Consider the following 56,504-nt stretch of genomic DNA (forward strand, 5'->3'; position numbering starts at 1 on the left):
CCCCGTGATTGTCGATCAAAACTCCCGATGAACCGATCAGATTTCCGAGCGCGAAACCGCCCGCGCCATCGCCGATCAAGAGTTGTCCGCTGGTCGCGACCGAACCGTCGAGGCCGGTGCCGCCACGCTCAACACCCAAAGTTCCGCTCACGATTTTTGCGGCATCCAGATCGGGGATGCGCAAGACGTCGAAAATTCCGGCGGTGATGTCCGAGGCGATGAGCGAACGGAACTCCGGGAGACCCGAAGCGCCGGTGGGCGCGGCAAAGACATGCGCAAGACCTTGAGTGCCGAGGTTCAAAGAGATCGTACCGGCGCCAGTCAAGGGCGAGCCGATGACCGAGAAGAGTCCCGTGGGGGCCTCGAAACCCACGTGGGTGACGGCGCCGCTCGCCAAAGGATCGAGCGAGATGCCGATGGAACCGCCATAGTTGTCGATCAGAACGCCCGACGAACCGACGAGATTGCCCAGCGCGAAACCGCCCGTGCCGTCACCGATCAAGAGTTGTCCCGTGGTCGCGACCGAACCGTCGAGGCCCGTACCGCCACGCTCAACACCCAAAGTGCCGCTCACGATTTTCGCGGCATCCAGATCGGGAATGCGCAAGACATCGAAAATGCCCGCCGTGATATCGGAGGCGATCAAAGAACGGAACTCCGGAACGCCCGCCGCGCCGGTCGGGGCGGCGAAAACTTGCGCCGTGTTCTGAGTGCCGAAGCTCAAAGAGATCGTGCCGGCGCCCGTTAGCGGAGCCCCGCTGACCGAGAAGACCGAAGTTGGCGCATCGAATCCCACATGGGTGACCGCACCGCTCGCCAGAGGATCGAGCGAGATCCCGATGGAGCCGCCATAATTGTCGATCAGAACGCCCGACGAGCCGACGAGGTTCCCGAGCGCGAAACCGCCGGTGCCGTCACCGATCAAGAGTTGTCCCGTGGTCGCGACCGAACCGTCGAGGCCGGTGCCGCCACGCTCAACACCCAAAGTGCCACTCACGATTTTCGAAGCGTCCAGATCCGGAATGCGCAAGACATCGAAAATTCCGGCGGTGATGTCCGAGGCGACGAGCGAACGGAATTCGGGAACACCCACCGCGCCCGTGGGCGCGGCGAAAACTTGCGCGATGCCTTGCGTGCCCAAGTTCAGCGAAATGGTGCCGGCCCCGGTCAAAGGCGAGCCGATGACCGAGAAAAGTCCCGTGGGCGCCTCAAAGCCGACGTGGGTGACCGCGCCGCTGGCCAAAGGATCGAGCGAGATGCCGATGGAGCCGCCGTAGTTGTCGATCAAAACACCCGACGAACCGACGAGGTTGCCGAGCGCGAAGCCGCCCGCGCCATCGCCGATCAGGAGCTGTCCCGTGGTCGCGACCGAGCCGTCGAGGCCGGTACCGCCGCGGTCGACGCCCAGGATGCCGCTGACGATCTTCGACGCGTCTAGATCGGGGACGCGTGCGACGTCAAAAGTGCCACTCACGATTTTCGAAGCGTCCAATCCGGGAAGATCCGAGCTGGCCAGCGCGCGGAAGGTCGGCACGCCGCTGTCGCCGGTAGGCCCCGTGGGCGCCGCGAAGACGAAGCCGACGGGCTGAGTGTTCAGTTGCACGTCGAAACTTCCCGCGTTCGTGACGGGACCGCCCGTGACGTTGAAAAGATCCAACGGCATCAGCAGGTCGACCGAGGTCACCGCGCCCGTGGTTTTCGGTTCGCACGTCCAACCGATCGGCGCCATCCATACGAGCACGTCGCCCGGGTTACAAGCCATACCTTCGAAGCGATTGCTCAGAACGTTGAAAACGGGGATCACGCCGCCCGTGAACGAGCCATAGCCGAGTCCACCTTGCGCGACCTGCAGGGTACCGGTGATCTTCGTGGCGTCGACGGCCGAGATGTCCGCGTCTTCCAGCAAACGGAAGAGCGGTTGTCCCGCGCCACCGGTCGGTGCCGCGAGGACGCCCGAAGTTTGATCCAAGAAGCCGAACGAGAACGTGCCTTCGCTCGTGATGGGACCACCGGTCACCGCGATCAGTCCCGTCGAGGCCGAGATCGCGTCGACGAGTTTGACGACGTTCAAGGTTCCCAGGCTTGTGCTCAGGACTTGGTCGACGTAATTTTTCGTCGCGGCGTCTTGCGGTTGGATCGGCTCGGTCAAACCTTGCAGAAGTTTGCCGCCGAAATCGACCGAGTTCGACTCGGCCAAGTCATAAAGAATCGAAAATCCCAATGTCGAGAACGAGCGCGAGGGCTCGTGCGCCGCCACGGGGTTGACCTTCATCAGGAACGGCGCGGAGTAGCCACCGATCATTTCGGAGTTTGTCGCGTGCAACGCGAACGGCACCGCTTTGATGGGGCCATCGAAAGTCCGCACGACGTTACCGCCGTCGTGCAAAGTGACGACCATCACGCGGTCATCGGTCGAACCGGGAGTGTAGGTGTCGCCGTCGCTACAGGTCAGTCCCGTCAGGGCGAGTGCGGACTCGTTCAAGAAAGCGTTCGTGAAATTCGTCGCGCCACCGGCGTCCGCGCCGCTCAGACGTTTGAGCGGATCTCCCGCCTCGAGGGAAAATGCGCCTTTGTCGAACGCGACGTCTTTCTCTTCGCCCCAAAGCAAACAGCGCTTCGGATCGGGAGAGTAGATCTTCACCTGAACGCGAAATACTCCCTCGAGCGGCAGACCGTCGGGACGCAGCACGCGGCCTTGGTAGACCAAGCGGCGATTGCTTGCGTGAGCGACGCTCGTCGACACCGCGAGATCCAGCAGGATCGCGAAGCAAAGAGCCGCGGCTAGAATGAGTGGTCGCGAAAAGCGGTTCAAGAATTCCTTTCGTCACTTCACGAACTCCTCAACGCATATTGAGGGTCGTGAAATACTTTTCGGTATTCCTGAGTTATTTCATGAGTTAACGTTTGATTTTCTCGACTTGAGGCGGAGGGTGACTCTGCCTGATCCCTAGACGAAAAGAGGGGAATTTGAGGCTCGCTCAGTCTCGCGCTGAGACATCCGTCGGGGACGGTTCGGTCTTAGGGCGGGACACTCCTTGAGAGGCTCCCCCAAATGGCGGGAGCCCACTTTGGATTTCTTAAACGCCTTCGAGGATCGCCGCGACGCCCATACCGCCGGCGGTGCAGATCGAAATTAAGCCGCGTTTACCTTTTTGGCCCGAAAGCATTTTCGAAAGTCCGCCGATGATCCGCGCGCCGGTCGCACCGAACGGGTGACCGATGGCCACGCTACCGCCCTTGATGTTCATCTTCGACTGATCGATCGAGCCCAGTGCCGAAACGCCCATGTATTTCTGGCAGTACGATTCGGTTTCCCAAGCTTTCAGCGTGCACAGAACTTGGCCCGCGAAGGCTTCGTGAATCTCGTAGATGTCGAAGTCTTGCAGTTTCATTCCGTTGCGCGCGATCAAACGCTGGACCGCCACGGTCGGTGCCATCAAAAGCCCGTCGCCCTTCACGAAATCCACCGCCGCGGCTTCGCAGTCGACGAATTTCGCGAGCGGTTTCAGGTCGCGCGCTTTCGCGAAGTCCTCGTTCCCCATCAGGACCGCTGCCGAGCCGTCCGACAGCGCCGAACTGTTCCCCGCCGTCAAAGTACCGGCGCCGGATTTGTCGAATGCGGGTTTCAGTTTTGCGAGCTTTTCAAGCGAAGTATCGCCACGGACCAACGAGTCTTGCTCGAGGCCTTCGAACGGCGTCACCAGGTCCCGGAAGAAGCCTTCGGCCTGCGCCGCCGCCGCCGTCAAATGTGACTTCAAGGCCAGTGCATCTTGCTCTTCGCGCGAGATCTTCCACTCTTTCACCATGAGTTCGGTGTGTTGACCCATCGAGAGCTTGGTCTGGGGCTCCATCACGCCGGGAAAGATCGGTTTGAAGTCACCGGGGCGGAAGTTGGCGACGGCCGCCAGTTGCGCGCCCAGGCCTTTCGCGTCCCGCAACGCCAGAATTTTCTTCTGGAATTTGCGCGAGAAAAGAATCGGCACGTCCGAATTGGTGTCCATGCCCGCCGCGATCCCCGAGTCGATCTGACCCGCGCGGATTTTCAAGAACATATGGTTCGCGGTTTCAAGTGACGTTCCGCACGCGCGCACGACATCGTAACCGGGAGTGAAGGGATGCAGGCCCGACTTCAGCGCGCATTCACGCGCCAGATTCCAGTCGAGGCTCGACTTGATCACGCCGCCGAGCGCGACTTCGCCCAGGCGTACGTTCTGCAGCGCGAAGCGCGCGACGAGCGGCTTCAGCGAGGCGAGCATCAGCTGCTCGGTCGTGACGTTGCGGTAGTGGGTGAAGGACTTCGTGAAGGGTACGCGTTGCGAACCGAGAATGAATGCGTCTTTCATGCGTGGACTCCTTATTAAATGAAAATTCCCAAAGCGTGTCCCATCTTCACCCAATTGTGATCGGGCGGAACCAGACGGGGCGGTTTCATCAAATCGGTAATGGGCGCGCGCACGATTTGTCCCGCGCGCGAAACGATGGCCTTGCCCCAGTCGCCCTCTTGCACGGCGCGCGCGGCCTCGATGCCCATGGACATCGTCAAGAAACGGTCGGACACCGTGGGGGCCGAGGAGCGCTGCAAATGGCCCAAGACCACGTTGCGCGCTTCCCAGCCGGTTTCTTCCTCGATCCAGCGGGCGAGATCGAAGCTCACTCCGCCCAGGCGTTGATTCTCGTGGGCGCCGGCGACTTCGAACGCGACTTTCACGTCTTCATTTTTCGCTTTCGCGCCCTCGGAAACGACGACCATCAGGCCACGTTTGTGCGCGCGCTGCGCGCGGATGAACTCCGCGAGTTTCGCGCGATCGAATTCGATCTCGGGAATCAGGATGACGTCCGCGTAACCGGCAAGGCCGCCGCCCAGCGCGATCCAACCCGCGGTGCGGCCCATGGTTTCGACGATCATGACCCGGCGGTGGGTCTCGGCCGTGCGGCGCAAGGAATCGACGGCGTTCGCGACGACCGAAACCGCCGTATCGAAACCGAAAGTGAAGTCGGTGCCTTGCAAATCATTGTCGATGGTCTTCGGCACACCGACGATCTTCAGGCCTTCCCACACGCGCGAAAGCGCGTCGAACGTCCCGTCACCGCCCGCGACGACCATGCCGTCCACGTTGAAAGACTTGAGCTTCTGCAGGAATTCTTTTTCGCGTCCGCGCGTGGACGTCCGGTTGGATGTGCCGATCACCGAGCCCGCGTGCGAATGATCGCCGTGACCGATGTACTCTTCCAGGCGCAGGGTGCGCCCTTCGAAGACGCCGTCGAAGCCGTCGCAGATCCCGACGACTTCGTAGCCCGCGACGGTGAGGCTGCGGGTGACCGACTCTAAAATTCCGTTGAGGCCCGGGGCGTCGCCGCCTCCGGTTAGAATGGCGATTCGTTTCATCGCCATCGATGTTAACGATTTATCTGAGGCGGCGCCAGAACAGAGACGGACCTTGCAGTGTGGCGTCCCCTAAAATCCACAGCGGCGTTCGGCTTTCATTGATCAGGATCAAGCCGAAGTCCGTTTGGCGCTCACGGACGTAAGTTTCGAACCAGGGCTTCAGGTCAAAACACAGGCGGGTGTCGCCCTGACAAAAGCTCGCTTCCGCGTCCTTCGCGATACTGGTGTGATTGCTCGGGAGCGGCTCGAGGCAGGCGCTGCTTTCGAAATCGCCACCGGCCGCGCCCCAGCCTCCGCCTTTATAGGGATGCGCTTTGGACCAGGTCGCGAGCATCATCCAATTTTTCGTCAGCGGGCAAAGTTTCAGCGCCGGTCGCGCGGCGAGCGCCAGATCCGCGTCTTTCGTTTCGATTTTCAGTAGCAGCGCCTGCTGGTCCAGGATCTGGTAGCTGGACGGTTTCAGCGACGACAGACGCAGCAGCACGCGGTTCCGCTCGTCGACCGGATACGACGCCGCTTTCAGCGTGCGGTCGTCGTCGCTTTTGCGGATGTCGGCCGAGATCAGCTTCACCTCGTCGCTCGCGCTGCGTACGACTTGCGTCTGCTCTTTGATGTTGGGATCGCCGAAGCCCATGACCTGGCCGCAACCGGTCAGCGTCGACGTCCATGTCACCGCGATGGTCGAGAGGGTCAGCCCTTTGAGGAGTTGCAGTCTCTTCATGTCGTCCTTCCTTAGAACTGAATGGCCAGGCTCGTCCCGGCGTAACCTTGTCCCGCACCGTGACCCATCAGATCGGCGACATCATCCAGCTTGGCGCCGGGGGTTCCGTCAATGATTTGGTACGCGAAGAGTTTCCAGTTGAGCGCCTCGTGATTATAACCCAGCTCGGGGCCGAATTTGACGATGCGCAGCCGGTCCGCGGGTTGCGTGAAGGTCCCCGAAACCGCTTCGACCTCGTATCCTTGCGACAGCAGAAGATCCCCTTTCAGCCCCGCGGTGAAGCCGCGGTACTTGCCCCCAAACGCGATCGACGCGTTCGTGAGCCCACCGAATTTCTGCCGGTATTTGGTGTTCGAAACCGTGAACTCCGATTCCGACGGCAGGCTGTAGCTCAGGAAGTTTTCCGAGTAGAAATGTTCGCCTTCGCGGCGCATGGACACCCCGAAGGTGGTGACGTCGCGCGCTTGGGGCATGTTTTTCAACTCTTCGCTCGACAGCGTGTACATCGAGTGCTCGCCGTAGAGCTCGACGTCGAACTGGCGCCAGGTCGCGAGCAGATAACGTCCCGAAACCTGGAGCGGTCCCAGGTAGGACCGGTCCGGCAAACGCACGAACGAAAAACTGAGGCCCATGCCGAGCGCGTTCGGACCGCGACCGAAGGGGTGCAGGAAGCTGTCGAGCCGCTGCATGCCGAGGACGGGCGTCGACTCGTCCTCATCGCGCGCCTCTTTGTCGTAGACCAGGAACGAGTAGCGGAAGAACGAGGGGCGTTTCAGGCGCTCGGTCACGGCGGGCTCGAAGGGCTCCATCGCCAGCGCGCCGCCATTCGGGGGGAGGGCGACCACGGGACCCTGAGCGGCGGCGGTGGCGGCCCGGGCATTTTGGAGTTTTTCTTCTGCCCGTTCCACCGCCGCCACCGTGATCGACTTCGCGCGGTCGAAACTCGCGTTGGGATCGGTCAAAGCGAGCGTGATTTCCGAGACGACCGATTCGTCCTCACGAACGCTTTCGGGAAGGGCGCGGTGCAAAGCTTCGTGAATATGCAGATTGATCAGTTGTTGTTCGGACAACATGAGCGCCGCCGGGAAAAAGCGCGTCGCCGCGTAGGGACGGGCGAAGGTGCGGGCGTAGACGTACTTGCCGTCGGGCGAGACCTCTTGGCCCTTGTCGAAGTCCTTCGGCACCGCGATGTTCTGGTGCACGAGGTAGATCTCGGTGCGCTCGACCTCTTCGATCAGATTTCCCAGGTAGGGGATCTGGCGCGTGCCCATGTCCTTCAGATGTTTCGCGGCTTTTTCGCGGGTGGTCTCGAGGATGCCGCTGGTCACTTTCTCTTTGTGTTCGAGGTCGGCTCCGTCGTCGCCGTTACCCACTTTCGTGGTGCTCTGCTGGTCGATCGCGGGCGCGGTCGCGCGGGCTTCGCCAAGCAGAAAGGTCGCGAAGATCGCGCAGGCCAGGACGAAACCGATGACGGGTTTCAAAACGAATTTCAGCGGAGTCAGGATTTCGGTTTTCATGTTTGCGAGCTCCCTTTGGTCAGCGGAAAGAGGGCGACTTCGAGTTGGTAAACGTTTTCTTCTTTGGGACGATGGAACTTGTTGCGAACCATGTCGGTGAACTGGTCGATCTCGATTTTCAGACGTTTCAGGTCCGTCGCGCGAACGACCAGGCCCACGCCCTGGAATTCACGCTGGTCGACCGGCACGGTCTCGAGGCTTTCGGCGGCCTTTTCCAGAATCTGGCGGTGGTATTTACGAATTCCCGCCGAGGGGATTTGCGCGCCGACCTGCCAATGCGCTTTCGCGCTCTGGGCGCCGCGGCCCTGGAAGGTCACGAAGCCGAGCTTCTCGAGGTTACGCATCGCGAGCTTCGCTTCGGTCAGGGTGATGCCCAGGCGTTGGCTGATGTGCGCGGCGGACCACTCGAAGTTTTTGGCCTCGAGCAGATTCAGGATCGCGAAGTGGTACCAGTCGCAGACGCGCTCGAAGTCCGCGGTCGAAAGCCCGGGGGCTTCGGGCTCGGGACCCGAGAGGAATTCCAGCGGCAGGCCCAGGCTGCGGCCCTTCTCTTTTTGCAGAAGCAGCAGGAAGTGTTTGGTTTCCGACGGCGTGAAGCCCATCGCCTGGGTGACTTTGAAGGCGGAATTCAAACTGAGTTTGCGCTGGCCCTTCAGGACTTGCGACAACTCCGCCGGATTCAGGCTCAAAGCTTTGGCGAAAGCCCGGAGTGAGTAGCGCGAGTTGCGCTGCACACGTTGGCCGAGCTCGTCGTGCAGATATTCGGTGATGGAATCGTAATCGAAGATCATGAGCCCGTTATCCGGCGCTCTTTGCGGAAAGACAAGGGGTGGGTGGGAGTGTCTTGTAACAAAGTGTTACAGATGTGTCACAGATGTAACACAAAGGGTTCGTCGCTTACGAAACCTTGAGCTTGCGCGTGGCGCGTTCTTTTTCGCGGACGTGGAATTCCGCGTGCGGCCAGCCCTGTTCCGGATAAGCCACGAGGAGTTTGAGCACGACCGGCGACACGAAGGGCAGATCTTTCAGTGCGGAAAAAGCGATCCATTCGGGATGGAAAAGGCCATTGTCCTTTTGCCACAAAAGCGATGCCTCTTGGCCCGACGGGGCGATGAGTTGGCCTTGCGTGCGCGCCGAATAGTAAACCTGCTGGGTGCCGTCGAATTCGATCGTGCCCAGGCGCGCGATGCCGCCGGCCTCCAGCGTGAGTCCGGTTTCTTCTTGAACTTCGCGGCGCAGTCCCACGATCGGGTCTTCACCTTTTTCGAGCCCGCCGCCGGGCGCGACATAGTACAGCTGGCCGCGTTTTTCGCGACGGATCAGGCAGATATGGGTCTCGTCGGCATTCAGAATCAGGCCGCGGACCGAGGTGCTTTTGGTGAATTTCCAAATCGACATCTGACCTTCGTATCGGCTAGGTTCAGCGACTGATGAAGCTCTTTTTCCTGACCGGCCCCGAATTTCCCGCGGGTCATCCCGACGACCAGAAGCTCTTTGACGCCGCGAAAGCCTTCGCCGATCCCGCGTGGCTCGATTGGCGCGCGCCGGCGGGTCCCGGTTACGGGGATGTCGTCCTCATCCGCACGCCTTGGGATTATCAAACTGATCCATACCGCTTCTTGCGCGTGCTCGAAAGTTTCGAAAAAGCGGGCGCGCGCCTCGCGAATCCCTACGCGACCGTGCAGTGGAACCTCGACAAGATCTATATGACCGAACTCGCGGAAGCGGGCGTCGACATCGTCCCGACCCACGCCTTCGCGCGACCGCTTCAGGAGCTGACGGAGTTCCGCGAAGCTGGGGTTCATGGCGAATGGATTTTGAAACCGCGCATCGGCGCGAGCGCGAGCGGCGTCCTGAAAGTGCGGGATGCAGAGCTTGACCGGATCATCAGCGCGGGATTCGCCGAAACTCCACGTATCGAGCACGTGAACGGGCAGCGCGGGGCGGGAAGTATCCAGGTGCCGCTTCAGGATTTGCTCTTGCAGCCGATGATCGAGAGTGTTCGCGAGCAGGGCGAGGTCTCGTTGATTTACTACCGGATCGACGGCGAAGCGGTGTTCAGTCACGCGAGCCTCAAGGTCCCGAAGGCCGGGGACTTCCGCGTGCAGGTCGATTGGGGCGGGACGGATGCGGCATATTCGCCCACGGGCGAACTGATCGCGACGGGCGCCGCTTGGCTCGCAGTCCTTGATAAGCCTTGGTTTTATGCGCGGGTGGATATTCTTGAGTACGCGGGCGCGCGCCCCTTACTGGGTGAGGTCGAACTGATCGAGCCGCAATTGTTCCACCGCTTCGGTGCGCGCAGTGAAGAGCTGTGCCTGCGCTCCCTGGGTTTCACGAAATAGTCTCTCAAACTGAGGCGTTCATCTTCTAGCTCGTGGGCAGTCGGCGCTAAGTCCTCGGGATCCAAGGTCTTCCCTCTATTTTCGCGTCGAATTCGTCCAGCGCCTCGACGTTTTCACAAGTCGCTAAGTCACCGAATCCCGCGTGAATCGGGTGAGCACGGCGTTTGCTCTATCTAGTCTTGCCCTCATCCATGTCCCAACATGGAGACCTCCAAGCCCAACCTTCACTCACGGATAGAGTGACAAAAGGACCGTAAGGTCCTTTTGTTTTTTTGCGCGTCGGCTTTTCAGGGAAGGCGTATCCGCCTTGGCAACCCGGGGTTCGGCACGCTAGATTTCCGCTCATGAAAATCTGTGTGTTCTGCGGCTCAAGAATGGGCCGTGATCAAGATCTGGTGCAAGAGACGGTGGAGCTCGGTCGATTCTTCGCGCGCGAAGGTTTCGAGCTTGTTTACGGTGGCGGTAAAGTCGGCCTGATGGGAAAAATCGCCGACGGCGTGCTCGAGGGCGGCGGGCGGGTGACCGGCATTATCCCGACTTTTCTTTCCACCGAAGAGGTCGCGCGCCATGACCTGACCACACTCGAGATGGTGCAGACGATGGAAGAGCGCAAACGCCGCATGTTCGAGATCTCGGACGCTTTCGTGACGCTGCCGGGAGGCTTCGGCTCGCTGGACGAACTTTTCGAAGCGGTGACCCTCACCCAGCTTCGCATCCACGAAAAGCCGAACCTCATCGTTTCGTACCGCGGTTACTACGACGACCTCGATCGCCAGCTTCAGCGCATGGAAACCGACGGCTTCATGACGTCCGAGACGCGGAGACTCTGCGAGTTTCTGTCGGACTTCGGCGCGCTGAAGGCGGCGTTGCTGGGGCTCCGGTCGTAAGGTACCATCTACCTTTTGTTTCGCGTTGGCGTCAAAAAACACAAAAACCACCCCTTGGGGTGGTTTCGTGCTTTCTGACGCGCAAGCGACACAAAAGGTAGATGGTACCTTACCTACTGCGCGCGGAAGACTTGCACGTTCAGGAGACCGCCGTTGGCGCGGATGCCGAACGGATCGTTTTCCGTGAGTGCCGCCGGGTTCAGCAGCATCAGCCACTGACCTTCGAGGTTTTTCTCGAAGCGAACGTAAGTGCCGGTCACTTTTTTGCCGTTCAGGAAAACCGCGATCTTGTTCAGATCTTCCGCGGCGTTCAGGACCACCGGCGAAGTCTGCAGGGAGTCGATGAGGCTTGCGTAAGCGAAGCTGACTTCGATTTTCGCGCCGCGGGCCGGAGCGTTCGTGAACACGATCTCGCCGTTCGCGATGCGGAAGCCCGAGGTGACGACGGCGCCGTTGATTTTCACGACGAGTGAAGAGAGGTCGATGTCTTTATCCGACAGCTTCCACTTCTTTTTGTACTCGGCGCGACCGGTCGGGAGATTCGAGGTCGAACCCGTGATGCGCACCGTTTCCGTCGTGCCATTCACCAAGGTGACCGTGAACGTGCGCTGATTCAGTGGCAGGGCGGGATTCAGGCCCGGCACGTCGTCAGACACGTACTCCAAAGCGTAAGTCGTTTGCACGCGCAGCATGATGCGATTCAAGATGGTGTTGAGCGTGATGTTGCCGTTCACGAGATCCATGTAAGGGAAGTGCTCGCCGTTCGAAGCGGGGATGATTCCCAGATTCGTACCGAAGTTGCGCTCGTAGCCGGCGCGCGAAGGGGTCGCCGCGAAGAGGTTGACTTGCGAGCGGGCCAGCGAAGCCAAAACGTTGGTGTAGACGGGAGCGTTCGCGCCCAAAGCACCGGGATTTTGCGGACCGTACAAGAAGCCCGCGTCGGTCAGCAGGATGCCGAAGCGCTGCGAACCTTGCGCCCAAGGAGCGCTCTCGACGTCGATGACGGCTTGCAAAGGATTTTCGTCGAGGTCACGGCCACCGGGATCGGCCGCACCGCAACCGGCCGACAGGCCGTTCACTTCCGAGATCAGCTCGTCGACCTGAGCTTGCGTTTCGGGTTTCGAAGGATCGTTATCGTAGAAGCGATCGCACTTACGAACCGTGTAATCACCGAAAGTCGAAAGGCACATACGGGTGTGGTAGCCCGCCGCGCGCGACGAGTTGATGAAGTTGATCACGCGGGTTTTCGCCGACGCGATGGTGGGATTCATCGAACAAGTGACGTCGATCAGGAAGGCGATATCGACCGTGCGACGGCTCGACTGGGGATTCGAAGTCATATTGAAAGCGGGGACGGTCACGCCGTTCTCTTTCAAGACGATTTCGCTCGAGTTCAGGTTGTTCAGGTACTCACCGCCCGAGGTGACCGCTTGGAACGTCACGGTGGTGCGGTTCGAATCCAGGCTGTCCTGGTTGAACGAAGCGGCCGACGAGCCGAGTTTCATCTGCGCCGAGTGGATTTGCACCAGCTCCGGGGGGTTGATGATGACGGGTTCTCCCGGCTCGTCCACCAGCTTTTGACCTTCCGGTTCGACCGGGGCGAAATCATACTTCGCGCAAGCCGCCAGACCCAGGAACATGATCACAGACAAACCTTTAACACCCAACTTCAGGCACATACGGCCCTCCCACGAACCGAGTTACAGCAAAGGTCTTGCCAACCGCGAAAGTTCGGAACTCCGTTTGTGTTTCTAAGAGCTTGCGCGTGAAATCGTGATTTTCGAAAGTTTTGTTTTTCGTCGCGCTTGTCGACGCGACGAGACCTTTCTCAGAGGAGAAACCCGTTTTTCACCGACGTGGGTCGGGTGAATACGATGACGACATTTCCTCGCGAATTTCCCTTCTCGGGACTTTCGCAACGCGTGCTCTGAGTTCGACAGTAATTCCGAAACTGGACCTCGCAAGGCGCATGCGTGACATATCCGTGAATGATCGCGAGGAGTTCTCGCGTCGGAAGCGCGTCGCGCGCGATGGATTTTTCCGCGCGTCGCGCGCCATTAGGGGTTGAGTCGCGCAATGAAACAACTTAAAGTCCTGGAGAGTTTGCGAAAGTCGCGACTTTCGTCAAAGTCCAACGCAATTTTCATATCCTTGAAGGCGGTGAAGCCATGGATCTTGGCCTTTTCCCACGCAAAAACTCCCGCATCGCTGCACCCGTGCGTCGGTTCGCGACCTTGCTGCTGAGTTTCGGTCTCCTGGGAAGCGTTCCCGCGCGTGCGGATTTGGGATTGACCTGGGATTTGGGCGCGTCGACCGGTAGCTACAACAACGTCGGCTACTCCGAGGTCAACCTCGGGGTGAATTGGTCCTTCACCGACTATCTGATTTGGCGTAACTCGGTCTTTAGCCGCTTCCCCTCGACGGGGGATGGAGTCCAAGGATTGGATACGTCTTTGCGGCTGCACCATTCCGTGACGAGCGATAACGGCACCTTCGGCCTCGGTTTCTTCGGCGGCCCGGGATACCGTTTCGCGTCGGCGTCGTACTCGGCGGCCTTCGCCGAAGCGGGCCTGCTCGTGAAGCTCGGCGGGCTGCAGCTCGGCGGCGGCGTGAAAGCCTTCCGTTATTCCAACCCCGGCACCACCACGACCGGTGCCGCCCTTCCTCCCGACGATGTGACCTACTTCATCATTCTTTCGGGAGGAGGCGCACTCTGACGAATGCCGACAATCGAAAGCTCGGTGTGGTCGCGCCGCTCTTGGCGGCGGTGCCGCTGGCGCTCGCCGCGTTTTTCGCGTGGCTGGTGCAGGGCGCTCCCGACGGGCTTTTTTACTCCAGCCTTCCCTGGGCGCCGTCCATCGGCTTGAACCTGTCATTTCGTATCGACGGGTTGAGCCAGCTTTTTTTGCTTTTGATTTTGGGCGTGGGTTTCGTGATTCAAAGTTTCGCCGCCGTCTACTTCCAAGGGAAGTTCGAGATGTGGCGGCGCTACCGCGGCCCCATGTTGCTCTTCACGCTGGCCATGGTGGGCGCGGTCACCTCGGACAACCTGCTGCTCCTTTTTATGTTCTGGGAGATGACGAGCCTGGCTTCGTTCTTCCTGATCGGTCTGGAGCGCGAGCGGGTCACCGCACGGCACGCGGCGCAGATGGCGCTCATCGTGACGGGGGCGGGGGGCTTGTGTCTGCTGGCGGGGGCGTTGATGCTTGGCCAGATGGCGGGGCATTTCGAGATTTCACGCCTGCTGGGTGAAGCGGCGAGTCTGCGCGATCATCCATGGCTGCCCGCCGTGTTCGCGCTGTTCGCGCTGGGAGCCTTGACGAAGTCCGCGCAGTTTCCGTTTCACTTTTGGCTCCCCAACGCCATGGCGGCGCCCGCGCCCGTGAGTGCTTATCTGCATTCCGCGACGATGGTGAAGCTCGGGATCTATCTGCTTTACCGCTTCTATCCCTTGTTCGGTTCGCTCGAGTGGTGGCCATGGGTGCTCATCGGCTCGGGCGGCATCACCTTCGTGTGGGGCGCGTGGGTGGCGCTGCATAAGACCGATTTGAAATCGCTTCTGGCCAATACGACGATCAGTGGTCTGGGGCTTCTGGTTTTGTGTCTGGGCGTCGGGACACCGGGCGCGCTGACGGCGGGGCTCGTGTTCCTGCTCGCGCACGCTCTCTACAAGGCGCCGATGTTTCTGCTGACCGGCGTGATCGAGAAAAAAGTCGGGACCCGCGATCTGCGCGAACTCACCGGTCTGGGCTGGAAGATTCCGGGACTGACGCTCGCGATGGCGCTCGCCGCGGGTTCGATGGCGGGGCTGCCGCCGGGAATCGGGTTCGTCGCGAAGGAACTGGCCATCGAGTTCGCGTTGACCGGCGACTACCTGATCATGGTGTTCGTTTTTTGGGGTTCGGTCTTCACGATCGCGACCGCGCTGCGCTTGGCGCACGCGCCGTTCTGGGGGCGCCCCGCCGCGAACATCGAACCGCGTGAAATCGTCGCGGGCTCGGCGTGGGGAATCACCGCCGCGCCGCTCGTTTTGACGATCGTGGGGCTCGCGGCGGGAATATTCGTGGCGGCCGCGGGCGCGGCGTTGATCGACCCAACGCTCTCGGCGATCGGTTCGCCGACCACTGAATCCGCATTGTCATTGTGGCACGGATTGAACTGGGCGCTCGGCCTTGGCATTTTCACGTGGATCGCGGGCGCGCTCGTTTACCGCTTTCATCCGATCATCGAGACTTTCGGTAGCCGCGCGTACTTCGACGGCGATTACGCCTACGAAGTCGTTTTGCGCGGAACTTTGCGCGCGGGCGCGACGCTCACCCGGCTTTTGCAGAACGGATCGCTGCAGTTTTACCTGATCGTCAACGTCTTCGCGATCATCGGGGCGGGCTACCTTGCGTACTGGACGGCCCCGGCGCTCAGTCTGGAGCTTCTGACCACGGAAGCGACGCACCCGCCAATCTACGACATCCAGCAAATCTGGGGCATCCTGCTTTGCTTTTTGATGATGGGGATGGCGGGCCTTTCGCTGACGACCCGCTACGCGTTGACCTCGGTGCTCGGCATGAGCGGCGTGGGCTTCGCGGTCGTCGTGTTTTTCGTTTTCTTCGGCGCGCCGGATCTGGCGCTCACCCAGTTCGCCGTCGAGTGCATCGGGCTTTTGATCCTCGTTTTGATTCTGCCGTCGATGCCGCCGTTCCGTCGCATGACCACGAGCGGGTTCCGTCGTTTCCAAACGATGCTGTCCGTGGGCGCGGGCTTCATGGTCTTCTTGGGCGTGTGGATCGGGCAGATCAAAGGCAACGCCTCGGGCCTTTCCGAGTATTTCGGCGCGCAGAGCTGGCTTGAGGCCAATGGCCGCAACGTCGTGAACGTGATTTTGGTCGACTTCCGCGGACTCGATACGATGGGCGAAATCACGGTGCTCGTCATCGCCGCGCTCGGGGTTGGGGTTTTGCTGCGTCGCCCGACTCAACCCGACGGTGAAAAGGGGAGCGAATGAGAACGTCCCTGATTCTCGCGAAAGTCGCGAAGCTGATCTTCTGGCCGCTCTTGGTTTTCAGTTTTATTTTGTACTGGCGGGGGCACAACGCGGAAGGCGGGGGCTTCATCGGGGGGCTCGTCGCCGCGGCCGCCTTCGGTGTGATCGGCTTCAGTTTCGGCGTGCATGAACTGCGTCGCCGTCTTTACTTTCATCCGGTGACCTATCTGACATTCGGTCTGGCCTGCGCTTACGGCGCGGGCGCACTGGGCTGGTGGGCGGGCTCGAACTTCTTGAAGTCGCTTTGGGTCGAGGTCCCCGTCATCGAGAAACTGGGCTCGACGGCGCTCTTTGATTTGGGCGTGTACGCGATCGTTCTCGGCATGGTCAGTTTGATCATCACCAATCTCATGAGCGACGGGGGCATCGAATGAACATCGCGGGGACGCCACTCCAGTTCGTCTTCGCCCTGACCGTGGGCTTTTTGTTCGCCGCGGGGCTGTGGCTGATGATGCGCAAAAACTTCGTCAAAATCGTCGTGGGGTTCACGCTTTTGGGACACGCGGTGAACTTGACGGTCTTTTCGAGCGGAGGGTTGGTCGCGACGAACGCGCCCCTGATCGCCGCCGGCGAGACGACACTCGCCACGGGATCGGCCGATCCACTGCCGCAAGCGCTCGTGCTGACCGCCATCGTGATCGGCTTCGCCGCGCAGATTTTTTTGATCGTGCTCATGCGGGGAGCGGCGGCCTTGATGGCGGCGCGACCGGATTCGGAAATCGGGGGTGACGAGTGATGCTGACCCCTTCCATGATTCTGATGATCCCCTTCGTGACGGCGGTACTGACCCTCGCGCTGGGGCGGTGGCCGCTTCTTCAACGGGCGACGAGTCTTCTGGGATCGCTCCTGGCTTTGGCCGCGGCGATCACGATTTTCTTACGCGTCGACGACGGTGAATTTCTGGTCGAGCAGATGGGGGCCTGGCCCGCGCCCTTCGGTATCAGTTTGGTCATCGACCGGCTCGCGGCCGTGCTGGTGCTGATCACGGGTTTTGTCGGCGTCGTGGTGAACCTCTACGTGCAAAGCCCGGAGCAGCGTTTGACGCAGGGGCGGGACTTCCATCCGCTGTACCAGCTCTTGCTCGCGGGCGTGACGGGCGCGTTCATCACCGGGGATTTCTTCAACCTCTTCGTGTTCTTCGAAGTGATGCTCATCAGCTCGTTCGTGCTGATGATCCGCGAAAAACGTCCCGATCAGTACGACGGTACGGTCAAGTACGTGCTGTTGAATCTGCTCGCGTCGCTGCTCTTCCTGGCGGGGCTGGCGTTCATCTACAACGGCCTCGGCACGCTGAACATGGCGGATGTCGGTCGGTTGTTCCGGTCGTCGACCTGGTCGCTTTCGACCAGCGCCGGTTTCTATTCGCTTTTCCTGGCGTTCGCGATCAAGGCGGGGATGTTCCCGGTCTACTTCTGGTTGCCGGCGTCTTATCCGTGCTCGCCGATCGCGACGACGTCGCTCTTCGCGGCGCTCCTCACGAAGGTGGGGGTCTACTCGCTGTTGCGTTTGAACTCCGTGGTCGGTCCCGCGCTGCCACCGCTGTATTTGCAAACGCTCGTGGTCTTGAGCCTGCTCACGATGCTGTTCGGCGTTCTCGGCGCCGCCAGTCAGCAGGAGATCCGGCGCATCCTTTCGTTCCACATCATCAGTCAGATCGGTTACATCACGCTGGGGCTCGGCTACATGACCGAACTCGCGCTTGCGGGAACGGTCTTCTACCTGATCCACCACATCGTGGTGAAGGCGAATCTCTTTTTGGTGGCGGGCGTGCTGGATCGCATTTGGGGGACGACGCAACTCGCCCGCATCGGCGAGACGTTGAAGATTTCGAAGTGGTTGGCGCTCGGCTTCTTGATCCCCGCGTTATCACTGGCGGGCGTCCCGCCGCTATCGGGATTTTTCGCGAAGCTCGCGGTTTTGCAATCGGCGCTCGACGCGCGTGATTTCCTAAGCCTGGGCGTCGCGCTGTTCGTGGGGCTTTTCACGCTCTACTCGATGATCAAGATCTGGCTTGAGGCTTTCTGGAAAGAGCATCCCGATCCGGCGCCCACGAACCGCATCCACCGTCCGCTCACGCTCGCGGAAAAAGGATGGATGGGCGGCGCGATCGCGCTGTTCGCCGCATGGACATTCGCGATGGGCTTCGGCGTGGGCCCCGCCATGGAGTTCGCGCACCGAACCGGCAAAGACCTCATGCAAGGCGAGGCCTACATCCAAAAAGTCCTGAATCCCCGGAGGACCCCGTGAGCCGCTGGTGGTGTTTGGTGAAACTCACTTTCGTTTTCGCCTACGAAATGGTGCGCGCCAGTCTGCAAGTCGCTCTGTGGATCGTGAAGCCCAACGAACGCCTGTGTCCGGCGTTCGTGCAGTTGCCGCTGGATCTGAAAAGCGAAAACGGTCTCGTGACCCTCGCGCAGATGATCACGCTGACGCCGGGGACGTTGAGCCTGGAGTTTTCTCCGGATCACGATTATCTGCTGATGCACGTGATGCACGCGCCGGACCCCGATCTCGTGATTCAGGACATCAAGCGGACCTTCGAGCGTCCACTCATGAAAATTTGCGGGGAGGTCGAATGATCATGCCGGTTTTATGTCTGGTGATTTTGTTCGCGGCCGTGGTCGTGGCCTTCGCGCGTCTGATGCGCGGGCCGGAGCTGGCCGACCGCGCGGTGGCCCTCGACATGATCGCGAGCGCGCTGCTTTTGATGATGATCGTCATCGGCCTGAGTGAACGGGTCGCCTACGCTTTCGAAATCTTTTTGACCTTCGCGTTCATGACATTCCTGGGCACGCTGGCCTTGGCCGCATTGATCGACCGCACGGGACGTCTGCAGGGTCTCGAGAACAACGAGTCGGTCGACGATCCCCGGGAGGCGCCCCGTGTCTGAGTGGTTGGACCTGATCGGCTGGAGCTTCGTTTTGCTGGGGACGTTCTTCGTGTTCTTGGCCGCGGTGGGGATATTCAAGCTGCCCGATACTCTGACCCGCATGGCGGCGGGCGCGAAGGCGCCGACGCTCGCGCTCATGCTGGCGGTCGCGGGCGCGATGCTGCACTCGGCTTCGGCGGGTGTGCGGCTGCCGCTGTTTCTCGGTTTCGTGATGGTGCTGGTGACCTCGCCCGTGGCGGCACACCTTCTGGGGCGCGCGACCATCCGCGCGGGCCTGCGCGTGATTCCGACGACGCAGAATACGGAGCTGCTACAGACGTTGCGCGATCAACCGCATCCCGAGGACGAGCCTCCCGAAAAACGGATCTAGTCCGCGGCTTTTGAGGCTTCGAGTTCGAACTCGAAGAAATAGTCGGTCAGCCCCATCATCGCGCGGTAGCGCTGATCCAGAAGTTTCAGTTCGTCCGAAGGCGTCTCGGTGCGCTTCAGTGACGAGTACTTCGGGTCCCACATCAGGTACTGCGTGCCGCCGCGGTCGGCGATGATCGCGCCCGCGTCGTTGAAGCCCAGACGTGAATAGTGAAAGGCGTAGTGCGCGGCTTGCGGATTCAGCAGGCTCGTGCCCCAGGAGTAATGCTTGAACTCCGAAAGCGCGAAATCGTAAAGGGTCGGGAAGATGTCGGTGTGTGAACCGAAGGTTTCGCTGGGAATTTTGCGGAAGCCCTCTTTGGGGACGTAAAGGTACAGCGGCGTTTGCCATTTCTGCAGAAGCTCGGCTTCGCTGAAGGTTTTCAGCAGAAAACCGTGGTCGCCCGTCGCCGCGATGATGGTGCGTTCCCCTAAAGGCGAGTTGCGCACGCGTTCGATCATTTGCCCGAGCATCCGGTTCGAGTACTGATAGACACGGAAGCGCTCGGCCGAAAGTTGCGCGTCCGAAACGAGCTGCGAAGCGAGGGCCGGCGGAATGGTCAAGGGCAAGGCCTGGTAGTTCTTCGGCACTTGGTAGGGCGGATGGTTCGTCGTCGTCATGACGAAGATGAACTGCGGCTCGGTCGCTTCTTTCAACGTGTCTTCGATGTAACGGAAGACGTCCTCGTCGTAGATACCCCAATCGTGTTTCTCGATTTTGCCGTAACGCGATTCGATCGCGAAGTCGCCCTCGATGGTGTCGAAGCTTTGGATCTTCGCGAAGCGGTCCACCGTGCGCCAGCCGATGCCGCCGCCGTAGATGAAACGTGTCTTATAGCCCGCCTGTTTGAAGTGTTTGGCCGGCGCGAAACGGAAGGGCACCTGCATGTAGCGGCTTTCGGTCAGGAAGTTGCCTTCCGGGCGGTGGGGGGCGCTGACCATCAGCGCGGACAAACTTCCGATCGTGGCCGTCATCGACGGGACGAAGTTCATGAGGACGTTGTCGGCTTTGAACTGGGCTTCGAGTTCCCCCAGGACGTTGAACTCGGGGGACTGCCAGGTCAGCCAGTAGCCGCCCCAGCTTTCCATCATGATGACGACGACGTGGGGGCGAGTTTTTTCGGCCCATTCGTTCTTCGGCGTTTGTTGCGCCAGCAGTTGGATCGGATCGTTGGGCAGTTTCTCGACGGGAATGTCGTAAAGATCCGCGGCGGCGTCTTGCCAGCGGCCGTAACCGTAGTAAAGGCCGTTCGTATTCCAGACGGCGTTGTGCTCTTGGCGAACTTTGACCGCACGGTGCAGACCGTGGATCCCCGAATAGGCCAGGTAGTTCAAGAAAGGATCGGGGGAAACGGCCGCGTCGATTTCGTGCAGCGGGAAAAGTCCCAGCGAACCGCGCGCGCCCACGCCGATCAGCGGGATGATCAGAACGTAGGCCAACAAAACTTTGAAACTAAAGTGCCGCTGCGGAAGCGGTCCCTTGTCGAGGTAGTTGCGCACCCGAAAAATCCGCACCGAGCCCGAGGCGAGCGCGAGTACGAAGATGAAGCTTGCGGTCAAAATCGTGAAGAAGGGATAGTTTTTGCGGAAGGTACGAATCAAGGCCATCGTATCGTCTTCGAAAAAACCGAAGACCAAGACGTTCAAGTGATCCTGAAAGTAAGAGTAGTAGCCCAGATCCACAAGCGTGATCGCGCAGACAACCGAAACGATGAACACGAAGTAAGCGCGTTCGAACCAGGTCAAGACGCGCGCGGAGAATCGGCTCGGAAAACAAAGCCACAACAGATAACTCAAGACCGGCAGCACCAGCGCGTAACAAAGGGCGACTAAGTCGAAACGCAAACCCATCAAAAAGGCGCGTCCCAGGTCGCCGGGATTGTCGCGCACGTATTGAAAGCCGCCGCCAACGCCGCCGCCGTAATAAAAAAACGCGGTGATCCGACACAACATCAGAAACAGACCAAGGGCGAGGGCGATCAGGGCCCAGCGGGTGATCCAAGAACGAAATACGCGAGAGGGAGAAAGCGACATCCGAATTCCGCGGGGCTACTGACCGGTTCCCTGCGCGCGGCCGGGAAGTACGCTCATGATTTTCTGGCTGGCTTCGTTGACGATGACGTTGACCGAAGTTTTGCCGCGCTGACTTTCGATCAGACGCGCGAGTGCGGTTTGATCGCTGGGCGCTTGGTAGATTCCGCCCCTTTGCATGAACAGCACTTCGGTGTTGCCGTCGAGTTCACGCACGAGTTTCACGGTGTCGGAGAAACGGATGTTCTCGTCGTCTTTTTCAAACACGTTCGTGTTGTACTGTGACTTCGGTTTGTCGGGTGATTTCGTCGCCGGTGAGGGGCTTTGGGCGGGGGCGGGCTTCGTCGGCTGGCGATAACTTTCGGCGCCCGCAAAAAAGCCCAGAACGAGCAGGGGCGTGGCGAGCAAAAAGGGTCTCAGAATGGAATGTCTCATGGAGGCGACTCCTTGGAATGTCCTTGCCAGAACGGGTCAAAACTCTTAAACCTCAATAAGATAGGTACACTCGGCCGGAAGCAACCGCAAGAAGGATATCCCATGGGATTTGGAATGCAGGAACTCCTCATCGTGTTAGTCATCGTCATCGTCCTCTTCGGTGGCAAAAAGCTCCCGGGATTGGGTAAAGCGTTGGGCGACAGCATCCGTGGTTTCAAAGAGGGACTGAACGGAAACGACGAACGTCCTCCGGAACGCCAGGCGCAGGTGCCGCACAACCAAAATCAAAATGCGCTTCCCGGTCAGAACGCGTCGGAACAGACGACGGCGGAAAAAGACAAAGCGAATCGCTCTTAGTTTGAGGCTTCGACAGATTTACGTTTCCAGAAAACCGCGGCGAACCCGCGGTTTTTTATTTCCGGGGCGGGGGCGCGGCGGTCACGCGCTCCGACGGAGGGCTCGCCAAGGACGAAACAAAATAAGGACCGCGGCGATCATCAGCAAAAAGGCGAAGGCGGTTTTGGGGCCGATCAATTCGTCGAAAAACACGTAGGCCATCCCGACCGCGAAGGCGGGTTCCAGAAGCTTCGAGCAGCTCAAGACGTTCACGTTCACGTATTTCAACAGGTAGGTGAAGAGCGTGTGGCCCATCAGGCTCGGGAACAAAATCAGGCCACCGATCGCGAAATAGAAAAGGCCATGCCCCGGAACGAGGGGCGCGCTTTCGCAAAGCGCGAGACCGAGGAAGAGCGCGCCCGAGATGGCGTAAAGCCAAAACGAAAAACGCAGATTGGACGAGGTCAGGCGCGCTTGCCGACTGGCCAGGACGTAGGCGGCGTGCAAGATGGCCGAGATCAGGGCGGAAAAGTCGCCCGCTAAACTTGTCGCCTGGGAACGGGCGGTCGCGGCCCGCGTGGGATCGGTCATCAGCAGATAGATTCCCATTGCGGCCAGTCCGTAGACGAAGAACAGATGCTTGGGGAATTTTTCTCGGTACCAAACACTCGCCCCGATCGCGGTGAAAACGGGGGCCGCGCTAAAAATCATCACGACGTGGGCAACGCTCGTGGTTTGGGCACTATGGACGTAGGTCCAGAGGTGGGCCGCAAAGAAGACGCCCGCCGCGAGGGTGTTTCGGCTTTCGCTTTTGGAACTGAACCGCAGGGATTCACCACGCCAAAGGGTCGGCACGCTCATGCAGAAGGCCGCACCCAGTAAGCGCCAGAGACAAATCACGGCGATGGATGCGCCGGCCATTCGCACCCAAAGGGGCGAACTGGACAGGCTGAAGAGCGCGATCAGGAGCAGGCCCAAATTCATGAAGGTTCAGCATAGCGCCTCGACTGAAGTATGACCAGTGGCGCTAAGCCTTTCTTTTTATGAGCTTTTGTTTTGGAATGAAGTGGTCATTCGACAAGGAGTCACCACCATGAGAAAATTGCTCTTGATCGCGCCTATGGCTTTGTTTGCCCTTCAAATGGGCTGCGAGAAGAAACCCAAACTCGATAACGATATGTCCCGGGCGAGCTACGCGATTGGTCAACAGATCGGATCGAACCTGAAGAACCAGAATCTGGAATTGGACAAAGATGCTTTGTCGATTTCGATCAAAGACGTTCTTGAGAACAAGCCTTCGCGTCTGAAGCCCGAAGAAATCCAGCAGGCTCTGATGAAGCTGCAGGAGACCATCAACACGAAGCAAGCGGCGGCGGCGACCGAGAACGCGGAAAAAGGCAAAGCGTTCCTCGAGACCAATAAAGCGGCGGCGGGCGTGAAAACCACTTCGAGCGGTCTGCAAATCCAGATCACCGAAGAAGGTAAAGGCAAAGTCCCCACTGAAAAAGACACCGTGAAGGCGCACTACAAAGGCGCGTTGATCGACGGTAAAGTCTTCGACAGCTCGTATGACCGTGGTCAACCCGCTGAGTTCCCCGTGAACCAAGTCATCAAAGGTTGGACCGAAGCTTTGACCAGCATGAAAGTCGGCACCAAGGCACGTCTGTTCATTCCCCCCGAGTTGGGTTACGGACCGAACGACCGTCCCGGTATCCCGGCGAACTCGGTCCTCGTGTTCGACGTCGAGCTGCTCGATATCGTTCCCGTTAAAAAATAATCACGAATCTAACGATTTGGATTTTGAGAACCCGGCGCAAGAATCACTGTGCCGGGTTTTTTATTTGCGCGCGGGGACGCCCGGGCGCATAACCGGAGCATGAGTCAGCTCACCCCGGATATCTTCCCTTTCGATCAAGACCCCTTCGATTTGTTTCTGCAAGAGCTCAAAGCGGCCGAAGACGCCGGTATGAAGGAACCGAACGCGATGACCCTCGCGACGGTTTCGGCGATGGGCCAGCCCCGTGCGCGCACGGTGTTTTTTAAGGGCTACTCGGATGGCGAAAACTCGAAGGGCTTTCGTTTCTTCACCAACTACGACAGCGACAAGGCGAACGAGATGTCCCGTGGCCGTGCGGGACTGCTGTTCCACTGGAACTTGCTCGAGCGCCAGGTGCGTATCGAAGGCCGTGTCGAGAAAACCTCGCGTGAGGAATCCGAGGCCTACTTCCGCACGCGTCCGCGCATCTCGCAGCTGGGCGCCTGGAGTTCCGAGCAGAGCCGCGAAATCCCCAATCACAAATGGCTTGAAGATCGCTTTGAGAGTTTCGAGGCGAAGTTCGCCGGGGGCGAGGTCCCGTGCCCGCCGCATTGGGGTGGTTACCGCGTGATTCCTTTGGAGTTCGAGTTCTGGATCGCGCGGGCGGGGCGGATGCACGAACGTTACGTTTACCAGCGTCTGAGCGATACCGACGGCTGGCGCCGCTTCATGCGGAGTCCCTGATGGCGGGGCTTCTGGTCACGGGCTTCAAACCTTTCCTGGGCGAATCGGAAAATCCGAGCGAGCTCGTGCTTGGACCGCTCGCGCAAGAGTTCGGCGTGCGCACGTTGACCTTGCCGGTCGAGTACCGGCGCGCTTTCGAAGTGCTGCGTGAAGAGCTGCGCCGCGAGCCCGCGGACGCGATCTTGCTTTTAGGCCAGGCCGCGACCGCGACGCGATTGAAGTTAGAGCGTGTCGCCTTGAATTTGATGGATGCCTCGGCCGCCGATGAGGCGGGCGAACTCAACTTGGAAACCCCCATCGTGAAATCCGGCGCGCTCGCCCTCGCGACGACGCTGCCTTTGCGCGAATGGTGGACGCAGCTTGCGGATCCGCAGTCTTACGAAATCTCGAATTCGGCGGGCGCCTTCGTCTGCAATTCGACCTATTACTTGGCCTTGAATGAACTCGCGGGCCGTACGCCGTGTTTGTTCGTGCATTTACCGCCGCTCCCGGGACAGGTCGCTGCGGGCAAGGCGGGGACCTCCCCCATGGAGCTGGCGCGTATGGTGACGCTGCTACGGCCCCTCGTCAGCCGGATGCAAGGTCTGACGCTCGCACGAAGCTGACGCGAATCTGAAGTCGCGCCGGAATGACACGTCAAACACTTCGACGGGGCCCGGGTTGCTCTGGGCGCCCGAAGCCCAAAGACTTTCGCCGTTTATCGCGATTCGCATTTCAAAACGTGCAGGATTTCGCCACCGGCTCTGACCCCAACTCTGCCCAGGGCGAGGCTCGAAGCTTGGCCGCGCTCTTGCTCTAAGGAGGAACGGGCGGGACGCGCCAGGGGGTCACATGAAACATCAAGCTTGGATTTACGCGCTGGTTTCGGTCACGGTCCTGGTCGGATTTCAAAACTGCGGTAACAACGCCAATGTCGATCGGCCCGCCCCCGCCGTGGAAAAGTTCGAGGGCGAGGCGAAAGCCATCGTCGGTGACTGGGCGCAGGCCTGCGAGAAACAGACGGCGAAAGACGGCACGAAATACTCCACGCGCCTGAAACTGAAAATCCAAAGCGACGGTCAGTTCGCGCTCGAGACGGCGACCTTCGCCGACGAAGCCTGCGGAACGCATTCGATGTCCCTGTCCTTTGCGGGAAACATCGAGGCCCTTCCGGGCGATCTGCTCGAGGGCTCGATGGACTCGCTTTTGTTGTCCCACGGGAACGCGACGCTCGTTTCGCAATACAATAAAGGAAACGTCTGCGGTCGGAACGACTGGCAACTTGGTGTCGCGAAAAGTCTGATGGGACTCAACTGCGTGGACGTCACGTATTCGGAAACCATCGGCGGCGTGACCGAGGAAGTGAAGATCTACGTCGCGGGCCTCGCGAGTACCGTGAAACAGTTCCCGCTCGCGATCGACCGCACCCCGTTCTCGCTCGACGGGGATCAATTGACCCTGGACGGTTTCACGATGAACGGGAAAGCGCTGACGACGCCGTTTCTGCGTCAGTAAGATTCGAAAAAAAAGATTGTGGAAATGAAAGAGGAGCCGGTCAGGGCTCCTTTTTTTATGCCGACGACGCTTTAGTGAAGCGCGCAGGGCGAGACGAGATAGAACTCGGGGATCTCGATATCGAAGTTGTCGCCCTCTTCGGTCGCCATCTGGTAAGTGCCGCGCATGGAACCCGAAGGCGAGTTCAACGGACAGGCGCTTTCATACTCGAAATGTTGTCCGGGCGGGATGCGGGGCTGAACGCCGATGACGCCCGCGCCGCGGACTTCTTCGACTTGGCCAAGGGCATCGGTGATGATCCAGTGACGGCTCATCAGCTGCGCGGGGACCGAACCTTTGTTGGTGATCCGCACGCGGTACGCGAAGAAGTAATAGCCCGACTCGGGACGCGACTCTTTGTCGACGTACGAGACCGTCACGTTGACATCAAAACGGGGGCTGAGCTGTTTTTGCACCGCCATAATTTCTCTCCGCCATGAGGCTGATTTCCGGTTTCGGAAATCAAGGCTAGAGAAGCACGCGCGGGCCGGTCAAGTCAGCAATCCGATCCGGAATTCGATTTTAGACTTAACGCAAAGGGATAGATTTCAGTTCGAAAACCAAAGGATAGTGATCCGAGGGCAGCTGCGCCTTGGCGTCAAGCGTCGTGGGGCGATCCAGCGGGAAACCCATGGGATCCAAATAGCGGTAAACACGCACGGAATCCCGTTTGAGATAGGGCTGCGCCTCGGGGGAAAGAAACGCGTAGTCGAGCTGTTTGCCCTCGGTGCGCGTGCGGTGAATCTGGAAATAGGTTTTCGCGTCATCCGCACTGACGTTGCCGAGCTCGCAAACGTCCAGAAAGTCCGGATGCTCGGCCAGCGTCGAGAACTCGGCATCGCGTCCATGGTGACTGGCGTTGCCATTGAAATCGCCCGCGACACAGATCGGCACGCTGCGCTGCCAGCGTTCGCGCAGTCCCGTGTAGACCTCCATCAAGGTTTTGAATTCGGCTTGGCGACGTTCGAACCCCAGCGGATCGATGCGGTCGCGATCCAGTTGCGACTTCAAATGCGTCATCACGAAAACGAAAAAGGGGTGTTCGTGATTGTTGAGGAACAGATGCAGCTCGGCCGCGTCCCGCGAAAAACGGTGACCGCCGGTGACGGGCTGATCCAGAGATTGGCGTTCGTGCGGATACAGGTAGTTGATGCTGCGGTTCCGGTTACTGAAGACGTCGAAATAGAAACCGATATCGCGACGAAGTAAAAAGCCGATGTCGATATTGCGGTCGGAGTTGCCCTCGACCAAAACGGGAGAATAACGTCCGCCCAAAAACAAACGATTGAAGTTCGTCAGGCTTTCCAGCCCGCCGACCTCGCAAAGCAGGATGAGGTCCGGGTTTTCGCTCGTGATGATCTCGGCGAGCGCTTTGGTTTTCGCCAGGGACTTGTTGGGATAGATCGACGTCGACAATTTCTGCCATTGGATCTCGTCCAATTTCAGATGCTCGGAGGTCAGTGTCTGATCCGAAAGCAAGAACAAGTTCTCGAGGTTCCAGATCATGACCTTGAGGTCGCAGGTGATCTTCGTCATGGGCTAGCATCCAGTTTGCCCTAGGGTCCCGGCATTCGCCAAGACCTTCCCATACGAAGCCTCAAGAATCAGCCGCCGTGAGCGCCCAGGCAGGCCCGACGGCCCGAAGTCTTGGACTGGACCCACAGCACGCTGCGCGCGACGCTCGTCTTGATGGCCGAGCGGCCCTCGCCTTTGGGGCCGGTCTCGACCTTGATGAACTCTTTCAGGACCTCGAAGCGGAAGGCGATCCGGAGCATCGGCTTCATCACGTAGTCCATCGAGTACAAAAGCATCGCATCGAAGGGCCAGGGGATCAGACCGATGGGCGGGTTCATGCCGGCCGCGAAGCGGTTCGGTGACGTGATGAAGAAGGACGAAACTCCCGGAGGGGTCGGCGGATAGTGCACGACTCCACGCTCGGGCAGGGTCTCGCGGCCTTTCATCATATTGGCGAACATCAGTCCCCATTTGGGGACGATGGCGGCGTTTCCGGTCAGCGCGGTCATGGTGCCGCGGAAGGATTCCGTGATCCGGAAGATCTGCAGAACCGCCGAAGAGTCGGTTTTGTTCCAGCCGATGAAGATACCGATATCGAACGAGCCGCCGAAGCCTTTGCGTTTTTCCTTGAACTGCGCGCCCAGGAAACCCGTCACGCCGATCGACGCGAACGCGCCGACTTCGTTCGAGTTCGCGACGAGCGCGGGACGCGACCAGAAGTTGCGGTCCAAGTTCAAGATGATGCGTTGGATGATTTCGTGACGGCGCTCTTGCATCGTCTTGAGGACGATCCGACTTTCTTCCGGAGTCAGGCCGAATTCACGTGCCTCGCGCTCCATCACCGCTTCGATTTCCGCGCGCTGACTGCGCGACAGATTACGTTCGTTCAGAAGGGTCTGCAGGGGGTGATTCAAGACGTCGGACGGGTGCGGTCTCATGAATTCACGCATGTGATCCCAGCTCCAGCGGATGCGGTCTTTCACGAACGCGCCGGTGCCGAACATATTGCCCATGAACGACGTCGACAGCAGCTGGGCCGCGCGGGTCAAAAAGATCACGCGGTTCGTGTGGAACATCTGTTGGTAATCCGCGGGCAACTTCTCGTAGTGACCGCGCAAATCGTCGGGAATGGTGTCGATCGCCGGGACTTCGAAACGGTAGCCGTTGACCGTGATGATCAAAGGATTGTTGATCCCGCCTTTGGCGTTCTCGACGGTTACGGACGGGGCTTTCATTTCGGCCTGGGGATCGCCCTCGACCGAACCCTGGATGATACGCCCGTCCGCATCGGCCCAAGCGGGGGCCGAGAGGACGAGGGTCATCGCCAAAGCCAAACTCTGCAACATTCCGAATAACACCTTCTGAAGAGGCATATCCGCATTCCCTTTTTCCGCCGGCGACCAGTCGTTAGTCAGTGACGCCAAATGTGGTCACTGCTCCTCGGGCTCCCGGCTTCTTTTAATCAATTTACGCAAGCACCGGAGGCGCGATCAGGAGAAACACTAGGATTCCCGACAACGTGACAAACAACCATTCGTCCATCCAGCACCTCGCTCGGCGGGGGAAGTGCGAATCTAGTGCCAGGAAGGGGTGAAGGCGCAGGCCTCGGAACGGGCGGTGGGCAAGGCTTCCGGTCCGCCGTCGTTGATTTGGCGTTGGGCCTGATCGCTCGCGAGTTCAACCCAGGAGCTACGGGGCGAGCGGTGCCAGCGTTCGTCCGCGGAACTCAGGGCGCGAAAGTCCCCCGAGCCCGTTTGGCCGTCGGGCCAAGCCATCAGGACGATGGCGAAGTGTTCGGCCAGGTCGGTGGGGCAATTGGAAAGGTCGAACATCGCGTAGGGACGGCCGTCCCGCGCCGAAATGCGGGCCTCGTCCTCGAAGCTGGTTTGCGTGAGCTCTTGGCCGTCGAAGCGCACGCGCAGATCCACGCGCGCCCGCAGACCGTCCGCCGCCGTGTTTTCGATGATCCGGAATTCCGACTCGAACTCATAGGTGCGGTCGCCGCTGATCATTTCTTGTTTGGTGCTCCAGACGCGACCCCGCTCTTGAAGGGCGTTCAGGAAATTCTGCATCTGCGCGCGCCGCTGCGGCTGCATGTCGACCAGCCAAGCCCAGGGTTTGAAGGCCGGGTCCACCAGACGCGCGAACAGATCCTGATGTTTTTCAAACGTCAGACGTCGCAGGTCCGCGAGCGAAAGCCGCGCGGCCTTGTCGAGGGCGGGGGGCGGGAGCGGAGCGGTCACGGGGGCGGCAGAGGCGGAGGGAATCGAGGCGATGCCCCGCCGCGCGAGAGGTGCGGTCGGGGGCGCGAGTCGCGGAGCCTCAACGGCCGTGACCGGCCGACGAGGTTTGATCTTCACTTCGCGTGATTCCACGCTCGTCATGAAGAACAGACTGAACCACATCATGAACCCCAAACCCAATCCCAAGATGATCCGATTCATCATGAGACCATCTTAGCGGGGCCGGGCCGGGCTTTGCCCGCGGGAAATGGACCCTGTCTCAAGCTGAGACAGGGTTTTCCTTGGGCTTCAATTTACGCTTATTGGAGGAGCGAGCGGAGCATCCACGCGGTCTTTTCGTGGAGCTGCATCCGCTGCGTCAGCAGGTCCGCCGAGGGCTCATCCGAAGCCTTGTCGACGACCTTGAACACTTCGCGGGCGGTGCGCACGACGGACTCTTGGCCCGCGACGAGAGAGCGGATCATCTCTTCCGCCGAAAGTTTGCCGGTCTCTTCTTTGATCGAAGACATGGCCGCGAACTCTTTGTAGGTGCCGGGCGCCGGGAAGCCCAGGGCGCGGATGCGCTCGGCGATCAAGTCCACCGCCAAGGCGAGTTCCGTGTACTGGGTTTCGAACATCAGGTGGAGCGTGTTGAACATCGGTCCTTCCACGTTCCAGTGAAAGTTATGGGTCTTGAGATAAAGGGTGTAGGTATCCGCCAGCAGGTGCGAAAGACCTTTCGCGATCACTTTTCTGTCTTTTTCTTTGATGCCAATATTGATTTCCATGGGGGCTCCTTGGGGAATTGAGGCTTCAATTTAGGCCCATACCGACCGCGATGCAAATCCGACCCATGACGCCAGGAATTGACGGGACGGCGGCGGCCCGGCGCGAAACCTTGATCGTCGCCGACGTCGATCAGTTTCCGGGGTATATCACCTGCGATGCGGCCTGGCGCTCGGAGATCGTCGTGCCCCTGTTCCGCGGCGACGAGCTGCTCGGCGTATTGGATGTGGATTCGCCCCGGCTCAACCGCTTCGGGGATGCCAAAAAAGCGGTCTTATAAGAACTCGTCAAGACTTTGCTCGAACAGCTTTTCGACGGGGACGCGGCGCTTCCGCGCACCCGGCCCGCATTTGCCGCGCGTTAACCGCTTTTTCATCGACAGTCCCGCAGCGGTTTGGGAGCCCTAATTCACACATGTCTTGAGGGGGATTGTGATGAAGTACTTAGGGATTTGTCTCTTCATCTGGGCGAGCTTTAACACGTCGTGGGCGGGCGCTGCGGAAAAGGCCGCGTGGATCGGCAAACTCGATCTGGATACCGCGCCGAAGCTCTTCACCACTCCGAATCCGACCGGTCGCCAGGAGTTCTCGGAACTCATCAACGAGGCGAAGACCAGCGTGAAACTTTATATGTACCGTCTGACGGACAACTTCATGATCTCGGTCATGAAGAAGGCCGCGGCCCGCGGGGTGAAGGTGCAGGTCCTCCTGGATCCGGTGAAGCTCAAGGAAGCTTCGATGCAGTCGAAACTGAAAAATATGGAAGCCGGGGGCATCGAGGTCCGCGGTGGAAGTTCGGCGTACTCGATGACCCACGCGAAATCGATGTTGGTCGACGGGAAGCGCGTGATCGTGTCGACGATGAATCTGACGTGGACCTTCCGCGACTCGCGCGGCTTCGGCCTGGTCTTCGAGGACGCGTCCGTCCGGGACGAGATCGAGCGGATGTTCGATGCGGATTGGAGGCTCGCGGGCGGCGAGAACGTGGACGTTCCCGAGCCTCAAGATGCCAATCTGATTTGGACTCCGGGAAACAGCGAGGCGAAGCTGATCGACCTGGTCCGCGCGAGCGAACGTTCGATCGAGATCGTCGTGGAAAACCTGGGGATGACGCCCTTTCTTGACGAGCTTATCGCGGCCCAAGGGCGTGGTGTGAAGGTGCGCGTGATCGTGCCCCTTTGCACGACGAGCTCTAAGCCCATTCACAACGCCTATTTCGCCGAAAAACTTTTGGCCGCGAAAGTGGATGTGCGCAACGTCCCGATGCCGCATTCGGAAAAATTGCCTTACAGTCACGCGAAGATGATGGCGGTGGACGGGCGCTACGTCTATCTGGGCTCGCAGAACTTCTCGAAGAACTCCCTGCAAAAATCCCGTGAGCTGGGGATCATTACCGAAGACGTCGCACTTTACGGCGAAATCATCCGTTTGTGGAATGACGACTGGAGCGTTGCGGTCCCGCAGCCGGCGAAGACGACCGACGAGATGTGCCCCTTGCCGGAATGGGGGAAGCAGAAAAAGAAGCCGGCACCTCAACCCGAGGATAAAAAGACTCCCGATGCGGCTTGATCTGAACTGATCTGAGTGCGGGCGTTCCGTCGGCGCCCCTGGACTTTTCGCGTGATCTCGGCGAAACTCGCGGGGCTTTTCAACGGACGAGAAGCCACTTCCAGACGTTCGGTCAGTCCGCACGTCTACAGACTTGGCCCCTTGTCTCCGAAAAGAACAACGAGGAGATCACCCATGGGCCAGAACATTCCTTTGATCGCCGCCTTTTGCGTTTTCGTCGGCCTTGTCATGGGTTACGCGCTGAACGCCGCCCGCAACCGTCGCCGTTTCGACGAGGACGAAAAATCCTTCAACGAAGTGCAGGTCCGCGCGATGGGACTGCAAGCCGATCACCAAGGGATGCAGGTGCGTCTGGCGGAGTTCGCCGAGCAGGTGGCGCAGCTTCAATCCGACAAAGAGAAACTCACGGAATCCAACGCTCAACTTCAGGCCCAGGTCGGCATGTTGGAAGCCCAACGTCTTGAACTCAAAGAGCAGGTCGGTCGTTTGGATACCGAATCGAATTCGAAGAACTCCCGTTTGCGTGAAGTCGAGCTGGAGCTCGAGCGTTTGAAACTGCACGACAGCTCACGCGCGGAAACCGAATCGACTCTGCGCGCGCTCGAGATCGAGCACCGCGCGAACCTCGAAAAGCTGCAAAGCGAATCCAGTCAGCGGCAATTGCTCGATTCGCGGTTGTCCGACAACTACCAGGCGCTGCAACAGACGAAGCAAGAGTACGATCGCCGTTTGATGGAGAAAGAAACCGACCTCAAGCAAAAAGAGCAGTCGATCAAAGACCTGCATACGCGTGTGTCGGGCCTCGAGGCGGACAATCGTCGCCTGAACGAAGAGCAAATGAAGGCCGTCGCGACGTTGACGCTCGCGCATGACGAACTCAATCGGGAAAAGGCCGAGATCCGCGCCAACGAGGAACGCCGTCGCCAAGAGGCGTTCGAAAAACGCAAGGCGAACTGGATCAACCACGAAAACTCGATGATCGAAGTGCTGAAGAATCTGTGTAAACGCCTCGAGATCGTTTACCACGACAAAAAAACCTTCCCGCTTTTGCGCAAGCCCGACTTCGCGATCGAAGTCGCGGGTCAGTACGTGGTCCTCGACGCGAAAGCGCCCGCGGACCCCGAGCGTCCCGAAAACTTCTACGATTATTTGAAACGCCAAGCGGAAGGACTCGAGAAGTATCTGAAGCAAGAGGGCGTTCGCCGCGATGGTTTCCTGGTCGTACCGACGGACTCTTTGCCCTATCTGCAAGAGCGCTTCTTCTACGAGATCGGCGCGTCGAAAGTGTACGTCGTAACACCCGAGTCCCTCGAGCCCGCGCTGCGGCTGCTACTGAAGATCGAAGAGTACGACATCCTCCAAGCCCTCGGCCCCGAGGCGCAGGACGACATCGCGACCTACATCGGTCAGGCGTCACGCATGATCAAACGTCGCGTGCAGATCGATCACTATATGTCGGACAAGTTCATCGAGCTGCTGAAGAGCGGCGAGGCGCTGCCCGAAGAGATCGCCGAAAAAGCGAAAAGCAAAGAGAAGAACTTCCACTTCAATCCACCCAAGCTCGATCGCGGCAAGCCGCTGACACGTGAGGAACTGGAAAAGAAGCAATCGCAGGTGGGATTCCAGGTCGACGGCATGGAGATCAACCAGAAGCTGGCCGCCGACGTCCTCGAGAAGATTCCGTTGAATCGGGATGAAGCTCCGGCGCCGCAGATCGCGGCGACCGAAGAGAAGGCCGACGAAGCCGAAGACTCCGCCGACGAGGATGCCTCTTAAGGATTACTGAATCTCGTAGCGGCCGATGATGTTCAGGCCCGTCAGGCGGACATCATCCATAGTCAGGCGATTGCCGTTGAACGAACCCGAGAGGTCGTAACGGATATCGCGGTTCATGACTTCGATCGCCAGGCGGGGGAAGGGCTTGAAGCCCGCGCCGTACTGGTAACCGATTTTCGGAGTCATCGAAGCGCCGGTCAAATCGCCGCCGCCGAAGTCGTTGTAGATCGTGTAGTTCAGGCCACCCGAAACGTAGATTGCTTCGTTGAAGCGGTAAACCGCGCCGCCGCCGAGCAGGATCGGCATGAAGCGGGGCTTGTTGGTCAGCGTGCCTTGCAGGCGTGCTTGGCCCAGGTTCAGATTCACCGAGCTGATCTCGCGCGATTGCTCGATTGAGGCGTTCGCGAACCAACCCCAGTTGTAGCTTTTCATTTCCACGAGTTGCGCGGTCACGCCGAGGGCGGTGCCGGTCGAGAGGTTTCCGCCGCCGCGGAAGGACTGATTGCCTTGGGGAACGGTCAGGGTCGCGCTACCGACCGACAGGTCCGAAGCCGACGAGATGAATCCACCGACGGTCGAACGCGCTTTGATCCAAGCGAAAGTATCGTTCTGTGCGGCCGTGCGCGAAGTGACGGCCGGGGCTTGGGGTGCCGGAGCTTCGGTTTGCGCGGGGGCGCGCTGTGCTTTGGTTCTTTGGACTTTGTTGGTTTGAGCGAACGCCGAAACGGCGGTCAAAGAGACGAGCGACAAGGCGGCAAGGCGAGTTGCGAAAAATTTCATCGGTCCTCCAGAATTTGTCACTTGGCTAACGTGGAGGAGACGGCATGTCAAAGCCCAACTGGCGCGCTTTTGGAACTGTGCTCAGGCGTCGTGGATGAGAACAAAGTCGTGGAGATTTGGGATGCGAATTTTTGAAAATTCGAAAGGCCGTGGCCGTCGTTGGGCGGCCCTGATGGGACTTGTGCTGTTCTCGGGCCAGGTGGCGCTCGCGGATTGCTTGAAACCGACCCTCTATTTTAAGCCCATCGCGGACCGGACGCCCTACGCCAATTGCGCCCGCAAGCAAATGTTAACAATCCACGACGACGACAATGGTCGCAGTTTCGGGATCAAGCTTTGCCCGCGCTTCATTCAAGACGCGAAAATTCAGGGACAGGCTACGATCACCTACAACGGCGTTCGTCGGGTCATTAACGTTTCGGGTCGCAACAGCCAGGTGTGGAAACTCGTTCCGCATAAGCGTTGCTCGTACGGATACGGCGTCCGCAATCTCTGTTTGATCCCTTTCATTTCGGTCGCGGCGGATCTGCGCCATCACAAGCCCGGCGATGTCCTTTTCGTCAAAGCGTTGAAGGGAACGCAGGTGCCCCATCCTTTCAAACCGAAGGAGTGGTGGACGCATGATGGTTACGTCGTGGTCACGGATCGCGGTGGCGCGATCAAGGGCTCGAACCGTTTTGACTTCTTTATCGGGACGAGCGATTGGCAAAGCTCAAAATTTCCATGGCGTCCGGAGGTCTTGCGCAAAGTGAACCCGGGCATGGGACAGTTCAGCCTGTCGGACAAGCGCGAGTGTCGCGTGACGTTCCAGAAGGTGAAGTCAAAAGAGCGTGAGCAGGTGCTCGACAAATACGAGGCGCTCCTGCACCAGGGACTTTAGGGGTCCATTGGTTCAAGGATCCTGAACGTGCCGGTACTTCCAGATGAAGCGCAGCAGGCCGCCGACGGTGAAGAGGATCGAGAACGCCAGGCCGTAACCCCAGCCTTCGCCGGGGTATTGGGAGTACTGCAAGCCGAAAAAGTAGATCATTGTTTTGCCCACGAGCATGGGCATGAGGAGTGATCTGACGAAGTCGACAAGGATCGGGTTGACGGCCTTGGGTTCCTTGGAGCTCACGCCTTCGGTTTACGCTGAGTTTGGTTGAATTGAAAGCGCATTTGCAGCAGTTCAACCATCAACGCGAATCCCATCGGCAAGTAGATGTAACCCTTCGGGACGTGACCGTCGAAACCTTCGATGACAAGCGTCACCCCAATCGTGATCAGGAATGAGAGCGCCAAGATCTTGAGCGTCGGGTGACGGCCCACGAAATCCGCGATCGCCCCTGCGAAGGCCAGGACCGCCAGGAACGAAGCAATGACCGCCGCGTAAATGACGATCAGGTTTTCGGTCAATCCCACCGCCGTGATGACCGAATCGATCGAGAAGACCAAGTCGAGCATGATGATTTGGGTCAGTACCGCTCCGAGCGTCGCGTAGACCGCGGGCTTTTGCGGGTCGATCGTTTCGGGGAGGCTTTCGACGACGTGGTGGATTTCTTTGACGGCTTTGAAAAGCAAGAAGGCTCCGCCCACCATCAGGATCAGGTGTTTCCAGCCGAAGTTCATGAAGACGGGATCTTCGAGATGGACGACGTACGAGGCGCCGAGCAGCAGGATGCAGCGGGCGACGAAAGCGAGGCCCAGCCCGAGGTAGCGGGCTTTCTTGCGCTGTTCGGGCGGCAGACGATCCGACAAAATCGAGATCAGCAGAATGTTGTCGATACCGAGCACGACTTCCAAGCCCACCAAGAGCGCGAAGGTCGCCACTAAATTCATATCCATCGAGTTCCTCCAGTTAAGACACGCCCGTCCGGTAAGGACGAACGTTGATCGGGATGGACCGATGGTTTCACGAGAGGCGAAAAAAGAAAAGCCCCGGCAAAGGCCGGGGCTTCGTCATCTCATCCTTTAGGAATGAAAGATTAGCGATTGTAGACGGTCACGCGGGTGTTCTTGCGACCGTACTGCTGGACGAGCGAGTACAGCAGGTCCGCGTTACGCATGCTCAAGCGGATGCAGCCACCCGATGCGCGGCGACCGAGCATTTTTTCGTAGCTGGGCATCGCCGCGTGGATCGCGATCCCGCCGGTCAGCCAGATGGCGCGGGGCATGTCCGCGTCCCACAGACGCGAGCGGTGCAGGTAAGTCATGCCGTAGGGAGTCCAAGTGCCGGTGGGTGTGGACGAGAAGTACTTGCGTCCGCTCGGGGGATTTTCGGACTTCTCACGACCGGTCGACACGGGCCAAGTGTAGGTGTGTTGACCATCGATGTAGACGTACATGACTTGCGCCGCGGCCGCCTTGTTGATTTTGATTTCGATGCGGGGGCCGGCTGCGAACCAAGTCAGGTTCTCGAAAGTCTCGGCGAAGAACTCGGGGTATTGCGCTTGAACTTCGGCGCCGATTTCGGCCGGGCTCATCATGTCATCAAGGGCAACTTCGGTTTGAGCGTGAGCGGTGAAGGTGCCGAGCACGATCGCCAGGGACAGCAGGAACTGGGGCATGGGGTCTCCTCAGAGAGTGGGTTAGGGGCCGCATTGCGACTCGTCATGCTCGATAGCTAGGCGCACACGAGGGGTCAAGTCAGGGGGAGGTCAGGGCTGTGGGACAGAAAGAGCTTTCCAGAAGTGCTCAATTTGAGGGCATGAGAGATCGTCTCAAGGGGGGACAAAATCCCCGAAAATCGCGTCGAACTTCGAGACACCTGTCGAATTGTTCAACCGGTTTTTGGGGCTCCTCCGCTATTCTGAAAGGGCAGGGGGAATCATGCGCCGTCCAATCGTCTTCGCATTGACCATCGCCGCGATCGCGACGCTGACCCTTTTCCAAAACTGCGCACCCACGCAAAATTTCGATCTGGAGCAAGCTCCGCAGGCTTCGTTGAACGGTGAGGACGCTTTGCCCGCGCCGGTCCTGCCCGAGCCCGCGGCTCCGGCGGCCCCGCCCGTGGAAGAAGAGGTTGAGCCGACGCCCGAGTGGCCCGCGACGGCCGGAGTGTATTGCCCCGCCGATCGTCAGCCGCAAGTGAAGGTGGCCGTCATCAACATGGATGGCGCGAATCTTTTGTCCGCGTCGTTGAGCGGTCTGCGGAATTCGGGAACCGAGCTTTCGGAGCTGACGATCTATTTGAAAAAACCGAATTACGGGAAGGTCTCGGCGGCCGCGCTGATGTCGATCGGCGCCTCGCCGATTCTGGCGGCGGGTGGATCGCTGCTGGATCGCAACTTCATGTTGGAGTTCACGGGACACTTACAACTTTCGCCGGGCGCCCTCTCGGGTGATTACCAGCTGGTGGCGCGGCATTCGGGGTATTTGAACGTGAACCTCGACAATATGGATGTGCTCTCTAAAAAGTCGGATCTTGAAGGCGTGCACGTGACCTGCGGCGCGAAGCTTTCGGGCCTGCGTGTTGCGGATCAGCTGCCCTTCGTGATCCGTCAGGTGCATGGCGTGGCCAACGACGCGCAACTCGAGCTGTTCTTGCGTCCGGCCACGGGCGATCTGTCGAAATGCGGTGACGACATGGGCTCGTGGGTGGCGTTGAACGATGGAAACTTCGTTCTCGAGAAAGACGGAGAGAACCTCGTGAAGAACGGCAGCTTCGAGGACGACGCCGCGATCCCGTCCGCTTCGGCATATCATTATCCGGGCGGCCTGAAGAACTGGACGAGCACCGGCGGGATGGAGCGCTGGTCGAGCAATATGCACGGGCTCCTCTCTTCGCACGGCTCACACTATATCGAACTCGATAAAGACACCGCCTCGTCGCGCGACGCGATCTACCAGATTCTTTCGGGCCTGCACGTGGGGCAGAAGTATCGTTACCTCTCGGAGCACGCGCTTCGTCCCGAGCAAGGGAGCGTCGAAACCAACCAGGTCGAGGTCCGCGTGGGCACTCGCGCCGGCACGAGCGCGAACTTCAACCGCACCGTTCTCGAGACGGTCGTGGGGGCGGGGAACAAACGTTGGAAGGGCTACTCGTACATCATCACTCCGTCGGTCAGTGAACTGGAGATTTCTTTCGCCGAGCCGTCCAGTCGTAACGACTCGATCGGCGGCATGATCGACAATATCGTTTTCCGTAAGATCGCGGACTCTTCGGGCAAGTGCCGGTAAAAAGAGACACGGCGATTCGATTTTGTAACAGTCTGTAACAAGCTTCGCCGCGCCGGCATTGACAGGCCGGGTGGCGGCTTCAAGAATGGGCCCATGAGACGTTCCCTTTTTGGTGGATGGTGTCTGATCTTCGGGTCGCTTCTTTTGGCGGGGTGTTCGACCCTGAAGCAGAACGCCGCCGAACTTCTGGAAAAGAAAGAATACGGCGACGCGCTGGCGATCTACGAGCGCGTGCTCGCCGACTCTCCTCATGATGCCGAAGCCCTGTCGGGCCGCAATCAGTCGCGCTTGGGGCTGATTCAAAAAGAACTCATCGAAGTCCGGTTTCTGCGCCTGAGCGGCCAGCAATCCCAGGGGAACGAAACGCTACTGCGTATTTTAAATCGGGTGAAAGACTGGAGCCTTTATCCGGAAGGCCCGGTCGCGTTCACGCAGTTCGAAGAGATGAGCTTCGCGTCGCGCGCGGTGGAAAAGGACGTGGTCGAGGCGCTCGCCCGACGCCGTCCGTTCCGCGCCGCCGCCGATCTACAGAAGTGGGCGGCGCTCTTTCCCGCCGAGCGCGGAACGCAGCTCGCGCAGCTGAAAGATCGCACCAAAAATCTGGGCATCGAGCAGTGCGCGAGCTGGCGGGATCAAGCCCCTGGCGAACCTTTCTTCGCGCGTTTTCTTTGGCGCAGTTGCGGGCTGTGGGGACAACCCGAGATGTCGCTGCCCCCCGCGCCCGAGCTGTTCGCGTGGCTTGAACCGCGGCTGCGTTGGTTCGACGCGCGTCCGGATCCCGCATTGGAAATCCAGCTGCGCGAAAAACTTCAGACCGCGTTTCGCGAAAGTCCCTGGTTCGACGCGAATGCCGGCAACGTCGCGCTCGCGCAGGTCGAGCCGCGCTACCGCTTCCGGGAAACCCGAACTCCCGTCGAACTCGTGCATGCTTACCTGGTACAGGTTCCCTACGATTCATCCGAGGTCGTGGAGCTCAGTCGGTGGGTTCCCGACGACCGGACCGAGAGCGTGCGCGATTCTTCGGGACAATACAAAACCGAGGTCGTTCGCGGCAGTCGGCAGGTTCACTACACCGAGATGCGCACGGTCACCCGGATGCGCGATGAGGTCCGCTCGATCCCGTACGACGCTTTGAAAATCGAGTTGGAAGGAAATCTGGATTTCGATTTGCGCTTCGACAGCGCGCTTTTCGACGATGCGAAGAAAGTCTACTCTGCGCGTGAGGATGAAACCCTGATCCAGCATGGAAACGATAGCCCCGACGTCCGTTTGAAACCGCAAAATCCGCGCGTTCCTTCGTCGGGCGAGGTCTTCGGGGATTTGGCGGGACGGCTGACGAAAGAGTTCGGCGCGGAGCTCGGGTCTTTGTGGCGCCGCAAGTTTTGTCGCGCGCCGAAAGGGACGAAGTGGTCGGCCGTGGCCGAGAACGTCCAGAAGTGTCTTTACGGAGCGGGTGGGGAAACGCCGGACTACGCCGAGCAGTGGCTCAATCGGGAACTCGGCGTCACCTCGGTCGAGCTGAAAGCGCTGACCCAAGGGCTGCCGAGCGCTCCGGCGGCGAAGCCGCTTAAACTCCGGAATCTTTCAAGCGCTTCAGAAACTCGAGATCCCGGTCCATAACGGTCTTGCGTCCGTCGGCCCGCGCGTTGTCGATCGCGCGGTCGGCGATCATTCGTAAATGATCCGACAGCACTTCCATCACCGACGCCGACGTATTCATGTCGGCGCGCGCTTGGATGTACTCTTTCATTCTTGAGGCGATCACCAAAACTTCGCGCGGTATCGCGGCCGCACTGGCGGGGGCGGACGCCGCGGTCGACCCGCCGGGACGCACGATCAGGCGCGCGGGGGCACGTTCGCTTGCGCCCTCGGCCGTCGCCGAAGCGGGCGAGGTTTTTTCGATGGCGCCGGCATCGCGGTGACGGGCACCGGGAAGATGCGTTTCGAAACATTGCATGCGGCAGAACACATAGCCCGTGCGGTTGCCTCCGCAGGTACTGACGCTACAGACGTAGTAGGGGGCTTTGAAGCCGATCGGTTTTTTGCAGACGCTGCACTTCTTCCAGTGATCCAAACTGATGTCTTCGCTCATGCCTCGATGCTGACACGAAGCGGGCGGTCGAGGTAGGGCAATGCTGCGCGTCCGGCCCTTTCTGTCTGCCCGAAATTGTCACTTGGACCGTCTTTCACAGGCTTTTCTCAATGGGGCCGTGCGCGGATCAATTGGCGGGGTCGCCACGCGACGGGTCCGGTTCGACGGTTGCACCGCTTGAAGATCAGGTGAGGTGCGAGATGGGTTTTCGATTCGGAACATTGTTCTGTCTCGTTTTGGGATTGTGGTCCGAGGCTTCGGTCGCGGTGGAGTGTAAGGTCAAAGATCTGACCCGCAACTGTTCCGTCTTCGACGGAGACACGCGCGAGCGCATCCCGCTCGGTAACGGAACTTACGTCAATAACCCACGCGTGCGCCAGAGCGCGCAGAAACCCGCCGAGTTTCTAAGTGCCGGCGAGATCCGCGCCCGTGAGGCCCGCTTGCGCGAGCTCTTTCAGTACGCCCAGCGCCGCATGATCGGCTACATCACGCGCGGTCGTCCGGCTTCGGCCTTAAACGAATCCGAGCGCAGCTTGATCGAGCGGATTCGCGGCACGAAAGTGGATATCGATACCGACAGCGGTAGCATCGGCGGCAGCAACCAAGGCATGAGCGTGCTGCTCAATGGCGGTTTGCTCGCGGCGCCGGAGGGACTTGCCCTTGGCATCATCGCGCACGAAATCGGCCACTCGGTGGATACTTGTTCTTCGCGCGCGCCCGTTTTAGAGCGGGGACGTCGCCATTCGCGTGAAGAGCTCATCGGTCAGCTCGTCGAGGAAAGACACTCGAAGAAAAGTAACTCGATCTACTACGAGTCGCGCTATCCCGGCGACAGCGAAACCGCGGTTCGTCTCTTTCACCGCCTGACCGACGAAGCGAGCTTGCCCTTCGTTTTGAACCGTACGTACTCGACCCATCCGGTCGCCCGTCAGCTGACGGACAGCTACGTCGCGCGCGGAAGTTTGCGGATCACGGCGCCCCCGGTCCCCCGCGAGGCGAACCCGGCCTTGCCCGTGTTGCAGTGTCTGGATCGTCAAGGGCCTCTGCGCGGATTGACCCGTCCCCTCGCGAACCCTCGTGATGAGGAAGCGCACGTCGCGGCCCAAGATCCGCAGCTCGCGTCGGACTGCATGAGCCAAAGCGGTGAAGTCATCGCCGACGTCTGGGGCGCGAAGGTGGTCGCCGATTTTGTCCGCGAAAACCCTCCGGCCAATGAAATGGAGAAAATCGGTCTGGCCATGCCCGCGGTCATGGAGGTCTGTGACGGTCGCTCACGCGCGCCGACCGCACCGACGACCCGGTCCCCCCGCGGGCGCGGGAGCCTGCAGGACTATCGGTCCGAGCACGCGAGTTTCACGGATCGTTTCGAGCAGATCTACTTCGACCAACCGGCGATCCAAGAGGCCCTCGGTTGCCGCAATCCGGACGGGATCCGGTGCTCCGGCCGATTCGCGGGCGGAGTCGCCGCTCCGCAGACGGAGTCGACGGCGGCGCCGTCATCGCCTTCCTCCCGCAATGAGGGACGTGACTAAATGAAACGGCGCCCTTTTCTACTTCTGTAAGCGTTCGAGGTTGGCTTGAATGTCGTAGATCAGAAGGCCGTCCGCGCGACGCCGCCAGAGTTCGCGGTAACGCGCGGTCTTTTCCGAGGTCAGCGTGAAACGAGTTTCGACTTCGACGCCGTCCGCGCCTTCTTCCAAACTGCGGAAACCTTTCTCATTCCATTCCCCGGCGGCGCTTCCGGCGAGTTCCAAACTCGCCCCGCTTTTCACCCACGTCAGCGGATCCGAATACAAATTGAGAATGTCGCACTGAAGTGAGCCGCGGTGACGGCGGATCTCGGTCGTGGACTCTTGGTAGCGGGCCGTCAGCAGGCAGGGGATCGCCGAGCCGTCGTAGGCCCACTGACCGTAACCTTGCCAAAGACCGCTCACGTCGGCGCGGGCGTGCACCGAGATCAGGCTGGCCAGCACGAGCGCCGCGAGAGTTTTCAGATTGAAAAATGCCATGGCGGGTCCCTCCCGCCGACAGCCTCCCGCGCGGGCGGGCCGAGGGCAACTCAGGCGAAACGCGCTTAAGACCTTGGTCCAGCGAGGGATTTATGAATTTGATAGCCCCTCTAAAAAGTGTGGAAGAATCCTGTTTCGAGATATCCATTTTGCCTCCATCTCCCTCGGCTAACCTGATCCCGAGGTGCCCATGAAAGCGCTGTTCTTGATCGTCGTTTTCTTCTGTTCATCGTTCGTTTTGGCCCAAGCAAAAACCGAAGGCCAGTTTCTGGATCCTTCGTGCAACTGCGTGCGTGAGCCCGCGAAGAACGCGCCGTTGGACGCGGATTTGGTGCGTAAGATGGAAGAGGAAGCCCGCGCCGGCGCGGGGAAAAAGCTTTTGGCGCAGGTGAAGTCCTACCGCTGCCCGCGCGCCCCGAAGAAAGACAAGGACGACGTGAACCTCGGCGCTTACGGAATCTCGGACGACGAAGAGGAGGGGCCCGCACTGTCGGACGTGATGGAGAGTTTGATCGCGAAAGCCGGAATCGATGAAAACCATCTTGAGGGTGATGTGCGCTCACGTGCGGAAGACTCTCTCGAGAAAAAGATCGAGAAATGCCGCAAGAGTCGCGCGAAGAGCGTCGCGAATCGCCGGAACGATTCGACGAACAACTCGTCGGCCATGAATATGCAAATGATGCAGATGATGATGGCCATGCAAATGCAATCTGGCCAGAACATGAATTACGGAATGAACTACGGAATGAGCAACAACGGCCTGATGAGCGCGGGCTACAATCCCTACCTGATGGGGACCATGATGCCGATGACGGGGTCTTCAACCTACAACCCTTACGCGATGCTGGCGAACTCTTCGGGAATGTCGCTCGCGAGCCTTTCGCCCGCGCAGCAGGTCATGTACGGCACGACGAGTTTTGGGACGTCGACTTACGCTTGGCCCAGTATGAATTGGCCGATGAATTCGATTTACGGCGTCCGGCCGCTTTCGTCGCGTTAGAAGCCTTCGCCCTTGTCGACGAGGGCCTTCCAGCGTTTGCCGTTGTGGAAGACGTGGATGTTGATTGGGTGACAGCAAATTTCGCAGTCGACGATGAGCTGTTGGGATTCGCCGTCTTCCGTGGCCACGAAGATCGTGAACTTTTCCCAGCAGAAGGGACACTGGATGCGCACTTCGTCCATCAGCGCCTCCGGCAGGTCCCTTTCGGAGGCTCCACGAAGCTCATGCCGAGCTTCGCGCAGCAGGCGGCCACCTCATCCATTTGGAAATCATCGCAGCGACCCGAGGCGGTCAAGACGACCTGTTTCGTGCGCCCGTGGTGACGGCTCCATTCGCCGGTCAATTGGCACTCGTCGGTCGAAGCCGCCAGATGAAAGCCCACGTTGTAAGTGACCTCGCCCGTTTTTTCGTTGATGGCGAGACCGAAGCCGTCGATGCGCGGCACGCATTTCTGCGGCGGGAGCGGCTGGCCGTCGCGATCCCGGCGGTTATTCGAAACCGCCGGATGGGGGAGTCGTCGCAAATCGTCGAGGGCCTTCAGCTTCAATTGGCGCGCGCACTCGCGCAAAAACTTGCCGTCGGGTGAACCTTCCGGCGCGGGACGAATGCGGCAATCGCCTTTCGGAGTTTCGATGATCAAAGTCGGAATGGGTTTCAGGACGGTCCAACCCAGGGGCCGCTCACAGATCGCGCGCTCATCGCCCGGGCGGTAGACACCGCACTTCTTGTCGGTGACGTGAATGATCATCTGCTCGGGGGCGGGGGCCGCCGGCAGAGGGGCGGCCGGCTGAGGCGCGGCCGGCGGAGGTGCGCCCGGCATCGGCGGGGCGGCCAGAGCCGCGTGCAAGACGAAGCCCCAAACCGCCATGATCATTTCTGCGGACCTTGGCCGAAGAGGATCTTTTTCGCTTCATCCGTCATGGTGGGACCGGTGCTGATCGCCTCGCCCTTCGCGTAGGCACGCGCAACGGCGGGACGCGCTTGGATGCGCTCGAACCAGGTCTTCACGTTCGGGAAGTCCGCGAGGTTCATGCCCTGTTTCTCGTGCGGCACGATCCAAGGGTACATCGACATGTCGGCGATGGAGTATTCGCCCGCGACGAAGTCACGGCCCGTGAGTTGTTTGTTCAAAACGCCGTACAGGCGCGCGGTCTCTTTCGTGTAGCGTTCGATGGCGTAGGGCACTTTTTCGGGAGCGTACTGAGTGAAGTGATGGTTCTGCCCCAGCATGGGGCCGAGGCCGCCCACTTGCCAGAAGAGCCACTGCAAGGTTTCGGTTTTCACGCGCAGATCGCGCGACAGGAACTTTCCGGTCTTCTCGCCGAGGTAGTTGAGGATCGCGCCGGATTCGAACACCGCCAGCGGCGCCCCGCCGCCGGTGGGTTCGCGGTCGACGATGGCGGGGATGCGGTTGTTCGGCGAGATTTTCAGGAAAGCGGGCTGGAACTGATCGCCCTTTCCGATGTTGACCGGGAACGTCTCGTAGGGAAGTCCCGCCTCTTCCAGATAGATCGAGATTTTGTAACCGTTGGGCGTGGGCCAGTAATGCAGTTCGATCATGGGGCTTCTCCGGTGGTGAATTTTTGAAGGGCGCCCTGAAGCTCGGCTTCGAGTTCGGGGCGGGTGCGCATCATTTTTTGGAATGGGGGCCGTTGGATCTCGGGGAACAGCGGCAGGCCCGAGGTCGCCAGATCCATCAGTTTGAACTCGTTGCCGTCGCCGATCAGATCACGACCGTTTAGAATATTGTCGGTCACCATCTGCAAATTGCCGCGCTCGTTGTATTCCGAGTGCGCCCAGTTCTGCATTTTGTAGAGGACCTTTTCGATGCCGCCCATGAATGAGTAGTGCCAGCCGCCATCGCGGATGACTTCGATGTGCGGACCTTCCTCGTCGTGAAGCGTGCGGGTGATCTTGATATCCTTGATGAGCTTTTTCTCGAGCATGACCGAACCGCGCCAGCGACCGTAGCCGCCGCGGTTTTGCTGCGCGATCGCTTTGCCGCCGTAGTCGTGGATGCGGGTGCAGACGTAGTTCAGATAGTAGTAGGCTTGGTACTGCTCGAAGACGCGGATGCCCGGACGGTCGCGGTACTCCGTGACCTTGTCCGCGAAGGGGATCTCGTCCAGATCCGACACGATCACGACGTCGTCGGGGCGCGCGTCTTTCAGACCTTGCAGGATGCCTTCTTTCTGGTGGTTGTCGTAGTGCCAGGTCGTGACGGGGCGAAACTTCGTCCAGAAGGTCGGATACTGATCCACAACGATGTGGATAATTTTGTCGCGGAAGCGGTGGTAGCGCGCTTGGTTCTCTTTGAAGAACAGTGGCTTTTCCTTTTTCTGGAAGGTGCGGGTCGCTTCGACCAAAATGAAGTAGTCCACCGCCGGGGCCAGATGTTCGAGCCGCAGCTCGAGCAGGTCCATCTCATTGAAAAAAGCGAAGCCATCATAAACACGCGGGCGCATGCCCCGTTGTCGCCGATGGACGCGGGACTGTCACCAGTTCAGAGCGCTTTTTGTGCCCGAAGGTGGCTCTTTGCCCCCGCTTTCGATCCGGAGTTCGCCGCGGTGAATCCGCATGACCTCTTGCACGAAGCTGAGTCCCAAACCGGAGCTTTTGCGCCCGGTGCGGGGCCGCTCCATCGAAAAGAAACGCTCCGTGACGCGCATTTGGGCAAATTCGGGAATGCCGGGGCCTTCATCCGTGACCTCGACGCCACGCTCGGTCACGCGCAGCGTGACGCGCCCACCGGTGGGTGAAAAATCGAGGGCATTTTGCACGAGGTTCGCGAGCGCACGCCAGATCAAGAAGCGCTCGCCCCGGCGCGGGAGGGACTCGGGACTTTCGACCGTGATCGTCACGCCGAGGGTGCGCGCTTGAGTCGCGAAGGCGTCGGCGACCTCGTCCACCAAAAGGGCGAGGTCGAAGTCCTCATCTTGGAGGACGCGATCCCCGGTTTCGAGTGACGCGAGCTCCAAAAGTTTTTCGGCGATGTCTTGGAGGCGTCGGGCTTCGCTCCGAACGTTGTCCAGAAGCCGCGCACCTTGGGTCACCGAAAGCAGCGCGGTGTTTTCGTAATCGCGGCGCTCGCTGATCAGGCCACCGACGTAAAGACGTGGAATGCCCGAGAGCAAGAGCAGGAAAAAAAGAATTCCAAGTTTGAGACCAAGGCTGTTCGTGTTTTTGGGAAGCATGGGTTTTTGGGACATTATTCCTCCTGATAAAGAGAGTTTCGGGGGCTTGCGTGAACTCCCGGTGAAGTCCGTGGGGGTTTTCGGTGGAAAGCGCGGACCTGGACCTTGATTTACACAGAATTTGCAGGCAGCATCGGCGGACCATGTTGCCGGTCCTTCCCCCCAAGTATTACCTCGATCACTTCCGCGACCTGCTCGGGTTTCTGCGGAGGAACGCGTGGGAGCTTTGCGAAGAGCGCGAGCGCGGCTTCATCGAGGATTTCGAAGAGCTTTCCGAGGACGCGCAGTGTTTGGTCGTGCGCATGCTGAACCGCAAAGGTCGACTCTTCCGCGCGGATGATCTGCGGTACGCGGAGATCACGGACGCGGCGCGGGCCTGGCCCGAGCTTGAGCGCACGGGTTTCGTTCAGGGCTACCGTGAGGGCGCGGTCCCGAACGCCGAGCTCGCCGCGTTTCTTGGCAAAAGTGAACTGCAGTCGTGGCTGCGTGCGGCCGGGGTGGAATTCAAAAAATCGGCGGGAAAAGCCGAACTCGTCGCGCGGGCGTCCGCCCTCGGGGCGCCCGCGGTGAACGGACCGGCGACCGACGTTCTGGTGCAGGGCCGGGGCGCCGAGATCGAGTACCTGCTGTTTCTTTATTTCGGAAAAATTCAAAGATCACTATCGCTCTATACGCTACGCGATTTGGGGATTCGCCGCGTGCGCGAGGCGCGCGCCGAGTACCGTCCGCGTTTTCAAGATCGCGAGGACGCCCGCGCGCACTATTTCTTCGCCGCGAAGGTCGATCTTTGGAATCGCGGCGAGGCTGACCCCGCGTTTCAGGTTCAGACGCTGGCGGAATGGCCGGTGCCGCGAAGCGAAGCCGCGAGGGAACTGCGCGAGTCGCTGCTCGTCGCGCTGGGACAGTATGCCGAAGCGGAGGGCCGCGCGGACGACGCCCTCCGATTTTTTGAGCTCTGTGCGGCTCATCCCGGCAACGAGCGTCGCGTGCGCCTGCTTCACAAGATGGGACGCGTGGACGAGGCCCGTCAGGAGCTCGACCGGATGATCGCGCGGCCCGGCTGTGACGAGGAACTGCTTTTCGCCGAGGATTTCCTCGCCCGCAAATACGAGGGGAAACGTCGCGGCTTTTTGAGCGAGGCCCTGCACTCCGCGCGCGAGCTTCAGGTTTCGGAGTCCTATCTGGGAAAACCCGAACTCGGCGTCCGCGACCATCTGAAGCGCGAAGGCATCGAAAGCGTGCACACCGAAAACGATCTGTGGAACGCGCTCTTCGCACTGAGCTTTTGGGACGAGCTGCTGAACGCGGACGACGCCGCGATCCACAACCCCTTCGAGCGGGCCCCGCAGGATCTGGGCGGCGCGGAGTTTTACGCGCGCTTTCGCGAGCGAATCGAAACGCGGCTGAGCGATTGGGATCAGCCGCGGCTCGCGCTCGCGCGGCTTTTGGAAACCTTGAAACGTCACGAAGGTGAAACGCAGGACCTTTTGCGCTGGCATCCGGGATTGGCGCCGCTGATCACCGACTTTGTGACCTCCGCCGCGGTGAGCGGCCGCGGCGCGGGGATCGCGAACGTGCTACGGGCGATGGCGCGCAGTCACGCGGATCGCCGGTCGGGTTTTCCGGACCTGGTGGTCTTCGGGGCCGAAGGCCCGCGCTTCATCGAGGTAAAGTCCGAAGGCGACGCGATCAAAGCGCGACAGCTCAGTCAGATGCGCCTGCTGCGTGAATCGGGTTTTGACGTCGAGATTTTGCGCGTGAATTGGGCGCCCGATCCGGCACAGGCCTACGTCGTGGTCGACGTCGAGACGACCGGCGCGGGCGGGACTCAGCACCGCGTGACCGAGATCGGCGCCGTGAAGATCGTCGACGGCCGGGTCGTCGACGAATTCCAGACGCGGCTCAACCCGGGGCGTTCGATCCCTTCTTTCATCACGAAGCTGACGGGCATTTCAAACGCCATGGTCGCGGATGCGCCGCGCTTTGCAGAGGTCGCGGACCGCTTCGAGGCGTTCACGGACGGGGCGATCTTCGCCGCGCACAACGCGAGATTCGATTACGGTTTCATCCAGTCCGAGTTCGCGCGTCTGGACCGCGCTTACGTCCGGCCGACCTTCTGCACTTGCCAGAACGCGCGCAAGTTCTTCCCGAAGCTTGAGAGCCACGGCCTCAAGAACCTGTGCCAGCATTTCGGGATCGATCTGGAAAGCCACCACCGCGCTCTCTGCGACGCGAAAGCGGCGGCCGAGGTGCTGCTCCGGATTCAAGCGGCGCGTTGGGGCGCGGGCGAAGCGAGCCCTCAGAACATCAAGGTCACGGAACCCGAAACTTCCCGCAGCAGGTAGTAGTTGTACATCAAGCCCACCATGAAGTTCCCGGTGACGCGAAAATTCCCGCCGTAGAACTGTTCGACTTTCTTTTCCTGGAAAAACAGATCGCCCGTTTGGAAGTTGAAGTGCGCGCGTCGGGAGTATTCGCGACGTTCGGAAATACTGATCGACCAACGGTCGAAAAGAAGACTGCCGGTGATGAGGTCGACGTGATCGACCGCGGTGTTTTGCATTCTCAGGGTCGAGTAATCGATGACGAGCATGTTCAGGTAAATGCCTACACTGTAGTTTTCGACGATGGATTGGACCTTGTAGGGATCAAGACCGATCGGAGTCAGCAGGGTCTCGTCCCGGTAGGCCGAATAACCGAACGTGAAGGGCCCCAAAATTCCATTCACGCCCGCGCCGCCGGTCGTGGCGTAGGTCGTCTGATTGTATTTTCCGAGGACGCCCAGATTTAGCGAGAAGCGTCGGAGCGCCGACTTTTTATGTTCGAAAAGATTGAACGCGGTCGCGAGCGTCACCTTCCGACCGCGGTATTTGTCGCGCTCGAGTTTACGCAGATGCAACTCCTCGGTGGCCTCGTAGGCCGGGGCGCCGAAGAAGGTGTCTTCACTGTTGGAGGGGGTGATGGCGGCCCCCACGCGACCGAGTCCACGGACGAGGCCCACGTCGTAGAGATTTTTGTAACCGATAGCTTCGATGCCGAGTCCGCGCTCGGTCGGGACGGCGGAAGGGTTGATGCTGATCCGGCTGTTGGAGCTGGGGTTCGCCGAAGCGCTGCGCGAGGTGCGCGCGCGACCGCACTTGAATTCACCCAAGTTGCAGATCCCGTCGAACATCGCCCGCGCGGGTTCGAAAACGCCAAAGCAGAAAAAAATGAATAGGGCGAGCGCGCGCATTTTCCCATTCTAACTTGAGTCTCTCGCGGAAGGCGCCCACGTCTGAAAGAGGCCCCGACCGAGGTCGGGACTTCGTTCGCGGGGTGTTGGGCATGGACAGGACCTGGGTTCGGCGCGAGCATGGAAGGATGAAAAATCTGAAGGGTTTTTTGATGGTCTTCAGTCTGGCGGGAACGCCCGCCGCAGCGGCGACCTTGGATTTCGATTGGCGTCGTGATCACGCGGGGCTGATCGTGCAGGTCATGGATGCGCGCGACTTGGACGCGCTGGAAAGTTCGGGGATGAGCTTCGGCGAGGCGATCGGCGGTAGCCAGCGACTCAAAAGCACGCAGGAACTTTACGCGAAGAATCCGTTCTTCAAACAGATCGCGACGCAAATCTCGCAGCCGCTGACGCATGATCCGAAAACCGATCAGCTGCCGTCCGTCATCCCGCCTGGCATGGGTGACATTCCCGAGATGGTGCGTTTCATCCGGAATTTCGACGACAAAGGTTCGCGCGGCGACAAGGATACGAAGGGTGGATTTTTTATCCAATCCCTTTCGAATAACTCGCAGTATCCGTACCGCATCGAAAACGACGGCGATGAACCGCGCCATTTCGACGCCCGCTGGCTGAACTCCGCGCACGCGCAAATGAAGTTGATCGCCGTCGTGAACCGCATGGACCGCGTGGATTTCGATCCCGCCACGTGCGGGGAAGTGCGCTTCGTTTACCGGCTGTCTTACGCCGCGGGAAATGCGGGCTCGAGTTTACCCTTCTTCGCGAACGTGGTGATGCGCTACCCGAAAATCGAAAGCTGCCGCGGCTTCGCGCAAAGGTGGTCGGTGTCGCCGAAGGCCATCGCGAACTTTCGCCGGGCGAAAGGCGCGAAAGGCGCAGTGATGTTCGCGGACTGGCTGCACGAAAACGCGTTCAAAGGATTGGTTTTCAAACAGGTGGAGCTCAACTTCCAAAGCTTGAGATTCACCTCGGGTTATATGCACGACTTCGGTGGTCAGGCGATGTACATGCAGCGGATCTTCCGGCTGCAGGGCGGAAGCCTGGTGCCGGTGAAGCTCGAAAACACGCCCGACGTTTTGAAAATTGAAAAATCCCCCGAGCTCCTTAAGAAGTTCGTCACCTATCTGAAACAGGGGCAAAACCTGAGTCTTTTGGATGAGGGGCGTTTGAACATCGACTTTGACCCGGAATTTCTGACGGATTTCTCGGTCAGTTGGTCGACTTTGGGACGAGTACGGAGCGCGAACAAACCTTACCAACGGCTGTTCGAAGGCAAAAAAGAGCTACTGAACGGCATCGACTTCGCGAAGCTGAAACACTTGAAAAGCGCAGACGCCCTGATCGAGCGACTGGACAACCTGACCTGCATGGGATGTCACCAAAGTGGCGGGACGGCGGGGTTTCATCTGCTGGGACAAGCGCATCCGGATTTTTCGCACGGTTTCAACCGCCAAGAGCTGGGCCTTTCGCCCCACGCCTTCGCCGAGAAGTTCCGTCGCGAAGCTTACGTCGAGAAAATCGCCGCGGGTCAAGAGCCCTCGCGTCTGCGGCCTCATTCGAGTTTCAGCGAGGCGGACTGGTCCGGCGCGACGCCGGCCTACGCGAAGCTTAAGCGCGGATCGCTTTGCCTTTTGGACACGGGCGCGCACTTCACGGGGGCGCCAAGCTGCGAAGACGGCAGCGTCTGCCGGGCCACCGTGACCCGGACCGATGGGCCTCCGCTTTTTGGTGAGTGCACGCTCGCGGTCACGAACGACGCGCGCGAAAATCTGGCGGGCGCCGTCTGTTGGGAAGGCACGATCGAAGAACGCCGCGCGATTCCCGGCGATCGCGGCACGCCGCCCAGCTACAATCTGTTCGCCTTTCAGGATAAATGGAAAATGCGCGGTTCGGTTCGCGGCGCCAAAGCGGTGGCCTTGAAGACCCACACTTGCGTGCTGCCGCAAAGCGGAGCCCCGCTCGGTCGCCAAAGCCGCGCGTGCACGGCGGCGGAAGAGAACTTCACCGCGCTCAGCGAGGTTCGTCGCGACACCGCGCCGATGGAGATCTGCGCCAATCAAGGCGGCAATGGCTTCGACATTTGCGCCGCGACCGGCGATTCGGGCGCTTGCCTCGAGTCGCGGGTCGTTCGCGCCATGCTCGACACCTGCTACGCGGGACGTTTCTGTCGCGAGGATTACATCTGCCAGAAATTTCCGGACTACCATCGCATCAAGGCCGCGGATTACGGCAAAAAGAAAAACGGCAAGCCCGTCAATCAAAGTTCCCCGGACAAGATCGCGGGCGGCGCCATTGAGCACGTCCGTGACCAGGGCATCGGTTTTTGCGTCCCGACTTATTTCCTGTTCAATATGCGCGTCGACGGACACCCCAGTCCCGTGACGGGAAAGCCTCCGGGCGAACCCGTCGTCGATCGCAAACAACCCGTGCGGGGGTACCGGTGAAAAAGATCTTCATGATTTTTCTGTTGATCGGCGCGACGGCCTGGGCTGACGACTACGGCGCCACTGCGGCCGACGACAGCCACAACCACGACGGCACCCATCCGGAGGGGATCGTGGACTGCGGCACGAACTATATGCTTCCCGGCGTGGTCGCCAGGCTCGGTTCGCACTCGTTCATCATTCTCGGGCAGGATGGACCGAACCACATCATCGCGGATCACCGCTCGGGGACGCCGCCGCACAACTACCACTTCATCTTGAAGGTGCGTCTGGATCCGGAAGAAATGGCGTTCTACCAAAAGCTGAAGGCGGAATCGAAACTGTTGCCGGCGTTCACCACGATCTATTTCGACGACGCGACGGGAAAGAAGCAACTCGACCGGACGTTCTTCTGTTTGGCGGATCTGCCGAAAATCTTCGGTCCCGAGAGGAAAAAGAACGACGTCTTCCAAAAGCTCTTCCCCATTCGCGCATCGCTGCAGAAAGATGCCGACCACGAGGGCGCTTTTCCCATCGAAAGCACGATCTATCCCGGCGCGCACTTCAGCCTCGAACGCGACGATGTCGAAATCCTGATTTACAAGTACCTGCCCTCGTACTTACCGCAGAAAGAATTCCGCCAAGCGATCCAAGACCAGCCGACGAAGATCATTCCGCTGCTCGACGACGCGCCGATTTCGCAGAACGACGACCGGCAAAAAGCCGAGCAGCGTCCCGCGTACATGGCGGGTGACGGACTGATCTCGACCGAGAAAGGCGAATGTCCCGCCGACTACTTTCTGAAGGGCGTGAAAAATCCGCGTACCGTTCACGGTTTTCTACTATTGAACGAAACGCCGGAGGGACGGGTCTTGGCCGTTCACTATTACGATCAAGCGCCGCACAATTACCAAGCGCTTCTACGCCTGAAGTTAAACGACGAGCAGCTCGCGCTGTTCCGCAAAGCGAAGGCGGGCGCGCAGGCGCCGCCGCTCTTTCTGACTCACGTCCCGCGGAAGGGTAAAACGAAAGCGCGGGGGACGTCGTTCTGTATGCGTGATCTACGCGAGCTGGTGGCGAAGCTCGAATTCGAAATGGTCGGCACCCTTTACCGAGATCCGGGGATCAACGAATACCGTCGCGGGACCGCGGTCGGCGAACTGACGTTGACGTCCGCGCAAATGGAGGTCGGCGTGAACCGCACACTCCAAAGTTTGCTGAATCCCAAAGCGGTTCACAAAGACGTCATGAAAAAGAAGTGAATCACTTCACGAATTCGTTCGGGCGCGTGCTGAGTTCGGCGATTCGGTGGATCAAGAGCGCGCGGTCGATGGGTTTTGACAGGTAGTCGGTGAAACCCGCATCTAGGCAGGCATCCTTTTCTTCCTTCAGTGCGTGCGCGGTGAGCGCCAGGATGGGGCCCAGGTAACCGCTCTCACGCGCGGTTTTCAGCGCCTGGTAGCCGTCCATGACCGGCATTTGGATGTCCATCAATACGACGTCGAAAGTTTCTTTCAGCATGGCGTCCACGGCTTCGCGGCCGTTTCCGGCGATGGCGACTTCGCCGCCGACGGCTTCGATAAAGAGCTGAATGATGGCCTGATTGTCGGGGGCATCGTCCACGACCAGAATGCGGCGTCCGCTCAAGGTCGTGGCATGGGATTTCGGCACGGGCGCGCGGCGGTCCGTCGAGACGCGGCCCACAGGCCCCAACGCGATCATGATCAAGAAGGACGAACCGCGTCCGAGTTCGGAGTCTTCCAGAATGAAATCGCCACCCATCAACTGCGCCAATCGGCGTGAGAGGACGAGGCCCAGACCCGTTCCGCCGTATTTACGCGTGACCGAGGCGTCGCCCTGCACGAAGCGATCGAAGATTCGTTTCTGATGCTCGGGCGAAAGGCCGATACCGGTATCGCGCACGCGGATCCAGAGCATGTCGCGGCCCTGTTGCTGGCGCGCTTCGAGTTCGATATCGATGCGACCGTGTTCGGTGAACTTGACCGCGTTCCCGACGACGTTCGTGAGAACCTGGCGGAAACGTGTCGGATCCGTGTTGATGACCGTCGGCAGCGCGTTCAGTGCCCGGTGGCGAATCGCGATGTCTTTGTCGCGTGCCTTGAGCGCGAGGCTGTCCACGACCTCGTTCACGACGGCGAGCAGATCGAAATCCGCGCGGTCGATCTCGAAACGTTCGGCTTCGATTTTTGAAAGATCAAGTAGATCGTCGATCAGGCGGCCGAGCTGCGAAGCGTTCTTCGAAATCCGGTCCAGCTGTTGTGCGGCCTCGGAGTCGGATTCTTTCGTGCGTCCTTGCAACAGATCCGCGTAGCCTAGAATCGCGGCGAGTGGCGTGCGGATTTCGTGGCTCATATTGGCGAGGAAGCGCGTCTTCGATTCGTTCGCCATTTCCGCGGTGGCGCGCGCCTCTTCGGCCTCGTCTTTCGCGGTCTGTAGGTCGAGCATCGATTGACGACGCTCCATCACGAGCGCGGCCGTGCGGGTCGCGAGCTCCAGAAGTTTGTGTTCCCAGGGCGAAGGGTTGCGCACGTCGTGGTAGTAAAGGGCGAAGGTGCCCAGAACTTTGCGTGTGCTCGACAGAATCGGCATCGACCAGCAGGCGCGCAGTTTGAAACGCGCGGCGATCTCGCGGCCGTGCGCCCACAAGGGATCTTTCTGAATGTCGGAGACGATCACGGTCTTGCCGAAATACGCGGCCGTTCCGCACGATCCCATTTGTGGGCCGATGGGGAGCCCGTGCACGAGCTCGCTGTACTCCGGCGGCAGCGAGGGGGCGGCCCCGTGCTGAAGGTGCTGGCCGTCGTCGGCCATGATCAGCGCCGAGGCCATGCAGCCGCGCCCGATCTGCTGCTCGAGGTTTTGCGTCAGGACGTGCAGGATCTCTTCGGTCGAAGCGCCGCGCAGGGTGAGCTCCAGCGCCTGCTTCTGCGACTCGACGGATTCGCGGTTCGTGATCTGGTCCGAAATCTCTTGGCCCAGAATCATGACGCCGTTGATTTTCCCTTCGGAGTCGCGGCGGGCCGCGTAGGTCAGGTTGAAGTACCGCAAGCGGTCGCCGAGGGTGACGGGGATCTCGCTCAGCTCGGCCGTGACGCCGGTTTCGTAGACATTGTCCAAGATACCGTGGATTTCGGTCGATTCGGGTTGCGCCGCGCGGATGGTCATTCCGGTGGCGTCGAAGCCGAGCGCTTTCGTGTGGGCTTCGTTGACGAATTCGAAGACGTGCTCCGGGCCGTTCAGGATCACGACCATCTCGGGGGTTTGCCGGAACAGATTGCGGAAGTTCTCGCGTTCGATTTCGATGGTTTGCTTCGCCAGTTCGAGGACTGATCGCGCCTGGACCTTTTCGGTGACGTCGACGCCGTGAACGAAAATCTGCGGGACGTCCCCGTCGACCGCGACCGCTTGGTAGGCGAAATCCAGGTAACGTAATTCTTGCGGGCGGAGGGAGCTCCGCTTCAGCATGACGGGGACTTCGGTTCCCGTATAGGGCTCGCCCGTCCGGCGCACGTGATCGAGGATGTCGATGAAGCCTTGGCCCTCGATTTCGGGCAGGGCCTCGCGCAGGGTTTTGCCGATGATGTCGCGTTCGCGTCCCACGAGTTGCAGGTAACGCTCATTCGCCTGAATGAAGTTGTAGTCGGGGCCGCTCAAGACGGCCATGAACGAGGGCGAAGTCTCCAGCATCATGTCTTGGC

General features: G+C 59.9%; 55 protein-coding genes (1 of these 55 running past the window's edge). 26 read left to right on the top strand and 29 right to left on the bottom strand.

Going from position 1 to position 56,504, the window contains the following annotated elements; translation table 11 throughout:
• The 7 genes from KF767_16375 to KF767_16405 form a co-directional block, all read right to left on the bottom strand.
• On the bottom strand, positions 1-2,812 hold a 2,812-nt coding region (locus tag KF767_16375), incomplete at its 3' end, for a hypothetical protein (GenBank protein MBX3019464.1).
• Positions 2,813-3,077: 265 nt separating this feature from the next.
• Positions 3,078-4,343: an acetyl-CoA C-acetyltransferase gene (locus KF767_16380; protein MBX3019465.1), complete on the bottom strand. Its 1,266-nt coding sequence runs from the start codon at positions 4,341-4,343 to the stop codon at positions 3,078-3,080.
• Positions 4,344-4,357: 14 nt separating this feature from the next.
• Positions 4,358-5,386 carry an ATP-dependent 6-phosphofructokinase gene (locus tag KF767_16385; GenBank protein ID MBX3019466.1) on the bottom strand — a complete coding sequence of 343 codons (1,029 nt, stop codon included), beginning with the start codon at positions 5,384-5,386 and terminating at the stop codon, positions 4,358-4,360.
• Positions 5,387-5,405: 19 nt separating this feature from the next.
• Positions 5,406-6,107 carry a hypothetical protein gene (locus KF767_16390; GenBank protein ID MBX3019467.1) on the bottom strand — a complete coding sequence of 234 codons (702 nt, stop codon included), beginning with the start codon at positions 6,105-6,107 and terminating at the stop codon, positions 5,406-5,408.
• A gap of 11 nt (positions 6,108-6,118) precedes the next feature.
• On the bottom strand, positions 6,119-7,624 hold the full coding sequence (locus KF767_16395; protein ID MBX3019468.1) for a hypothetical protein: 1,506 nt from the start codon (positions 7,622-7,624) through the stop codon (positions 6,119-6,121).
• Positions 7,621-8,415 carry a TIGR02147 family protein gene (locus tag KF767_16400; protein MBX3019469.1) on the bottom strand — a complete coding sequence of 265 codons (795 nt, stop codon included), beginning with the start codon at positions 8,413-8,415 and terminating at the stop codon, positions 7,621-7,623. The genes KF767_16395 and KF767_16400 overlap by 4 nt, the downstream gene beginning before the upstream one ends.
• 106 nt (positions 8,416-8,521) lie before the next feature.
• Positions 8,522-9,022, bottom strand: coding sequence for an NUDIX domain-containing protein (locus KF767_16405; protein ID MBX3019470.1), 501 nt, complete (start codon positions 9,020-9,022; stop codon positions 8,522-8,524).
• A 32-nt stretch (positions 9,023-9,054) separates the two neighbouring features.
• Here KF767_16405 and KF767_16410 point away from each other — a divergent pair, with 32 nt between their 5' ends.
• Both KF767_16410 and KF767_16415 read left to right on the top strand, forming a co-directional pair.
• Positions 9,055-9,969: a hypothetical protein gene (locus KF767_16410; GenBank protein MBX3019471.1), complete on the top strand. Its 915-nt coding sequence runs from the start codon at positions 9,055-9,057 to the stop codon at positions 9,967-9,969.
• Positions 9,970-10,313: 344 nt separating this feature from the next.
• A complete protein-coding gene (locus KF767_16415) occupies positions 10,314-10,856 on the top strand; it encodes a TIGR00730 family Rossman fold protein (GenBank protein MBX3019472.1) in 543 nt (180 codons plus the stop codon).
• 113 nt (positions 10,857-10,969) lie between these two features.
• Here the strand turns inward: KF767_16415 and KF767_16420 are convergent, their stop codons facing one another.
• Entirely contained in the window at positions 10,970-12,535 is a 1,566-nt protein-coding gene (locus tag KF767_16420; GenBank protein MBX3019473.1) for a VWA domain-containing protein, read from the bottom strand.
• 489 nt (positions 12,536-13,024) lie between these two features.
• On the opposite strand from KF767_16420, the gene KF767_16425 reads away from it, so the two are divergent.
• Genes KF767_16425 through mnhG form a run of 8 tightly spaced genes read left to right on the top strand, consistent with a single transcriptional unit; the run spans position 13,025 to position 19,154 of the window.
• Entirely contained in the window at positions 13,025-13,573 is a 549-nt protein-coding gene (locus tag KF767_16425; protein ID MBX3019474.1) for a hypothetical protein, read from the top strand.
• A gap of 26 nt (positions 13,574-13,599) precedes the next feature.
• Complete coding sequence (locus KF767_16430; GenBank protein ID MBX3019475.1) at positions 13,600-15,855, top strand: DUF4040 domain-containing protein; 2,256 nt, start codon at positions 13,600-13,602, stop codon at positions 15,853-15,855.
• Positions 15,852-16,268: a hypothetical protein gene (locus tag KF767_16435; GenBank protein MBX3019476.1), complete on the top strand. Its 417-nt coding sequence runs from the start codon at positions 15,852-15,854 to the stop codon at positions 16,266-16,268. Before KF767_16430 ends, KF767_16435 begins: the two co-directional genes overlap by 4 nt.
• A complete protein-coding gene (locus KF767_16440; protein MBX3019477.1) occupies positions 16,265-16,630 on the top strand; it encodes an NADH-quinone oxidoreductase subunit K in 366 nt (121 codons plus the stop codon). The genes KF767_16435 and KF767_16440 overlap by 4 nt, the downstream gene beginning before the upstream one ends.
• Positions 16,627-18,141 (top strand): NADH-quinone oxidoreductase subunit E/F, encoded by a 1,515-nt coding sequence (locus KF767_16445; protein MBX3019478.1) that lies wholly within the window; start codon positions 16,627-16,629, stop codon positions 18,139-18,141. The genes KF767_16440 and KF767_16445 overlap by 4 nt, the downstream gene beginning before the upstream one ends.
• On the top strand, positions 18,138-18,473 hold the full coding sequence (locus KF767_16450) for a Na+/H+ antiporter subunit E (protein ID MBX3019479.1): 336 nt from the start codon (positions 18,138-18,140) through the stop codon (positions 18,471-18,473). Before KF767_16445 ends, KF767_16450 begins: the two co-directional genes overlap by 4 nt.
• Complete coding sequence (locus tag KF767_16455) at positions 18,470-18,784, top strand: hypothetical protein (protein MBX3019480.1); 315 nt, start codon at positions 18,470-18,472, stop codon at positions 18,782-18,784. The genes KF767_16450 and KF767_16455 overlap by 4 nt, the downstream gene beginning before the upstream one ends.
• Positions 18,777-19,154, top strand: coding sequence for a monovalent cation/H(+) antiporter subunit G (mnhG, locus tag KF767_16460; GenBank protein ID MBX3019481.1), 378 nt, complete (start codon positions 18,777-18,779; stop codon positions 19,152-19,154). The genes KF767_16455 and mnhG overlap by 8 nt, the downstream gene beginning before the upstream one ends.
• Here mnhG and KF767_16465 read toward each other — a convergent pair.
• The gene (locus KF767_16465; GenBank protein ID MBX3019482.1) at positions 19,151-21,226 is read right to left on the bottom strand and encodes a sulfatase-like hydrolase/transferase; all 2,076 of its coding nucleotides are present in this window, start codon (positions 21,224-21,226) and stop codon (positions 19,151-19,153) included. The two genes, mnhG and KF767_16465, sit on opposite strands and share 4 nt — an antisense overlap.
• Positions 21,227-21,241: 15 nt before the next feature.
• Positions 21,242-21,658, bottom strand: coding sequence for a hypothetical protein (locus KF767_16470; GenBank protein ID MBX3019483.1), 417 nt, complete (start codon positions 21,656-21,658; stop codon positions 21,242-21,244).
• Between the two features lie 102 nt (positions 21,659-21,760).
• Between KF767_16470 and tatA the strand changes: the two genes are divergently transcribed.
• A complete protein-coding gene (gene tatA / locus KF767_16475) occupies positions 21,761-22,015 on the top strand; it encodes a twin-arginine translocase TatA/TatE family subunit (protein MBX3019484.1) in 255 nt (84 codons plus the stop codon).
• An 81-nt stretch (positions 22,016-22,096) separates the two neighbouring features.
• On the opposite strand, the gene KF767_16480 is transcribed toward tatA, so the two are convergent.
• Positions 22,097-22,978: a DMT family transporter gene (locus KF767_16480; GenBank protein MBX3019485.1), complete on the bottom strand. Its 882-nt coding sequence runs from the start codon at positions 22,976-22,978 to the stop codon at positions 22,097-22,099.
• Between the two features lie 109 nt (positions 22,979-23,087).
• Between KF767_16480 and KF767_16485 the strand changes: the two genes are divergently transcribed.
• The 4 genes from KF767_16485 (at position 23,088) to KF767_16500 (ending at position 25,988) form a co-directional block, all read left to right on the top strand.
• Complete coding sequence (locus KF767_16485) at positions 23,088-23,771, top strand: FKBP-type peptidyl-prolyl cis-trans isomerase (protein ID MBX3019486.1); 684 nt, start codon at positions 23,088-23,090, stop codon at positions 23,769-23,771.
• Between the two features lie 99 nt (positions 23,772-23,870).
• Positions 23,871-24,494, top strand: coding sequence for a pyridoxamine 5'-phosphate oxidase (pdxH, locus tag KF767_16490; protein ID MBX3019487.1), 624 nt, complete (start codon positions 23,871-23,873; stop codon positions 24,492-24,494).
• Positions 24,494-25,099: a pyroglutamyl-peptidase I gene (locus tag KF767_16495; protein MBX3019488.1), complete on the top strand. Its 606-nt coding sequence runs from the start codon at positions 24,494-24,496 to the stop codon at positions 25,097-25,099. The genes pdxH and KF767_16495 overlap by 1 nt, the downstream gene beginning before the upstream one ends.
• A gap of 226 nt (positions 25,100-25,325) precedes the next feature.
• The gene (locus tag KF767_16500) at positions 25,326-25,988 is read left to right on the top strand and encodes a hypothetical protein (GenBank protein MBX3019489.1); all 663 of its coding nucleotides are present in this window, start codon (positions 25,326-25,328) and stop codon (positions 25,986-25,988) included.
• 71 nt (positions 25,989-26,059) lie between these two features.
• Here the strand turns inward: KF767_16500 and apaG are convergent, their stop codons facing one another.
• The 5 genes from apaG to KF767_16525 all read right to left on the bottom strand — a co-directional run bounded on the left by apaG (position 26,060) and on the right by KF767_16525 (position 30,552).
• Positions 26,060-26,449, bottom strand: coding sequence for a Co2+/Mg2+ efflux protein ApaG (gene apaG, locus KF767_16505; GenBank protein MBX3019490.1), 390 nt, complete (start codon positions 26,447-26,449; stop codon positions 26,060-26,062).
• Positions 26,450-26,555: 106 nt separating this feature from the next.
• A complete protein-coding gene (locus KF767_16510) occupies positions 26,556-27,563 on the bottom strand; it encodes an endonuclease/exonuclease/phosphatase family protein (protein ID MBX3019491.1) in 1,008 nt (335 codons plus the stop codon).
• Between the two features lie 68 nt (positions 27,564-27,631).
• Positions 27,632-28,888, bottom strand: a complete 1,257-nt coding sequence (locus KF767_16515; protein MBX3019492.1) for a hypothetical protein — start codon at positions 28,886-28,888, stop codon at positions 27,632-27,634.
• Positions 28,889-29,116: 228 nt separating this feature from the next.
• Positions 29,117-29,989 (bottom strand): hypothetical protein, encoded by an 873-nt coding sequence (locus tag KF767_16520; GenBank protein MBX3019493.1) that lies wholly within the window; start codon positions 29,987-29,989, stop codon positions 29,117-29,119.
• Positions 29,990-30,084: 95 nt separating this feature from the next.
• Complete coding sequence (locus KF767_16525) at positions 30,085-30,552, bottom strand: DNA starvation/stationary phase protection protein (protein ID MBX3019494.1); 468 nt, start codon at positions 30,550-30,552, stop codon at positions 30,085-30,087.
• Between the two features lie 50 nt (positions 30,553-30,602).
• Here KF767_16525 and KF767_16530 point away from each other — a divergent pair, with 50 nt between their 5' ends.
• The 3 genes from KF767_16530 to KF767_16540 all read left to right on the top strand — a co-directional run bounded on the left by KF767_16530 (position 30,603) and on the right by KF767_16540 (position 33,894).
• Complete coding sequence (locus KF767_16530; GenBank protein MBX3019495.1) at positions 30,603-30,830, top strand: GAF domain-containing protein; 228 nt, start codon at positions 30,603-30,605, stop codon at positions 30,828-30,830.
• Between the two features lie 154 nt (positions 30,831-30,984).
• On the top strand, positions 30,985-32,118 hold the full coding sequence (locus tag KF767_16535) for a phosphatidylserine/phosphatidylglycerophosphate/cardiolipin synthase family protein (GenBank protein ID MBX3019496.1): 1,134 nt from the start codon (positions 30,985-30,987) through the stop codon (positions 32,116-32,118).
• Positions 32,119-32,292: 174 nt separating this feature from the next.
• Positions 32,293-33,894, top strand: a complete 1,602-nt coding sequence (locus tag KF767_16540; GenBank protein ID MBX3019497.1) for a hypothetical protein — start codon at positions 32,293-32,295, stop codon at positions 33,892-33,894.
• Between the two features lie 3 nt (positions 33,895-33,897).
• On the opposite strand, the gene KF767_16545 is transcribed toward KF767_16540, so the two are convergent.
• The gene (locus KF767_16545; protein ID MBX3019498.1) at positions 33,898-34,674 is read right to left on the bottom strand and encodes a hypothetical protein; all 777 of its coding nucleotides are present in this window, start codon (positions 34,672-34,674) and stop codon (positions 33,898-33,900) included.
• A 121-nt stretch (positions 34,675-34,795) separates the two neighbouring features.
• Here KF767_16545 and KF767_16550 point away from each other — a divergent pair, with 121 nt between their 5' ends.
• Positions 34,796-35,554 (top strand): hypothetical protein, encoded by a 759-nt coding sequence (locus tag KF767_16550; protein MBX3019499.1) that lies wholly within the window; start codon positions 34,796-34,798, stop codon positions 35,552-35,554.
• A gap of 12 nt (positions 35,555-35,566) precedes the next feature.
• Here the strand turns inward: KF767_16550 and KF767_16555 are convergent, their stop codons facing one another.
• The 3 genes from KF767_16555 to KF767_16565 all read right to left on the bottom strand — a co-directional run bounded on the left by KF767_16555 (position 35,567) and on the right by KF767_16565 (position 37,220).
• Positions 35,567-35,791, bottom strand: a complete 225-nt coding sequence (locus KF767_16555; protein ID MBX3019500.1) for a hypothetical protein — start codon at positions 35,789-35,791, stop codon at positions 35,567-35,569.
• Positions 35,788-36,498, bottom strand: a complete 711-nt coding sequence (locus KF767_16560; GenBank protein MBX3019501.1) for a TerC family protein — start codon at positions 36,496-36,498, stop codon at positions 35,788-35,790. The genes KF767_16555 and KF767_16560 overlap by 4 nt, the downstream gene beginning before the upstream one ends.
• Before the next feature lie 140 nt (positions 36,499-36,638).
• Positions 36,639-37,220, bottom strand: coding sequence for a L,D-transpeptidase (locus tag KF767_16565; GenBank protein MBX3019502.1), 582 nt, complete (start codon positions 37,218-37,220; stop codon positions 36,639-36,641).
• 262 nt (positions 37,221-37,482) lie between these two features.
• On the opposite strand from KF767_16565, the gene KF767_16570 reads away from it, so the two are divergent.
• Together KF767_16570 and KF767_16575 are read left to right on the top strand one after the other, a co-directional pair.
• Entirely contained in the window at positions 37,483-38,832 is a 1,350-nt protein-coding gene (locus tag KF767_16570) for a hypothetical protein (protein MBX3019503.1), read from the top strand.
• 93 nt (positions 38,833-38,925) lie between these two features.
• Positions 38,926-40,452, top strand: a complete 1,527-nt coding sequence (locus KF767_16575; protein ID MBX3019504.1) for a hypothetical protein — start codon at positions 38,926-38,928, stop codon at positions 40,450-40,452.
• On the opposite strand, the gene KF767_16580 is transcribed toward KF767_16575, so the two are convergent.
• Entirely contained in the window at positions 40,400-40,924 is a 525-nt protein-coding gene (locus KF767_16580; protein MBX3019505.1) for a hypothetical protein, read from the bottom strand. The genes KF767_16575 and KF767_16580 overlap by 53 nt on opposite strands.
• 200 nt (positions 40,925-41,124) lie before the next feature.
• Between KF767_16580 and KF767_16585 the strand changes: the two genes are divergently transcribed.
• Complete coding sequence (locus tag KF767_16585; protein MBX3019506.1) at positions 41,125-42,456, top strand: hypothetical protein; 1,332 nt, start codon at positions 41,125-41,127, stop codon at positions 42,454-42,456.
• Positions 42,457-42,474: 18 nt separating this feature from the next.
• Here KF767_16585 and KF767_16590 read toward each other — a convergent pair whose 3' ends face one another.
• Entirely contained in the window at positions 42,475-42,933 is a 459-nt protein-coding gene (locus KF767_16590) for a hypothetical protein (protein MBX3019507.1), read from the bottom strand.
• A gap of 190 nt (positions 42,934-43,123) precedes the next feature.
• Here KF767_16590 and KF767_16595 point away from each other — a divergent pair, with 190 nt between their 5' ends.
• A complete protein-coding gene (locus KF767_16595) occupies positions 43,124-43,933 on the top strand; it encodes a hypothetical protein (protein ID MBX3019508.1) in 810 nt (269 codons plus the stop codon).
• On the opposite strand, the gene KF767_16600 is transcribed toward KF767_16595, so the two are convergent.
• Genes KF767_16600 through KF767_16620 form a run of 5 tightly spaced genes read right to left on the bottom strand, consistent with a single transcriptional unit; the run spans position 43,930 to position 47,142 of the window.
• The gene (locus KF767_16600; GenBank protein ID MBX3019509.1) at positions 43,930-44,115 is read right to left on the bottom strand and encodes a CPXCG motif-containing cysteine-rich protein; all 186 of its coding nucleotides are present in this window, start codon (positions 44,113-44,115) and stop codon (positions 43,930-43,932) included. The two genes, KF767_16595 and KF767_16600, sit on opposite strands and share 4 nt — an antisense overlap.
• Positions 44,115-44,801 carry a hypothetical protein gene (locus tag KF767_16605; protein MBX3019510.1) on the bottom strand — a complete coding sequence of 229 codons (687 nt, stop codon included), beginning with the start codon at positions 44,799-44,801 and terminating at the stop codon, positions 44,115-44,117. The genes KF767_16600 and KF767_16605 overlap by 1 nt, the downstream gene beginning before the upstream one ends.
• Before the next feature lie 2 nt (positions 44,802-44,803).
• Positions 44,804-45,493: a glutathione S-transferase N-terminal domain-containing protein gene (locus KF767_16610; GenBank protein ID MBX3019511.1), complete on the bottom strand. Its 690-nt coding sequence runs from the start codon at positions 45,491-45,493 to the stop codon at positions 44,804-44,806.
• Positions 45,490-46,398, bottom strand: coding sequence for a hypothetical protein (locus KF767_16615; protein ID MBX3019512.1), 909 nt, complete (start codon positions 46,396-46,398; stop codon positions 45,490-45,492). The genes KF767_16610 and KF767_16615 overlap by 4 nt, the downstream gene beginning before the upstream one ends.
• A 30-nt stretch (positions 46,399-46,428) precedes the next feature.
• Positions 46,429-47,142 (bottom strand): hypothetical protein, encoded by a 714-nt coding sequence (locus KF767_16620; GenBank protein ID MBX3019513.1) that lies wholly within the window; start codon positions 47,140-47,142, stop codon positions 46,429-46,431.
• A gap of 128 nt (positions 47,143-47,270) precedes the next feature.
• Between KF767_16620 and KF767_16625 the strand changes: the two genes are divergently transcribed.
• Positions 47,271-49,472 carry a VRR-NUC domain-containing protein gene (locus KF767_16625; GenBank protein MBX3019514.1) on the top strand — a complete coding sequence of 734 codons (2,202 nt, stop codon included), beginning with the start codon at positions 47,271-47,273 and terminating at the stop codon, positions 49,470-49,472.
• Here KF767_16625 and KF767_16630 read toward each other — a convergent pair.
• Entirely contained in the window at positions 49,427-50,359 is a 933-nt protein-coding gene (locus tag KF767_16630; GenBank protein ID MBX3019515.1) for a hypothetical protein, read from the bottom strand. The genes KF767_16625 and KF767_16630 overlap by 46 nt on opposite strands.
• Before the next feature lie 128 nt (positions 50,360-50,487).
• On the opposite strand from KF767_16630, the gene KF767_16635 reads away from it, so the two are divergent.
• A complete protein-coding gene (locus KF767_16635; protein ID MBX3019516.1) occupies positions 50,488-52,806 on the top strand; it encodes a hypothetical protein in 2,319 nt (772 codons plus the stop codon).
• A complete protein-coding gene (locus tag KF767_16640; protein ID MBX3019517.1) occupies positions 52,803-54,047 on the top strand; it encodes a hypothetical protein in 1,245 nt (414 codons plus the stop codon). The genes KF767_16635 and KF767_16640 overlap by 4 nt, the downstream gene beginning before the upstream one ends.
• 1 nt (position 54,048) lies before the next feature.
• Here KF767_16640 and KF767_16645 read toward each other — a convergent pair whose 3' ends face one another.
• Positions 54,049-56,504, bottom strand: the 3' portion of a protein-coding gene (locus tag KF767_16645) for a PAS domain-containing protein (protein MBX3019518.1). 3,664 nt of this gene lie beyond the right edge of the window; 2,456 of the gene's 6,120 nt are visible here — the last part of the coding sequence; its start codon lies beyond the right edge, outside the window; the stop codon is at positions 54,049-54,051.

This window comes from Pseudobdellovibrionaceae bacterium, assembly GCA_019637875.1.
Lineage (GTDB): Bacteria > Bdellovibrionota > Bdellovibrionia > Bdellovibrionales > Bdellovibrionaceae > JAHBUW01.

Excerpts from the sequence above, each read along its gene's own strand:
- KF767_16530 (MBX3019495.1), top strand. The coding sequence starts at position 30,603 with ATGCAAATCCGACCCATGACGCCAGGAATTGACGGGACGGCGGCGGCC.
- KF767_16610 (MBX3019511.1), bottom strand. The coding sequence starts at position 45,493 with ATGATCGAACTGCATTACTGGCCCACGCCCAACGGTTACAAAATCTCG.
- KF767_16615 (MBX3019512.1), bottom strand. The coding sequence starts at position 46,398 with ATGCGCCCGCGTGTTTATGATGGCTTCGCTTTTTTCAATGAGATGGAC.
- KF767_16480 (MBX3019485.1), bottom strand. The coding sequence starts at position 22,978 with ATGAATTTGGGCCTGCTCCTGATCGCGCTCTTCAGCCTGTCCAGTTCG.
- KF767_16380 (MBX3019465.1), bottom strand. The coding sequence starts at position 4,343 with ATGAAAGACGCATTCATTCTCGGTTCGCAACGCGTACCCTTCACGAAG.
- KF767_16595 (MBX3019508.1), top strand. The coding sequence starts at position 43,124 with ATGAAAGCGCTGTTCTTGATCGTCGTTTTCTTCTGTTCATCGTTCGTT.
- KF767_16580 (MBX3019505.1), bottom strand. The coding sequence starts at position 40,924 with ATGAGCGAAGACATCAGTTTGGATCACTGGAAGAAGTGCAGCGTCTGC.
- KF767_16575 (MBX3019504.1), top strand. The coding sequence starts at position 38,926 with ATGAGACGTTCCCTTTTTGGTGGATGGTGTCTGATCTTCGGGTCGCTT.
- KF767_16500 (MBX3019489.1), top strand. The coding sequence starts at position 25,326 with ATGAAACATCAAGCTTGGATTTACGCGCTGGTTTCGGTCACGGTCCTG.
- KF767_16485 (MBX3019486.1), top strand. The coding sequence starts at position 23,088 with ATGAGAAAATTGCTCTTGATCGCGCCTATGGCTTTGTTTGCCCTTCAA.
- KF767_16605 (MBX3019510.1), bottom strand. The coding sequence starts at position 44,801 with ATGGCGGTTTGGGGCTTCGTCTTGCACGCGGCTCTGGCCGCCCCGCCG.
- KF767_16410 (MBX3019471.1), top strand. The coding sequence starts at position 9,055 with ATGAAGCTCTTTTTCCTGACCGGCCCCGAATTTCCCGCGGGTCATCCC.
- KF767_16440 (MBX3019477.1), top strand. The coding sequence starts at position 16,265 with ATGAACATCGCGGGGACGCCACTCCAGTTCGTCTTCGCCCTGACCGTG.
- KF767_16395 (MBX3019468.1), bottom strand. The coding sequence starts at position 7,624 with ATGAAAACCGAAATCCTGACTCCGCTGAAATTCGTTTTGAAACCCGTC.
- KF767_16425 (MBX3019474.1), top strand. The coding sequence starts at position 13,025 with ATGGATCTTGGCCTTTTCCCACGCAAAAACTCCCGCATCGCTGCACCC.
- KF767_16600 (MBX3019509.1), bottom strand. The coding sequence starts at position 44,115 with ATGGACGAAGTGCGCATCCAGTGTCCCTTCTGCTGGGAAAAGTTCACG.
- KF767_16400 (MBX3019469.1), bottom strand. The coding sequence starts at position 8,415 with ATGATCTTCGATTACGATTCCATCACCGAATATCTGCACGACGAGCTC.
- KF767_16420 (MBX3019473.1), bottom strand. The coding sequence starts at position 12,535 with ATGTGCCTGAAGTTGGGTGTTAAAGGTTTGTCTGTGATCATGTTCCTG.
- KF767_16495 (MBX3019488.1), top strand. The coding sequence starts at position 24,494 with ATGGCGGGGCTTCTGGTCACGGGCTTCAAACCTTTCCTGGGCGAATCG.
- KF767_16390 (MBX3019467.1), bottom strand. The coding sequence starts at position 6,107 with ATGAAGAGACTGCAACTCCTCAAAGGGCTGACCCTCTCGACCATCGCG.
- KF767_16625 (MBX3019514.1), top strand. The coding sequence starts at position 47,271 with ATGTTGCCGGTCCTTCCCCCCAAGTATTACCTCGATCACTTCCGCGAC.
- KF767_16550 (MBX3019499.1), top strand. The coding sequence starts at position 34,796 with ATGCGAATTTTTGAAAATTCGAAAGGCCGTGGCCGTCGTTGGGCGGCC.
- tatA (MBX3019484.1), top strand. The coding sequence starts at position 21,761 with ATGGGATTTGGAATGCAGGAACTCCTCATCGTGTTAGTCATCGTCATC.
- KF767_16470 (MBX3019483.1), bottom strand. The coding sequence starts at position 21,658 with ATGAGACATTCCATTCTGAGACCCTTTTTGCTCGCCACGCCCCTGCTC.
- KF767_16585 (MBX3019506.1), top strand. The coding sequence starts at position 41,125 with ATGGGTTTTCGATTCGGAACATTGTTCTGTCTCGTTTTGGGATTGTGG.
- KF767_16590 (MBX3019507.1), bottom strand. The coding sequence starts at position 42,933 with ATGGCATTTTTCAATCTGAAAACTCTCGCGGCGCTCGTGCTGGCCAGC.
- KF767_16520 (MBX3019493.1), bottom strand. The coding sequence starts at position 29,989 with ATGATGAATCGGATCATCTTGGGATTGGGTTTGGGGTTCATGATGTGG.
- KF767_16535 (MBX3019496.1), top strand. The coding sequence starts at position 30,985 with ATGAAGTACTTAGGGATTTGTCTCTTCATCTGGGCGAGCTTTAACACG.
- apaG (MBX3019490.1), bottom strand. The coding sequence starts at position 26,449 with ATGGCGGTGCAAAAACAGCTCAGCCCCCGTTTTGATGTCAACGTGACG.
- KF767_16415 (MBX3019472.1), top strand. The coding sequence starts at position 10,314 with ATGAAAATCTGTGTGTTCTGCGGCTCAAGAATGGGCCGTGATCAAGAT.
- pdxH (MBX3019487.1), top strand. The coding sequence starts at position 23,871 with ATGAGTCAGCTCACCCCGGATATCTTCCCTTTCGATCAAGACCCCTTC.
- KF767_16545 (MBX3019498.1), bottom strand. The coding sequence starts at position 34,674 with ATGAAATTTTTCGCAACTCGCCTTGCCGCCTTGTCGCTCGTCTCTTTG.
- KF767_16620 (MBX3019513.1), bottom strand. The coding sequence starts at position 47,142 with ATGTCCCAAAAACCCATGCTTCCCAAAAACACGAACAGCCTTGGTCTC.
- KF767_16435 (MBX3019476.1), top strand. The coding sequence starts at position 15,852 with ATGAGAACGTCCCTGATTCTCGCGAAAGTCGCGAAGCTGATCTTCTGG.
- KF767_16465 (MBX3019482.1), bottom strand. The coding sequence starts at position 21,226 with ATGTCGCTTTCTCCCTCTCGCGTATTTCGTTCTTGGATCACCCGCTGG.
- KF767_16630 (MBX3019515.1), bottom strand. The coding sequence starts at position 50,359 with ATGCGCGCGCTCGCCCTATTCATTTTTTTCTGCTTTGGCGTTTTCGAA.
- KF767_16525 (MBX3019494.1), bottom strand. The coding sequence starts at position 30,552 with ATGGAAATCAATATTGGCATCAAAGAAAAAGACAGAAAAGTGATCGCG.
- KF767_16560 (MBX3019501.1), bottom strand. The coding sequence starts at position 36,498 with ATGGATATGAATTTAGTGGCGACCTTCGCGCTCTTGGTGGGCTTGGAA.
- KF767_16455 (MBX3019480.1), top strand. The coding sequence starts at position 18,470 with ATGATCATGCCGGTTTTATGTCTGGTGATTTTGTTCGCGGCCGTGGTC.
- KF767_16565 (MBX3019502.1), bottom strand. The coding sequence starts at position 37,220 with ATGCCCCAGTTCCTGCTGTCCCTGGCGATCGTGCTCGGCACCTTCACC.
- KF767_16540 (MBX3019497.1), top strand. The coding sequence starts at position 32,293 with ATGGGCCAGAACATTCCTTTGATCGCCGCCTTTTGCGTTTTCGTCGGC.
- KF767_16570 (MBX3019503.1), top strand. The coding sequence starts at position 37,483 with ATGCGCCGTCCAATCGTCTTCGCATTGACCATCGCCGCGATCGCGACG.
- KF767_16405 (MBX3019470.1), bottom strand. The coding sequence starts at position 9,022 with ATGTCGATTTGGAAATTCACCAAAAGCACCTCGGTCCGCGGCCTGATT.
- KF767_16635 (MBX3019516.1), top strand. The coding sequence starts at position 50,488 with ATGAAAAATCTGAAGGGTTTTTTGATGGTCTTCAGTCTGGCGGGAACG.
- KF767_16385 (MBX3019466.1), bottom strand. The coding sequence starts at position 5,386 with ATGAAACGAATCGCCATTCTAACCGGAGGCGGCGACGCCCCGGGCCTC.
- KF767_16515 (MBX3019492.1), bottom strand. The coding sequence starts at position 28,888 with ATGTTGCAGAGTTTGGCTTTGGCGATGACCCTCGTCCTCTCGGCCCCC.
- KF767_16510 (MBX3019491.1), bottom strand. The coding sequence starts at position 27,563 with ATGACGAAGATCACCTGCGACCTCAAGGTCATGATCTGGAACCTCGAG.